The following is a 56,197-nucleotide window of genomic DNA, read 5'->3' on the forward strand; positions in this document are numbered from 1 at the left end:
TGAGGGCGCGGTAATGCCATTGCCAAATCGCCTGTGACTTTATCGACTTCGCCTTGCCGTGGCGGGGATTTGCGGGAGCGGATGTAATCTGCGAAGGGCTGCGAAGGTGAAAGTGCGGCACCTTCCGGCGATTCTCCTTTCCCCGCGGCCGCCTCTGTTCCTCAGGTGTCCGATTCAGGCATACTGCAACCGATCCTGCTTCCCATTCTCGCCCGGAGAACACCATGACGCCGCCCGCAGAAAAACAGCATGTCCTCGTGCAATGGAACGACGCCGCCAAAGTGGGGCTGGAGGAAATCGACACCCAGCACCACAGGCTTTTTGACCTGACCAACAGCCTGTGGCACGGCATCATCACCCGCGCAAGCCGCGAAGAAATCATGGCACTGTTCGATGCGCTGGAGGAGTACACGCAGACCCATTTTGCCGACGAAGAAAGCCTGATGGATCTCTGCGGCTACCCCGAACTGGAAAAACATCGCAAGGAGCACCGCGCCTTCATCGGCTTCGTGGCTGCGGAAAAGGCCAAGCTGGAGGATGGAGAAGGCAACCCGATGGAGCAGGTGCGCTTCCTGGCCGACTGGCTGCAGAAGCACATCATGCAGAGGGACAAGGCTTTCGCGTTTTATTTCAGCGACAAGGGCAAGCGCGCTTCGTTGTGGGACAAGATTCGCCGAATTTTTGGCTGAAACCGCCGCACAGGAGCCTTGCCATGCCGGGAATTGCAAAGCACCTGAGTCTGAAATGTTAATCTGGCAACGTTAAAATCGGTTAACGCTACTGCAAGCTTCGGGGCGCTTGATGACAAACTTGCTTTCATGTTGCGATGGCACGGTGGAAACTGACCGCGCGCAATTGGTTGAAGAAATCGGTGAATTTTTCGAGGTGTACGGCCAGGCTTTTTCCCGGCTTGATGTGGATGGCATCACGGCCATGTTTACCCTGCCTTTCACCTCTTTCCACGAAATGACGCCATCCCAGTGGGGCATCAATGAAGGGCCGGTGCTCTACGAAGTTACGCGCTCCATCCTGAATCATTACAAGGAGCGCGGCATAACCGGGATGACGTACCGACTGGCTTCCCTGCTTGCAATGGGGCGGGACATGGCCTCAGTTGTTGTCACGTGGACCGCGCATTGCCAGGATCGAACCTCGTGGAACTACGACAGCGGCTACCATTTGATCCGCCAAGACGGGCAATGGAAAATCTACGGCGTGATCCAGTTCGATGAGCGTTTTTGATATGCGCGGATAAAACAAAAGGGCCGGCGGCTAATGCCGTTCACTTAAGCCAAGTGAGCGGCATTTTTCTTGATCCGAGCTGCATGCAGCACGCCCCGCCCTGGAAGGCGCCGAGAAGCACAGCAAGGCGCGGGAATTCGGCGAGCACTGTTTGAGGCCGCAGGCCGAGTTGCGCAGCCGCCGCGTCTTGCGAGCATCGCAGGGAACCCCGCAGGGGCGCCGGAGTGGGCTCGCCTAGGGGTGAAGGGGATTTGGCGAGACAAATCCCTTTCCCGTTTGCCGGGCGGAACCGGCTGTGAATCCTGCGCCGCAGGCGCGTAAAAATCCTTAAGTGAACGGCATTAGGGGCCGGCGGCCCCTTTGTTTCAGCTGCAGACGATACTGTGAATGCTGTTTGCTATCGCCGCAGGACAGGTTTCAACCCGTCATCTCCTCCACCCGGAAAAACCACCGACGGAATGAATCCGTCCTGCGGTAGGCGCCAGCGCTTCCTGTTCCAGGTCTCGTTACATCAACACGATGTCGAACTGTTCCTGGGTATACGCCGTTTCCACTTGCAGGTAGACCGGCTTGCCGATGAAATCAGCCAACTGCGCCAAGCTCGCCGATTCTTCGTCGAGCAGCGTGTCGATGACGGTCTGCGCGGCCAGGATGCGGTATTCGCGGGCGTTGAACTGTCGCGCTTCACGCACGATCTCGCGCAGGATTTCGTAGCACACGGTCTGGGCGGTCTTGATTTCGCCGCGCCCCTGGCAGGTTGGGCAGGGTTCGCACAGGATGTGGGCGAGGCTTTCGCGGGTGCGCTTGCGGGTGATTTCCACCAACCCCAGGCTGGTAAACCCGGAAATCGTGAGCTTGGTGCGGTCGGAAGCCAGCGCCTTGCGCAGCTCTTCGAGCACGGCGTTGCGGTGCTCTTCGTTGTCCATGTCGATGAAGTCAACGATGATGATGCCGCCGAGGTTGCGCAGGCGCAGTTGGCGGGCGATGACGTGCGTGGCTTCGAGATTGGTCTTGAAGATCGTGTCGTCGAAGTTGCGCGTGCCGACGAAGCCTCCGGTGTTGACGTCGATCGTGGTCATCGCCTCGGTCTGGTCGATGATGAGGTAGCCGCCGAACTTGAGATCGACCCGGCGCGAAAGCGCTTTCTCGATTTCGGTTTCGATGTCGTACAGGTCGAACAGCGGGCGCTCGCCGGTGTAGTGCTTGATGCGCGGCAGCGCGTCGGCCACGAAGCGCTCGGCGAATTCGGCCATGCGCAGGTAGTTTTCGCGCGAGTCCACGAGAATCTGGTCGGTTTCCTGGGTAACGATGTCGCGCAATACGCGCAGTTGCAGCGACAGATCCTGAAACAGCAGCGTTTGCGGTGCCTGTGTTTGCGTTTTTTCGCGGATGTCCGCCCAGATCAGGTTCAGGTAGTCGATGTCCGCCTGGAGCTCGTCGTCGGTGACGTGTTCGGCCGAAGTGCGCACGATATAGCCCTGATGCGCGCCGGTCGTCAGTTTTTCCATGCGCGCGCGCAGCAGCTCGCGTTCGGCGTTGTCTTCGATGCGCTGCGAGATGCCGATGTGGTTGTCCTGCGGCAGGAGAACCAGAAAGCGGCCGGCGATGCTGATCTGAGTGGAAAGCCGCGCCCCCTTGCTGCCGATCGGATCCTTGATGACCTGGACCAGCACAGTCTGGCCCTCATGCACGATACGTTCGATGCGCAGCGTCTCGTTCGGGCTCTGGCGCTGCTCGATCACGTCCGCGATATGCAGGAACGCCGCCCTATCCAGCCCGATTTCGATGAAAGCCGACTGCATGCCGGGAAGTACGCGCCGTACGACGCCGAGATAGATGTTGCCGACGATGCCGCGCTGCGCCGCGCGTTCGATGTGCAGTTCATGGACCACGGCATCGGCGATGGTGGCGACGCGGGTTTCCTGGGGTGTGATGTTGACGAGGATTTGTTCTTTCATTTTCGTGCTTCCATCAGCGGCAGGGCCAGTTGCAGCAGTTCGTCCCACACTTCGCCTTCGCCTATCCCTTTGTTGAGTTCGTCGATGTGCGCGGCATGCAGCAGCGCTGCGCGCAGCTTGAGCGCGGTCATGCGCGGCAGGGCGCGTTCGATCAGTTTCTGGCGTTCGCCCCAGACCCGGTTGTCTTTGAAAAGCTGTGCAAGAGGCTTGTCTTCGCGGCGGCCCTTGCCGATGCGATAAAGCGTGCGGATTTCTTCGGCCAGCGCCCACAGAACCAGGTGTGGCGCTTCGCCTTCGGCACGCAGGCCGTCGAGCATGCGCACGAAGCGGCCCCGGTCGCCTTGGAGCAAAGCCGCGCCAAGCTGGAAGACATCGTAGCGTGCCACGTTGGCGATTGCGGACTGGACTTCTTCCAGAGAGAGTTCGCCTTCGGGGAAAAGCAGCGCCAGCTTCTGGATTTCCTGATGTGCCGCGAGCAGGTTGCCTTCGACCCGGTCGGCGAGGAAAGTGAGCGCTTCGGGCGTCAGGCGCTGCTTCTGCCGTGCCAGTCGCCCGGCGATCCAGTCGGGCAGCTGGGGGCGTTCGATGACCTTGGCTTCGACCACGTCCCCGGCCGATGCCAGCGCAGTAAACCATTTGCTGTTGAGCCCGGTACGGTCGAGCCGGGGCAGGGTGACGAGCGTGACGGTATCGGGCGGCAGGTTGGCGGCGTAGGCTTCGAGCGCCTTGCCGCCTTCGACGCCGGGTTTGCCCGAAGGGATGCGCAGGTCGATCAGTTTCTTGTCGGAAAAAAGCGAAAAGGAATTGCCGATCAGCGTGAGTTGCGACCAGGAAAAACCGCTTTCCACAGTCAGTGTTTCGCGTTCCAGATAGCCGGCATTACGCGCGGCATCGCGCACCTGTTGGGCTGATTCGAGTGCCAGCAGCGCTTCGTCGCCGTGGATCACGTAAAGGGCAGACAGACCGCGCGCCAGGGCGCGCGGCAGATCGTCAGGGCGCATTGCTCTGGGCTTTCTTGACGACGGCGCCTGCCCGGCGCAAAACGAGCTGAACCACGTCGCGCTGCATGTCGCGCACCAGCGTCGCTTCCTCGGCTTCCTTGCTCAGGATGGCGTTGTCGTTCCACGAAAGGTTGCGATAGAGCTCAACCTCGCCGCGCTCCAGAACGTTCTTGCTCTTGTGGTCGGTGGCGAATTGCAGCCGGTAGGTCAGGCGGTATTCCGATACCCGGCCGCTGGTATTCACGCTGAAGACATCCTTGCTGTATTGCTCGCCAAGCACGCGGATGACCGTTTCCGCATTGCCGCTTTTGACCAGCTTGACGCTCTTGTAGGTGCCAAGATAGTCACGCAGGTTCCTGGCAGCCAGCCCTTCGCCATCGATGCGTACGGTGGTGAAGGGCAATGCGCTGGCCGGGTCGGTTCCGCGCAGGTGGAAGCCGCATGCGGAAAGCAGCAGGGTCAGGCAGAGGGTGGCGAGAATACGCATGGCAACTCCCGATCAGGCGACGATGTTCACAAGGCGGCCCGGCACGACGATGATTTTCTTCGGCGCCCCGGTCACGAACTTCTGCACGTTCTCGTCGGCCAGCGCGGCGGCCTCGATGGCTTCCTTGCCGGCATCCTTCGATACCTTGATGGAACCGCGCAGCTTGCCGTTGACCTGCACCACGAGTTCGATCTCGTCCTGTACCAGCGCAGCCGGATCGACCTTCGGCCACGGCTGGTCGAGCAGGTCGCTGCCGGGCTTGAGGTGGGTCCACAGCGCATCGGCGACGTGCGGCACGATGGGTGAGAGCACCAGCGCGACGGTTTCGAGCGCTTCCTGTGCGACGGCCTTGCCGGCATCGCTCGTGAGATCGGCCTTGGCAAACGCGTTGAGGAATTCCATCACGGCGGCAATCGCGGTGTTGAACTGCTGGCGGCGGCCGTAGTCGTCGGCCACCTTCTGGATCAGGTGGTGCAACTGGAAGCGCAGTGCCTTGAGCTCGGCGCTCAGCTCGCCTTCCTTGTAGGCCGGGACGATGCCGGTGCTGATGTGGTCGTGCGCCAGCTTCCACAGGCGGCGCAGGAAGCGGAACGAACCTTCCACGGCCGAATCGGACCATTCCAGCGTCATTTCCGGCGGTGCTGCGAACATCATGAACAGACGCGCTGTATCGGCACCGTATTGCTCAATCAGCGCCTGCGGGTCGACCCCGTTATTTTTGGACTTCGACATTGTTGTAAGTTCATGAATCAGTGGTGATCCATCGCTTTTTAACGTCGCTCCGAGTATTCGATTTTGTTCATTCCGAACAACATCTACTTCATGTTCCCAGTAGTATTTTTTTCCGCCTTCTGGGGGTTTTTGATGGAAAGCATCATTGAGCACCATCCCCTGTGTGAGCAGGCGCGAGAACGGCTCGTCGACCTTGGTCAGGCCCAGGTCGCGCATGACCTTGTTCCAGAAACGCGAGTACAAGAGGTGCAGGATTGCGTGTTCGATGCCGCCGATGTACTGGTCGACCGACATCCAGTAGTTGGCGCGCTCGTCGAGCATCGCGTCGTGGTTGTCCGGTGAACAGTAGCGCGCGTAGTACCAGCTCGAATCGACGAAGGTATCCATCGTGTCGGTTTCGCGCTTGGCCGGCTTGCCGCACTGCGGGCAGGTGCAGTTGAGGAAGTCGTCGCGCTTCAGGAGCGGGTTGCCCGAGCCGTCCGGCACGCAGTCTTCCGGCAGCTTCACCGGCAACTGGTCGTCGGGAACCGGCACGGTGCCGCAGCAATCGCAGTGGATCAGCGGAATCGGGCAGCCCCAGTAGCGCTGGCGCGAAACGCCCCAGTCGCGCAGGCGCCATTGCACCTTCTTGTCGCCCAGCCCCTTGGCAGCGAGGTCGGCGGCAATCGCGTCGATGGCGGCGGCGTAGTTCATGCCATCGTATTTGCCGGAGTTGATGCAGACGCCGTTTTCCTTGTCGGCGTACCACTCTTCCCAAGCTTCGGTCGAGTAGGTCTTGCCGGGCACGTCGATGACCTGGACGATCGGCAGGTCGTATTTCTTGGCGAAGGCAAAATCGCGCTCGTCGTGCGACGGAACGGCCATCACTGCGCCATCGCCATAGCTCATCAGTACGTAGTTGCCGACCCAGACTGGAACCTGTGCGCCGGTGAGCGGATGGGTGACGAAGAGGCCGGTCGGCATGCCCTTCTTTTCCATGGTCGCCATGTCGGCTTCCATGACCGAGCCGTGCTTGCATTCTTCGATGAACGCGGCGAGTTCCGGGTTGCCTTGTGCGGCATGCGTGGCAAGCGGGTGCTCGGCGGCCACGGCGCAGAAGGTCACGCCCATGATCGTGTCGGCACGCGTGGTGAAGACCCACAGCTTGCCATCATCAATCAGGCTGCCGGTTTCATCCTTGATCTCGTGCGGGAAGGCAAAGCGCACGCCGGTGCTCTTGCCGATCCAGTTGGCCTGCATCAGGCGCACGCGCTCCGGCCAGTTTTCCAGTTGCTCCAGGTCGCCGAGCAGCTCGTCCGCGTAATGGGTGATGGCGAGGTAGTAGCCGGGAATCTCGCGCTTTTCGACCAGCGCGCCGGTGCGCCAGCCGCGCCCGTCGATCACCTGTTCGTTGGCGAGCACGGTCTGGTCGACCGGGTCCCAGTTCACGACCTGGGTTTTCTTGTAGGCGATGCCCTTTTCGAGCATGCGCAGGAACATCCACTGGTTCCACTTGTAGTAATCGGGGCTGCAGGTCGCGAGTTCGCGGCTCCAGTCGATGGCAAAACCGAGCGACTTCAACTGCAGGCGCATGTAGTCGATGTTGTCCCAGGTCCACTTCGCCGGCGGCACCTTGTTCTGGATCGCAGCGTTTTCCGCCGGCAGGCCGAACGCGTCCCAGCCCATCGGCTGCATCACGTTGTAGCCCTGCATGCGGTGGTAGCGGGTCAGCACGTCGCCGATCGTGTAGTTGCGCACATGGCCCATGTGCAGCTTGCCCGACGGGTACGGGAACATCGACAGGCAGTAGTACTTGGGCTTGGAGGTGTCCTCAATGGCCTTGAAAACCTGGTTCTTTTCCCACTTTTGCTGGGCTGCGGCCTCGATGGCCGCTGGCGTGTAATGTTCCTGCATGACTGGATCGCTGAAGGCTGGTTTGCAAACCGCTGATTATAGCGCTGTTGTGTGCGGCGGGACGCGCTTTCCTCGCGGGCGGTTCAACAAAACCGCCAATGCTGCCGATCGTTGTAATTAAAATGTTGATTTGTTGATATTTTCAGGTAAGCTTTGTGCGTGAATTTCACGGGAGACATCAATGAATCAAAAAGTCCAAAGCGGTTTCACTCTGGTCGAACTTGCAATCGTGCTGGTCGTCATCGGCCTCATCATGGGCATGGCATTCAAGGGGCGCGAGCTGATCGAAGGCGCGCGGGTGCGCAACATGGCCGCTACGCTCAACAAGTTCCAGACGGCGACGAACGTCTTTTTCGAGCGCTACCAAGCTTTCCCCGGTGACGGTTGCAGTGCCGGCGCGACGACCCTGGCGCAGTGCACGGGCGCACGGGACGGGCTGGCGACGACGAGCGCCGAGCGCGCTGCGGTAACCACGCTGCTCAACGGCTTGAATCTTACGCAGGATGCCGACTGGAAATCGCCGTTCGGCTCGCGCTGGGGCGTAGTCAATCCCGCGTTCGCAGTGCCGGGCGCGACCCATATCGGCATCCTTTCCACGCCCAACACCGCCGCCGCGCCCGACGATCCGGCCATCGGTACGATCGGTTTGCGCTTCGCCTGTGCGCTGGACCAGCAGATCGACGACGGCCTGCCCAATACCGGGAATGTTCGCGTGAATACGGCGGCGGGAACCTTCACGGCTGCAACCGATTGCTGGTCGTTGTCCGCCGCGGAAAACGTCCAGATCGCCGTGCGCCTTTATCCGTGATGTCGCCCCGGCGCAGGCCGGGGTCCAGTGGTTTGAAGTGGCTTCGTTGCTGGATGCCGGCCTGCGCCGGTATGACGAGAAAATCCAAATTTCATTTGGCCGCATCAATATCGACATACTCTGAAGTATGCTTAATTGCGCTCGAGGTATGTGCAATGACAACGGCGATCTTCCGCTTCTACGAGGAGTTGAACGATTTTCTGCCGCTGGAACGGCGCGGGAGGGAGTTCGGCGCGCCGTGCGCCCGAGCGGCCACGGCGAAGCACATGATCGAGGCGCTCGGTGTGCCGCATACCGAAGTCGAGCTGGTGTTGGTCAACGGAGAATCGGTCGGCTTCGGACATCTGCTGCAGGACGGCGACCGCGTTGCCGTCTATCCGCGCTTCGAATCCTTCGACATCACGCCCTTGCTGCGCGTCCGCGCCGAACCGCTGCGGGAAGTGCGCTTCGTCGCCGATTCCCATCTCGGCGGGTTGGCGCGCCTCTTGCGCATGGCCGGCTTCGACACTCTCTACCGCAACAATTACGGCGATCGCGAGATTGCCGCCATTGCCATCGACGAAGCGCGCATCCTGCTGACGCGCGACCGCGATCTGCTCAAATACCGCGAGATCGATCATGGCTGCTACATCCATGCGCAAAAGCCGGCGTTGCAACTGCGGGAGGTCATCGAGCGGCTGGATCTCAAGCGCAGCGTTCACCCCTTCACGCGCTGCATGGAATGCAACGCGCCGCTGCACGGGATCGACAAGCAGCAGGTGTTCGAGCGCCTGCCGCCTTCGGTGCGGGTGCTGCAAAACCGTTTTTCGACCTGCGAGGTCTGCGGCCGGGTGTTCTGGGAAGGTTCGCACTGGCGAAGGATGCGGGCGCTGATGGACGAGGCGATTCGCGACTGACTTGCCGTATCCGAAGTTGTGGGAGCGGTTGCAAACCGCGATATCCGTCTATGCAATCAAATCGCATCGCGGACTTTGTCCGCTCCCACAGGCTTGGTTTTCTATGTTTGAGGTGTGTCCAAACCCCGAGCGGGATTCGATAGCTGCAGCAATTCAATCCTGAACGCTGGCTCGTAAGGTGGCACGTTGCACTTTATGATGTTGCTCTGGGCGACGTCGCCGGCTGCGTCACGGTGCTGGCCGGGCAGCGTTTCGGCATCGGCTCCCGCCTGCCCGAGCTGCTACGTAATCTGGATCTGGCTGCACCGGAAAATGCCTGTTGCGTGGATGACAGAAAAAGACAAAGGGTTGCGCGATTTGTGCAACCCTTTTGCATGTGGCGCTGCGGTGGCCTGCAAAAACCGAGGCTGAACAGGCATCAATGATGCGTCGGAGGCACTATCACTGCGCCTTCCGGATGTTTCTTGGCGTGCTTGAGCGCCTTCTTTTCCTTTGCCGTCATCACCGGTTTTTTCTTGTCTTCTTTGGTGCTGTGCCATGCTTTGGTCATGATCGTTCTCCTTGTGAAACGCGTGCCTGTATGCAACGAGGGAATGGCGCCCATGGTGTTGGCAGATGGTGCCGTTTCTTTGCACTAACGATTCTCACGGGTAAGTCAGGCTCCCCGCTATTCAATTCTGACTTCGTCGTCGTGGAGGGGCAGGAATTTTGGATTGGAAAGGTGATGATCGGCATTCGGGAGGCTGCCAGGAAGATTTATTCTGCCCTTGTGCAGTTAATTGCACATTTGACGGCTATCGTGATGCGCCGACATGGGGGCAATTCACCGCTGGGGCAGGAAAAACAAAAGGGTTACGTTGTTCACGTAACCCTTTGCTTTACTAACTGGTGCCGGGGTCTCTCACGAAATGTGTTATTAAGTATTTGATTTATAAAAAATAAAAAAATTTCGAATTTTCAAATATACTAAACCGTATACCAAAGAGCTGCGACCTAGACCTTGGAGACGCTTGGGCTAAGGGGGTTGTCTCAATGAATCGGTACGAGTCCCTCGATAGGACTCGTACCGATTCTTAAGTTGATTCTACCTAAGACAAGGATAGGGCGCACGAGGGCTTGGATGTTATGTTGTGCCTGTGGTGATTATCATTATCACTGATATTGAAGGGTGATTTGCGGCTCAACTGCCGCCCATTAATCCACCTTGCTTGCTGCTCGATACGATTGATGGTTTAGACGCGGCATCGATCAAATATCCATCTCAAAGCAGCGATTGATAAGACTGCTCAATCAACCCCATCACATAATCCAGGTCTTCGCCGTTGCCCAAGTACACGCGACGATTCATCGTCCAGTTGTACCCGTCCGGAATTTTTTCGACCATGCCGCGTGGGTCGTTGTATTCCATCGGGCGCAGGTGAATTCGCAGTTGGTTCTTCTGAACATGCACTTCTGCAAAGTTTTTTGAAACACGATAAGCCACGTAAAGCATGGTCGCCTTTTCTTCAATTGACTCATCCCACGCAAGAATCTGCTCTTGCATGGCATCGAAGAGTTGGCGGGTGGCTTCGTTGGCTTTGCTCCGGAGTGCTTCCACCGTGGCAAGGGATTCTTCAGCACCAACCGATTTCGAATCTTTCGGGATTGCAACAGCCGGCAGCAAAACCGCTTGAGCGTCTGGCACGTTTAGCGGTTCCAGGCTGAAGATGTCTTGCTCGTAGAAGCGATGTTTGAAGAGCTCAATCCGCAACGGCACCACCTCAACCGTATCCATATCGAACTTGCTGTAGGACTCGGCAATGCAGATCACGCGCGGATTGTTCCAGTCCAACTGGATGGAGTCTGCAACCGCCTTGCCCAGCTTGTCGATCATCAGCATGCGGAAAAATTCCGACTTCTGGGCGCGCAGCCATTTCAGGTAGGAAAGCGCCTGGTTGATCACATTGTCGTTCTTGTTGCGCTTGTACTCGATGATCACGGGCGCGCCGTTCAAATCCACTGCCAGCGTATCGATCCGGCCACCAAAAGTGGTGGGGTATTCACTAGCCAGAAAATGCAGATCCAGCGCAGTCATCAGGTTGCTCTCGACCAGCGCTTGCAGGGCTTTTTCCTTGTCGAGCGGCAGAATGTTCAGCTTGTTGAGCTTACCGGTAGTGTTTTTAAAGATGGCCATTATCTAATCCGTCGATTGTAGAAGTTGCCGCATGAACCTCGTCCTCGTTGCAAATGCACGTTAAATTACCAGGCACTTTTAGCTCAAAACCACCCTGAATGATAAAGGTGCGCAGCAACTCAGCGGCCTTGATATTCACTTTGAAGGCCTGGATGCTTTTCCCTTCCTGCGCCTCGAAATAGGCTTTGGCCTTTTGCTTGTCGACCGTTGCCAATAGCACATCAAAGCGACCGAATTCATTCAGATTGGCTTCAGTCGTTTTCGCGCTCATCAATGCAATGAGTTTGGTCGCATCGACTCCAAGGCATTCAACGATGGCTTCGATCTCCTTGTTTTTTGCTTGCGCCTGATAGTCCGCAAGGTAATCGCGGAAAGTGCGGCTAGGGTCGATCTGCACATCACCGCGCTGGATGTCATGCAGAAAGATCTCAGCGATTCTTTGTTCTTCCTGCGAGAGCGATGTAAATGAACGGTGCAACTCGGCCAAAGTGGCTTCCTTAGCCTGCTCGTCGCCGCCGTGCAGAACTTTGAGAAATTTCTCAAAGCGCGAGTTCATGTAATCGGCGTCGATCTTGCCGGTGTCGATTTCGGTGATATGGCTATCAATCTCGAAGGGAATGCTCCCGCCACCGCCGCCACCACTGCTGCCAAGTTCTTTGTAGCGCTGCAGAAGCGTCAGGTATTGATGATGGCTAATGGCTAGCGTGACTTGCGTCTTGGGATCTTCACCGAATTCATAAACTGATTTCTCCCACGTAAATCCTTGGATCTTCGCGGCTTCCAGGATGGCGCTGAACTGGTTGAACTGCTTGGCAAAGGCCGCGCGCGCCGTCAGGTCGTCTGGCAGCTTCGAGAAATCAGTAATGCCCACGGCACTGAAGATTGCGCAGATTTCGACAAAGCATGCGTTCATCCGCTCCAGATTCTGCGGCAAACGATCTGCATAGAGGCCAATCGGCTTGTCGCCGGAATAGAGCTTCACGGCGGCATCGACGTTCCGCTTCATCGTGTGGGGCTTGCGGTAATAACGGATCGTGCCAAAAGGCTTGTCCGACCCGGAAAGGCGATTGGTGCGCGAGAACGCCTGAATAATGTTTTCGTATTCCAATAGCTTGTCGAGGTAGAGCGTGTTCAACCATTGCGAGTCGAAACCGGTCAGCATTTGGTTCACCACGATCAGCAAATCGAGTCGTTTCTCTGGCTCGGCCGCGATGCGTTGGTAGGGCTTTTTGTGGGCAAGGCGTGCAGCCAAATCTTCTTTGAATCTCGCGTGCGTACCGAGGTCGAACGTCTGCCCATAAGTAGTGTTGTAGTCTCCAATGATTTCGACCAATCCCGCTGTCTTGAGCTCAGAATCACATCCCCCGTCGTCGTCATTGATATTCGGATCAAAGAGCGCAGTGATTTTCAGCTGCGGGCACTGCGCCTTCATCAACCGGTAGTAGGTGATCGCTTCCGGGATACTGCTGGTGGCCAAGATGGCGTGGAACTTATTGCTCTGGCTCAGGGTGACCCAGTTGTCGGCAATGTCTTGAATCACCGCATTCTGATGCTCGTCACGGTCATACTGCGAATTGGGCAAGTAGTCTTCGATGCCCTTATGATAAACACCCGCACCATCCCAGTCCCCAGCCATCGGCACTTCATTCATGTAGTGGTTGAAGACCTTCTTTTTCTTGGGGTCGGCAAAAGCTTTTGCCGGCGAAGCGGCTTTGGCCTTTTCCAGCGCGACGGCTTGCCGTAAATCCTTGTCGCGATAAGTCATCACTTGGTAGGGGTCGAAGCCCAGGACGTTTTTGTCGCGGATACCATCGGCAATGCTGTAACGGTGCAGCTCATCGCCGAAGACATCGGTCGTGGTGTTGTCCTTGCGGATGTTTTCCTTATGGATCGGCGTGCCACTGAAGCCGAAGAAAACCGCGCCGGAAAAGCTCTTCTTGATATCAATGAGCATGTCACCAAAGGTGGAGCGGTGGCATTCATCCACGATGAACACGATGCGCTTGGCGCGCATCTTTTCCAGATCATCGCCTTTCAGTCCATCCTCCTCATCCTTGAGTCGGCTCATCTTCTGGATGGATGTGACGATCAGGGTATCGGCAGGGTCGGTGCTCTTGAGTTTTTTGACGAGTACGCCCGTGTATTCCGTGGCCTGCACCTCTTCGCTGTCTCCGGCGAAGTTACGGTAGTTCTTCAGCGTCTGCGTGCCCAGTTCGATACGGTCGAGCAGAAACACCACCTTGTCCGCATCCTTAGAGTTGGCAATAAGCTGGGCCGACTTGAAGCTCGTCATTGTCTTGCCCGAGCCGGTGGTGTGCCAGATGTAGCCGCCCAAGCGGTTCGGGTTCTTCCAATCGGTCTTGGCGACTTTGTCCGATATGGCATGCGCAGCGTAGTACTGATAGCTACGCATCACTTTCAGCACGCCGTCTGATTCATCGGCCACGGTGTAAAAACCGATCAGCTGATGCGCCATCGGGATCGAAAGCAGGCTGGAGGTAAAGGTCTTCCAGTCGTTGATCGGCTCATTGTTGAAATCTGCCCAGTGGAAAGCGTAATCCTTGTTGAACTTCCCGTCTGGACCGGGATTGGCGAAGTAAAGCGCCTCGGCGGGCTCCATCGCTACGAAAATCTGCACCAGCGAAAACAGGCCGCTGAAGATCCCCTCGCGCGAATATTTTTCGATCTGATTGTAGGCCTGGCTCACCGGCACACCGCTTTTCTTTAGCTCGATGTGGATTACCGGCATGCCGTTGATCAGCAGCAGCAGATCGCCGCGCCGGTCGTTGAGTAGCGGCGAACCACGCACATAGCGCGGCTGTTGTGCGATCTGGTAGCGACTTTGCCCGGCGGCAATCTCCAGCCGGTCGTAAATCTTCAGGCTTACTTCCTTGCCGACGTGCAGCGAATCCGCCGGGTTGTCACGGGTGATAGCCACCGTTTTGCCATTGATGAAGCCATTGAGTTTGAGCGGGGTGCGCAGCGCGGTGATCTGCTCCATGATCTGCTGCATCTCGCTGTCGGTCAGCGGCACTTCATTGAGCCGATCCTTGCCGCGATTGTTCTCAAACAGGATTTTCTTCCAGTTCTCCAGCAAGTCCGCTTCAGTCGGATTCTTGATCACATCCGCGTCGCCCCAGCCACGCTGGCGCAGCGCGTCGATCACGGCGGCTTCAAATTCGGATTCTTTGGCAAATGTGTTCATGGCTAATCGTTGTGCCTTTTAGACAAACATCTTTTCCAGGCAGGCGGATTTGATCTGCTGGAGTTTCTGGATCTGGATGGCGTGCTTGGAAATTAGCTCGTCCAGTGTGCGGAAGTAGCTGCCGATTTTTTGTTGTTCTGTTGGGTTTGTTGCAAGGACAGCAACCCCGTTAATCGCAACTTTTGAGAGACTAGGAACCCCTGTGGATTCATCCTTCTGCTTCCAGTCGATCCGCTGAAAAATACAGTAAACAAAATCCAGATGGTTCTCAGCTTTGGGAATTGCGTAGAACAATGTATCAACCGTCCAGAAGGGCGCTTTCAAAATGTACGGCTTATCGATTGTCCCTTTTCGTCCAATCCCAACCGCATCCCTGCTGGTTGATAGCGCCTCATTCACGCTGAGCATGTACCCCCCAGTTCCATAAACTGGAATATCCCCAGGTGAGAGGTGTTTGTAATCCCGTCCGCTGCCCAGATCAATGACATCTCCCAGCCTCTTCTCCACCCAATCTCCCGAGAAGCCTTTGAAGCGGATTTCAGGGATGGTAGCGCCGGGTCGCGGGAACATCTTTTGCAGCATCGCTATTTTCAGCGCCACCAGCTTGTCAAGCTTGCGCTGATGCAGCGCGATCAAACTATCTAGCTCGCGGAAATAGTCGCCGATTTTAGTTTGTTCATCTGGATCGCGGGGGAGCGTGACTGGTGTGCCTTTAGCTTGCTCAACTGTGTAGTGAGCAATTGTGCCAATGTGGCTGATGCTTTTAAGGTACTGGCGAAATGGGGTCGAGGAAAGAAACGTGTAGAGATAGTGGCTATCCACTGCCTCGCGAATTTTGAACCAAAGAAGATCTGCGTCCTTGAAGTACAGCGGATCATCGTTTTTGACCAGAAAAGGGATACCGATTGAGCCACCACCAGTGACTAGCATGTCACCTTTTTTAATACGCCCAACCTTCGCGGAAAGCTCTTCGTACAGTTCAACGGAAATGAAAGCCTTGGCATTGGCTTCGCCTTTGAAGTGAGAGACGACATCGCTAGATCGGAAGAACGGGACTCCCGATTTGGTCCATTCATTTTTATGGACACGTGCAGCAGATGTAATTGGGAACAGCGCTCCCAGCTCTTTTTCATCCCAATCGCCACTGAACGCTCCAAACCGAATTCCGGGCAACTTGCTATCAGTTTGCGCTGTCATCTCAATTCCCTGCCAGCAAGGTTTTCAGTTCCGCGAGACCTTTAAGGTCAAACTCACTCCCGTCCAGCTCCCCAATCATGCCCGCCAGTGCGGTTTCGGCTTGTTGGATCTCGTGGGCGTTGTCGGCGTAGGTGATGCGATACTTTTCCACGAGGGTTTCGAGCTTGCGGACTAAGGTATCAATCTGCTGATCGGGCAGGCCGTGGAGTTCGTCATTGAAGGGGGTTATCCACTTGCGTTCGAGCAGTATATGCACCTGCGCGTCAGTCAGGCCTTCAATGGTTTTCTTGGTCTTGAGGTGCAGGGCTTCGGCCTCTTTCTTGATGGCCGCTTTCAGAGTTTTCTCCTCGGCGAGCCATTCGGCGATCTGGACGATTTTTGCCTCGTAAGATTCAGGCTCGAAATCGCCTGATTTTTTCGCCTCGGCGAGCAAGAGCTTGGCCTCTTTGGCGACGGCGGCTGCGACGAACTTGTCACCGGCATCGTTGACGGTGTCATTGGCCTTGTCTTCTTCGCTGAAGCTCTCCAGTGTTTCTTCAAGAGAGGCAGTGATTTCGCTGAGGCGGTTTTCCTTTTCGCGCAGCGCATCCAGCTCTGGCTTGTGGTGGATCGTCTGCACCAGCTCGAAGGGCATGATGCGGCCCCGCCAGCCCTCTTGCACCTCGGCTTCTTTGCCATCTTTTTTTTTGATGACGTAATGGGGGTCAACGACGCGGGTAGCCCCGAAGCCCTCGGTCTGGATGATTTCCAGATCGACCGCAATCGGTTGCCAGTGATCGTCGAGGATCTGGTAGGCCTGGTATTTATCGATGAGTGGCAGCGGAGCAAGACGGGCAAATAGCTCTTTACTAATGAGCGCCTCCTGCTGGGGAATTTGCAGGGTGCGCATTTTTTCAAGCAGCACGCTGCGCAGCCAGGGCGTGAAATCGGCAAAGGCGGTTTTGAATGCTGTGCCGTAGTTCTTTACCTCTTCATGTTCGCAGATGGTTTTGGCAAGGTCTTCCACCCGTGGCGCAACGTAGGGTGTGCCGTTGTCGGTAAATAGGGCTGCACGCAGGCTGGGAAAGGCCCTCCAGAAGTCGGCCAGCGCATCCAGTTCGCTCTGCGGGATGCCGCCAAACATGGAGGCATAAAGATCCCAGCTTTCCGCTGGCTCGGAGGAATCCACGTAGCGTGGGATGTTGAGGTTGTAGTCATTGGCCTGCAGCTCGGTCTTGGGAACGAGGCGGCTGTAGCCCGGCACAGTGAGGCGGCCGGTCACGGTGTCGGCGATTTTCTTGATATCAGAGGCGCGGAGCTTGTTGTTCTTGCCTTCCTTGGCAAAGCCCTTGGAGGCATCCACGACTAGCACATCGCTGCTTTCGCGCTTTTGCCGCAGCACCAAGATGATGGTGGGGATGCTGGTGCCAAAGAAAATGTTGGACGGCAGGCCGATGATGGTTTCGAGGTGGTTGTTCTCGATCAGACTCTTGCGGATTGCGCCTTCTTCTCCGCCCCGGAACAGCACGCCGTGCGGTAAAACGATGGCCATGATGCCATCCGGCTTGAGGTGATAGAGATCGTGCAGCAGAAAGGCGTAGTCGGCCTTGGACTTTGGCGCAAGGCCGAAGCGGGCGTAGCGCGGGTCGGCCTCTTTGTGCTGTGGGTCCCACTTTTGCGAATACGGCGGATTGGAGACGACTGCATCGAGATAGAGCGGGTTGTAGGAATTAACCGGGTCTTGATCGTCGAAGTACGGCCAATCGTCTTCCAGCGTGTCGGCGTTGCGGGTAACAATATTGCTGGGCAGGATGCCGCGCATGACGAGGTTCATACGCGTGAGGTTGTAGGTGTTTTCTTTCAGCTCTTGGGCGAAGTATTTGATGTTGTCCTTGTCCACCATGTGCTTGGCGATGGACTGGCCGATATTGAGCAACAGCGAGCCGGATCCGCTGGTGGAGTCGTAAATCTGGATGGTTTCGCGGTCCTTGAGGTGGTACGCGATGATCTCGGACATGAGCACGGAAACTTCATGCGGCGTATAGAACTCACCCGCTTTTTTGCCCGCATTGGCGGCAAACATGCTGATGAGGTATTCGTAGATGAAGCCGAGCACGTCGTAGCCCTGGCGGCCATCCATGGGGATGTCTTTGATGAGTTGAAGCAGCGCGCTGATCGCCTTGGTCTGACTGGCTGCGGACTCGCCCAGCTTGCTCAAGCCGGTTTCAAGCGTTTTGAAAATACCGTCGAAGAGCCGCTTGTGGTTCGGGTGAATGAGACGGCTAAAGGCAGACAGTGCCACACGCACATGTGCGACTTCAAAATCGCCACCCAATGCCAGCCAAGTCGAAAACAAATTGGGGTAAGAGATGAAATAACCCAGGTTGCTCTTGAAGAAGTTGACGACCTCTTCATCATCTTCGGAAAGACTCTGAATATCCTCTTGACTGAATTCTTGGCTGACGGCAAATCGTTCCAATTTGTCCGAGAGATACTTGTAAAAAATGAAGCCCAGGATGTAGTCCTTGTATTCATTGGCTTCGATTTTCGACCGCATCTGGTTGGCGGATGCCCAGATTTTTGCTGCAAGTTGTTGCTTGTTCACAGTAAGCCCTGTTTAGACGAATTTAATTTTGGATTGTAAGTGTGATGCGCAGTAATCAATTTCTTGCCCCCGGTTCAACATAACCCGGTGCCAGCACCGCATTCTTCACGCCATACAGCGCCAGATGATCTTTCAGCCACAAGCGATATTCCGGCCCGCGCAGGCTGTGATCCGGCGAGCAATCCACACTCCAGCGGCGCAGCATGTAGCCTGCCATCGCGGCGCGCACTTTGACGTGCAATACGCCACCCTCCATGCCGTAATCAAGTTCGGCAATTTTCGGTCTGGGCTGATCCGGATGAGGAACCAGATCCAGCTCAACAATCCGGCTCCACTGAATATCTTGGTCGGGGCGCTCGTGCGCCTCAAATATGCCGTCCATTTGCACGACGGGATTGATCATGCGGGTAATCACAAAATCGCGGAATTCCTGGCGCTTGCGATCATAGGCGCGCACATGCCAGCGCAGACCGTTATCCACCAGTGCGAAGGGCACGATCTCGCGTTCGGTCAACCCGGAGGTGGTGGAGTGATACTGGAGTGTGAGCGGTTTTTGCAGATGGATAGCGCGGGAAACTGTTGCCAGGACCGACAAGGCCGGGCGGTTGAGCGAGGAAGGGTATTCACAGGGAAGCATGGCGCCGCCATACCCGCCCAAGCCATCCCCGAAACCAAGGGATAGCAAGGACAGGACTCGCGGTAGCGGATGCTCGAATAGTGGGGTGAAGTTTTTGCCTTGGCGGTAAAGCTTGCCGCTGCCTTCGAATTCAATGTTGTCCGGTGCCAATCCCCGGTATTGCGCCAAATCACGGGTAGCAACAGCCGGACCTACCCAGAAGCGCTCGATGATATCAGCGCGGCGCAATTCACCCATGAACCACAGCCGAAACTCGATAAACGCCAGCCGTTCCTGAACGGCAAAGCTGAGCTTGTCGAGCTGCAATGTGGCCATGAGATTTCTCGATCAACTTACATGGCTTGCAGTTTACTTGAGATTGGATGTGTAAGCCATGCGGCCGCCGTTGATACATGATCAATTTGATTAGATTTTGGTGTGGGGCATGACGTGAATCAAGAAGTGTATTGGCGGCATTATGTGGTGACGGGCAAATCCTCCCACCGCGTCGTCCAGCACGGCGACAAGTTGTCCTGCCGCATCTTCCAACCTTGATTGAATCCCGCACTGGCCAGTTTCAACGTCCCCCGGCCCCAGCGCCGGTTGATCTGATCCATGGTTTCATTCAGGTGGGCACGTTTCAGGGGATCGGCGGTTTGCTGGAACAGGTTGCCTTGAATGGCGGTGTTTTCCTGCAGGTCGAGCAGCATGACCCCGGCTTTGGCATAGCTGTATCCGGGTTGGTAGATGCGCTTCAATATCCACAGTGCCGCTTTGGTCAGCAGCAGGGTGTCATCAATGGCCTGGGATAAAGGAACGGTGACGTGCGGACTGTATTGGGGATCTTGTAACCGGTGCGGATTGGTCCGGATAAACACAGCCAGACTGCCGGCCACCGATTTCTGCCGACGCAGTTTCTCTGCGGCGCGCGCCACATAGGTACTGACCGCTTCACGCAAATCCTGTTCGGAATAGATCGGTTGCCCAAAACTGCGTGAGCAGAGAATCTGCTGTTTGTTGGGCACATGATCTTCCAGATCAATACAGGGAATACCACGCAGTTCCATCACTGTCTTTTGCAGAACCACGTTGTACCGACGGCGGATGATGTCCGGATGGGCTTGAGTCAGATCCGCGACCGTAAAGATACCTTCCTGATTCAGCCTGACCGATAACCTGCGACCCACACCCCAGACCTCATCAATGGCCACTTCCTGCATCAAGCGGTGTTGAGTCGCCTGATCCAGCTTGACCCATTCACACACACCTGCGAATCCCGGCCGTTTTTTTGCCAGATGGTTGCAGAACTTGGCCAAGGTTTTGGTGGGCGCAATGCCTACGCAGACCGGCAAACCTATCCATTGCTTCACGGTCTGGCGAATCTCCTGGCCGAGTTCCGTGTGATCACGCCGAATCCCCTCCAGCCCCAGAAAGCACTCATCAATACTGTAGATTTCCTGCTGGGGAGAAAACCGTCGGAGAAGACTCATCACCCGATGGCTCATATCGGCATACAGCGCATAGTTGCTACTGTAGGCAATGATCCCGTGCCGTTGGGCCAACTCCCGCATCTGATACCAAGGCTGAGCCATATTGATGCCGAGGGCTTTGACTTCATTGCTGCGCGCCACCGCACAGCCATCGTTATTGGAAAGCACCACCACCGGCTTGCCTTCCAGCCTGGGTTCAAAGACCCGCTGGCAGGACACATAGAAGTTGTTCACATCGATCAGCGCGATCATCGGGGTTCCATGATCCAGGCTGTGACCACACCCCAGATACTCAACTCCTGTTCTTCATTGAGCACGATGGGCGGATAGGCCGGATTCTCGGCAATCAGCGCCAACCGGTTGCCACGTCGATACAGCCGTTTGACGGTGAACTCGTCATTCAGAATCGCCACCACGATGTCATCGTGCTTGGCCTCGCGGGAGCGATCCACGATCAGCGTGGCTTTATCGGGGATGGAGCGTTCCGCTATCGGGCTGACCATGCTGTCCCCGCAGACCCGGAAAAAGAATGTCGCCTCGGGATGAGGAACAAAACGCCGGTTGAGATCCACCCGATCTTCCACCCAATCCTCGGCTGGAGATGGAAACCCCGCTGATACTGAACCGCCCATGACGGGAATGGGCATAAGAGGCGGCAACAAATTCGCCGGAAACGGGCCAATCAACAAAGCACACATGGGAGTACCCAAAACAGAAGATGTTGGATATTATAGAACGTGCGTTCTATTCAATGCCAAGTCACTTTGTCAGGAGAACCCCATGTCGACCTTGATCCGCCAGAATCTGTCTTCCCCGGACTACCAGGTACTGTTGTCGTGCGTGATGATGGTTCCGCTGCTTTGGGTGTTGAGCTGAGGCGTTGACGTTTGCTTTTCGGCCTTATGTTGAGCTCCACATAAGACAGAAGATCAGTCTGTCTAGAGATTACCCTGCTGCCCAAGTGCGGTTTTTTCTTCCATATCAGCCTTCGCCACGGCACTGCTCGACTCGCTTTTATGGCGGGTTATCTTTGCCAGCCATGATGGCGGTGATTTAGTCTTGGATGAATCGTCTTTTGTTTGCCCTGATTTGCGCGCGCAGTTTGGATTCGCCTTGGGCGGTTAATCCTGCATAGTCCGTTAACCATTGGCAAAGCATTTCTTCCGCCGGTACGAAGTAATCCTTGCGCCCTTTGGTTGAGCGGAGAATATCGTTGGCAGATTCGTCGAACATGCCACATTCTTCATGGCCTTCTGGTAACTCTCCGGCCATTTCCGCCTGATCTTGCAGGTGCCAGACAACATCCTTCAAATGCGCTTGTACGCTCCGGTCTGCTCTCAGAAAGAAACGGAAATCACGATGGCGAGCCAAGAATTTTTCCATGGCGGCATCGAAATCAACCATCATCCCAAGATCGCCAGCAGCAAAGGCCATTTCGTTGGCTAACCGCTCGATAAGCTGATTGATAAACCCCTTCAAGTCTCCCTTTTTCAGGCCCGTGAAAACCATGGCATAGCGGGTGTCGGCTTCCATTGCAAAGATGCAAGCACGGCGGCGGATGCGAACCAGATGCACAACCCATTGCTGCAAGTGCGCAGGTTTCTGACCTGAGTTGTCTCGCAATAGTTCGGCATCATCCGCCAGATTCGGCGAAGGGGCCGCCAGAACTAATCGAGGTGTGCCTTCTTTGGATTTAGGTTCGATGAACTCAGCGAATGCTTTGCTACAGTTGAAAATCAGCATGTCGTCCTGGCCTTGGTTCTCGGGGGATTGAGTTCTACGGATTCACAAAGAACAAGCCAGAGTAGGCGTCCTTTTCGCATTCCGCGAAAAATTCCTTCTTCTGTTTGCGCAGCTTGGCCGCTCCGCCACAGGTCGGGCATGCCGCTTTAATGGCCGTATTTCTCTCGCAATCGTTACAGTAGAAGAAGTAGCTATACGAGTAGCGAATCTCCAGATTTTTGCCGCCGCAATGCTTGCAGGTGTGCACAGTCGCGGTGTCAGCCACAGGCTCCGGGAATGGATTGATCGCTTGGGCAATCTGCGGTTCCACTACCTCGGGTTCTGGTGCTGTCTTGGTCAGCGGCTTGTTGATGGCCTTGAGGAAGGCTGCAATTTTTTTGCGATTATCCAGAGTAAGCTCAAGCCCCTTCTTTGCCGACTTCTCCTGATTTGATTCAATGATTTTGTCGGCTACTTGATCAGCTTTGCACACCCCAGAGACCGGGCCTGATTGCGGCCAGATAATGATGCCATCGTCGGAAATCGCGACGTAGAGATCAATCGGGAACTTGGAAAAGAAGGCTTCATTTTTGGATGCCTTACCCAGCACATCCCGGAAAAATCGTTCCTGAAGGCGTGCCTGAGTGATCGGGGAGGCCATGCCTTTTGATTGGTTTGCCCCGAACCATCTGATCCATTGGCCATCGTCCTTGATCTGAATCTTGCCGTGAACGCTCTTGCTCTCGACGATGGACAGACCATGGGAATGGATAACCAGATGGTCAATCTGCGCAGCATCTCCATCCGCTTCAATGCGGATGCCGTTGAGAACCAGGATATCTGGATCGTTGCCAAAAAAACGCTTGAGGTAGAAGGCCATTTTTTCTTCTGCTGCACGGCCTGATCTGGCGAACTTGTCGTCAGATTGGAAAGGGTCTAGTTCTTTGAAAATCACGACAGAATCCGGAAAGCTTTTGTTGTTTTGTCGATTTTACGCGAAACACTTGATCCTTGGCTTATGACTAGGCTCTGTAGGAGTTAAGTGTTGCAAACAACCCCAAACCTGCATTGATGCTAGTTTGTCAGCGATAGTGTTATGGCGCAGGAAAACCTAGTAGGTACATGGTTTTTTGGCTAATTCGTTTTTAATGCAACAGCTAATTCAGACAGAGCCTATGACTATCCCCTCCTGACAACAAAAAACCGCCTAAGCGGAGCTATGGAGTGATGCATGGGTTAGCCTTGTAACTGACTTACCTACTTGCCTAGTTCCTGTCTGTAAACCATTCCCAGCCCCGGCGTTGATCTTGTTGCGCGTTCTGATAATTAATGCCTGAATTCACCGGACTGCGCAGCTTTTCGCCCAGTTCCTGTGGGGTGGGCCGTCGGCAATGGACAAGGGCGGGACTTCGGCCAAAGCGGACGATGAAATTGCACTACATGAACGACTGCTGAGCAACTAAAGCAGCCCTTCAGGCGACGACTGCAGTTGCCGACTCAGCTAGTCAAACAATAGGCTGATAACAGAGGGCAACCACCGATGAGCTACCCCTTTATACAGCGTCGTAGTCGAACACGTATTCAGCGAGGATTTCCGTTGACGGATATGCCCCCCGTCCTCCGCCTCTGCGGCGTTGCTGCTCTGAAATAAGATAGAGATGCTTTCGCGCCCGTGAGCCAACAACGTAGAGCAACTTCTTCGCGCTGGTGACTCCACCGTCCGCCTCATCCTCTTCGCTGAAATGAGGAACCATCCCTTGTAGCAAACCGAAGGCGATCACGACATCAAACTCTGCGCCCTTGACGCCGTGGATAGTGTTCACCGTAATGCCGCTTCGGTGCTGGAACACCTTGCGAAAGAAGTCGATTTCTCCAATGTAGGATGAGCCTTCCCTCCGCAGTCGTTCAACCTTCGCCGCAGAGCTATCGAAGAACGCCCTATGGTGTTCGTTTAACAATCGGTGGGACTGCCAGTCGATCCCGAGGCGGACCATCAATGCATCGAAGTACAACCTGAGATACTGCAGGCCATCCGTCTCAGCGAGCAGTACGGAGTTACTCTCGCGAAGTAGTTGTTTTGCGGTCATCCCGCGCGCGTTGAGGCCTTCGTTGCCAAGATCCCTGATCACCTCGTTCGCCCAGCGCATCCTCCTTACATGCTGATCAGGCGACGCCTGAGTCAACGCGATGCGTGACAGCCGATACCAGAAATTCTCCTGATCTCGGCTGAACGGAACCATCCCCGGACCATCGAAGTGAAACTCGGGCAACGCACCCGCTAGCCGTCGCGTAACGCCCGCCAAGAGAATCCACCAAGGCGCTAGCACGCATATCTGCTCTGGCCGGACTCCTTGAGCGGCGCTCAGCCTGATGATCCGTACAAGCTCGGCCTCCACTTCGTCGCGGCCTACGACGGTGTTGTAGCTGATGGTGCTGCTGAATGCACGGTCAGGCCCCGCCCCGTGAATAACGGTCGCTTGGACGGTGAAGTTCGAGAAATATCTGATCAATCGGTCAGTGGACCGGTAGTTCTCAGTCAGCGCACGATCTTTGATGGGCACTCCACAGAGCCGCTGTAACTCTGTCACTGACATCGCGAATCCGCCGAGCGATCCAAAGATCGCCTGATTGGGATCGCCAACAACAAACAGCTGGGTACGCTCAGCGCCTGCTCGCACGATGGCCGCAACGATCTCGTACTGGATTCGCTTCGTGTCCTGGTACTCATCGATGAGCACCCACTGGAAGATGTTGGCAAGCACCTTCGCGATCTGCGGCTGGCTTCGGATGAGGCGAGAGGCGTAGTACAGGATCAACTCAAAATCAATCTGCCTGTTATCAGCGAGTTGCTGGAAGTACAGCGCAAAAATGGCTTGAAGACGCGCGTGTTTGCTCTGGTCCCTGCAGCCCAAGACATAGCCTTGGTCGGTGAAGTAGTAGTCGCAGTCCCAATACGTGATTCCGCGCTGCGTCCGGCACAGCTCTTCCAGCAGTTTTTCTTGCTCGTGGCTGTCAATGATTCGAAAGCCATGCGCTATTGCGGGCTCGTAGATGGCGTAGGGCTTCAGGATCCATTCGAGGCAGAAAGAGTGGATGGTTCCGATCCAAAGCTGGGAGGTGTCAACCCCTAGTCCTTCGATACGCTCATGAATCTCGTCCGCTGCTCTGTGCGTGTACGTAAGCGCCACAACGAACTTTCTGTTGCTGTCTAAGCGCGAGAGCTCATAAGCGATCTTGTAGGTGAGCGTCCTGGTCTTCCCGCTGCCCGGGCATGCCACCAGGAAAATACTTCTCTCTTCGCGAACAGCATCTGACTGCTCTGCGCTCAGTTCTTTCTCCGTCCAGACGAATGTCACGGCAGGTCGCTCAAGAACGGAAGGATCTGGTCGTTCGGCAGTCCTATGGCAGCCTCGGCACGGATGGTGTGGAAGTCAATCGCGCCCGCGTGGTACTGCATTAGACGCTCCCAGAAGGTTTGCAGCGCCGGAGGCACAACGGATCCGGCAGGGTTGTTCACAGCCACCCGATGCTTGAGGATGTTGAAGATCAACTGTGTGGAAAAGGAACCGTGGGCGAAGACGATCGCCTGACGTATGTAGGAAGGGATGACGGTCCTGTGATCGACGAGCTTGCCGAGACGAATAGCAAACCAGCCCTTGCCTTCGTGATTGGCCATTGTGAGAACTCGTCTTCCATACTGAGCTGGATCGCCCGATCTCAATTGCGCTGTAGAGAGTGCCTGCGTTGCAGCTTGGCTATAGACCGCGTTGACAGACGAAACCACCTTCTCAACATTGCCCGCAGCCACAAAATCCACCTCGAACGTATGCGCGGCAAAGAACGGGCGAACCCATGCATTGACAGCGGCTTCGGCATCTAGGGTGACTCTCCGCGCTGCACCTGAAACTTGGGCGCGCAGCAGCTTGCCCTTGAAAGCTACCGTCTCAGCATCGTCCTCAGGCAAGGGATTTGGGTCCATAAATGCCGCGTCGAGATCCGTGATGATTGAGCAACGTCGGCGTATTCGTTCATCATGGAACAGTACGGAGACGTTGGAGAAGCCCGTGCTGCCAATGTTGATGAGACTAATCCCTAGCTCGTCGAGGCTGACGCCCAACACCTGCTTCACCATCAACGGGATGAGAATCTCTTCGGCATCTCCCTCGACCAGAAGCACGCTCTTCGCAAACAGCAGGTTGCTGCGGACTGCATCAAGGTAGCGTTGAACATTGCCTATCTGTTCGGGCTCAAGGCTGGCAGAGGGCTGGAACGCCTCGCACTTATTGCCTGTACGTCCAAGAATGTTGACGCTCTTGATGTTGCAGACTTCCGAGATGTGCGATGAATGCGTTGAGTAGATGATTTGCGCCTGTGCGTAGCCGATTCTATCGAAGAGCGTCTTCTGCACATGGGTATGCAGATGCGCCTCAGGTTCTTCGATGAGTAGAAAATTGGCAAGGGGCTGGCGTTCGTGCTGATACTTAAACTCCAGAAGCTTCAGTGTCAGGAAGATCAGGTTCGCGCCACCGAGGCTGAGTTCATGGATGCTGCCCTCATATTCCGTATCAAACTCGCCAACGAAGAGCTTGAGCGACTGAAATAGCAAGTCCGCTTCGTCCGGCAGATCAGATTTGATGGAGAGCAAGGCAGGCGAGTAGGTTTGACCCGCAGCACCATGAATTGTCTGCACAATGTCGGAGCGAACAGTCTGAACGTCTTGCAATCTTTCAATTTCGGTATTCAACTGCCGGGCCCGCTCCACGATTGGCTGAAACTGCAGAGGGTCGATCTGACCACTCTTACTCTTCAGCAAGGTGAGAAGTGGGTTAGTCCGGTTGCTATGAAACTCTGAAACAACATCACGAAGGGCTTGAATGAAAGTGAAAGACACCTCCTTCGCGACCGACAGCGTTCCCGGGATGCGCGCGCCTAGTTCGAGAAATTCGACTTCGCTGCTAAAAAGCGCATTGTCAAAGTCACCGACGATACGCTGGTAGACTGCCTGATCGGAGAAATCTGCGGTGCTCTTGCCGGTAAACAAAGTTTCATAGTCGTCAATAGTGATGCGATCAAGAATCGCATTCATCCCGGCCATGTCTCCATTTTGGAGCGCAGCCAGATTCATTCTGATCTGCTTGTTTGGTCGGAATATCAGGTTGTAGGTGGCACACGCCACCACGCCACCAGCTTGGCCAACTCCTGTACCGTGAACGAATAGGGCCTGCATCGCTTCATCAGCGCTGACTTCGTCAAATTCAACACTGATGATGATCCAGTGACCACGCCAGGAACCGAGCCCTCGATAGAAATCAGACTCATCAAGCCTGTATGAAGCTCGGACCATGCTGTCGTCCAGCATGAGCCGTATTGCTCTCAGGACGTTGCTCTTGCCTGCGCCATTTTCGCCAATGATCGTGTTCACGCCCTGCTTGAATCGCAAGGTAGCGTTCGCAAAGTTACGATAGTTGACTAGTGTCAGCTTGGATATATGCACGCCGTCATCCTCATTTTTCTAGGGCAAAGCACTCGCGCATAACCTGCGCAACAAATTCTTCGTACCACTCCGGAACGTTCATCACAATGATGCCCAACGTTTGAGGTAACCGGCGACCGGAGCGCGGAGGGTACCGGCAAGCGGCGCTTGCCGGCGTCCGGTTGACTGATGGAATGGACTCCCCCCGGTTTTGTGGCCCAGAGTAGGCGTTGCTGGTCTGCATCGGCAAATGGGGATCAGCTTCACTCAACAAGATGAGTCCTCCATGAATGCTACTACTGTTGCAGTTGATCTGGCCAAATCTGTTTTCCGAATCGCGGTTGCCGATTCTGCATGGCGCGTCGTTGAACAACACCGGCTCACGCGCTGCCAGTTCGAACGCTGGTTTGCCAATCGTAACGTTTCGCTAGTCGTCATGGAAGCCTGTGGTTCGGCCCATCATTGGGCGCGCTGGCTTAACGGGCAAGGCATAGAAGTCCGGTTGTTGCCTGCTGCTTATATCCGCGCTTATGTCCGCCGCAACAAGACCGATGCCGCCGATGCCTGTGCCTTGCTGGAAGCAGCACGCTGCGCTGATATTCAGCCGGTCAAAATCAAATCCGTCGAGCAACAGGCTTTGCAAGGTCTGCATCGTACCCGCTCATTATGGATGGCTAGACGAACCTCCCGCATCAATGCTTTGCGCGGCTTTTGCCGGGAATTCGGTATTGTCCTGTCTACAGGAAGTCGAGTAGGGATTGAGCAAATCAGCCGTGTACTGGCAGATCCGGCCAGTGCCGTACCCGGATTGATTCGCGGGACAATGAAGTTACTGGTGGAGGAAATCCGGCTACTGGAGGCACGTATTAGCCAGCTGGAGCGAGAATTGACTGAAATTGCCAGGCAAAGTGCAGCATGCACATTGCTGATGTCGATCCCTGGTGTTGGTTTGTTGACTGCAACGGCGATGGTGGCTGCAACCAGCGGGCATGTTGAGCACTTCAAGGATGCACGGCATTTTGCCAGTTGGTTTGGCTTAACCCCCAAAGAGCATTCGTCCGGAAGTACGCGCAAATTGGGGCGGATATCCAAGCAGGGAGATCGCTATCTGCGCATGTTGCTGACCCACGGTGCCCGCGCAGTTTTGCGTTCGGCGTCGATGGCAAAAACCGCGGGCAGGCCTTTGAATGTCTTGCGCCAGTGGGCGCTGGATGTACAGGCCCGCACCAATCACAACAAAGCAGCCTGTGCGCTAGCCAACAAACTGGCGCGAATCTGCTATGCCACTCTGCGGGATTGTTGTGGTTTTGAAGAGACGGTTCGCTTGCAAAGAAAACTGCAACGGACTGCATTTGAAATGCCGGCTTGAATCCGGCAGGCAGTAAAACTTGATCCCAGCGTTGCGAAGAGATTGATCACCCATCATGGCTTAAGGAAGCAATCCGCACGATCAGACGCCGATAACTCTTCCGGCAGCTTGCCTGCCGTTTGTACCGATTGGCGCATCGTGTTGCAGATTCCATGTCGGCACGGGTCACACAGAACCCACTTCAGATGCCGGATATACGACTGCACGCTTTTCCTGTCAGCCTCAAAAACGATCAATCCCTTGCTTTGCGGGGGGAGTCCATATACGAGAGGTTAGGCACGGGATAGCTCAACATATTTTCCAGCAACATACTTCTCAAAGTACTCGCTGCTTCGGTGGGCGAGGAGGGGAACGCACTTCGCTTTCAACTCGACCCAAGTGCGGCACCCTTGATCTAGTTTGTCCGAGCTGATGCGGTCGAGAACCCAGGCAGTGAACGGAATGCGCTTATCGAGAAGAAAGCGAATCAATGATTCAGCTTGGTGTAACCCTCCTCCACTTCCCTCAAAGGCGATGTTGCCCTTCGAAAAGACATACCATTCGCCAGTAACTGAATCTTCAATTACCACCGACGGAAGATGCCAAGCGGTTGTTGGTTTGTCCTCAACGACAAAGTGAACCACCGGCTGCCGAGTAAGGGCCAATACAGCATTGAGATCTGTGAGAAGGCTGAACGTCCTGTAGCGATGAATATATTCGATATTCTCGCCATACCTTTCCATTATGTCCGGATCATCTTCAACCACCGTGGGTTCCTGAGCGGGAGCAGCAGTGGAGCGAGCAAAGAAGACCTTCAGTTGGTCATATGCAGCGTTTCCAACAACTCCGGACACTGCCATTTCGACAAGCTTGTCAAACATCCCATACCTCCCAGGTAAGTGTGCGAAGGGCCTAACGTTTGAATTCACCGGCCTGCGCGGCCTTATCGCGCAGCGTCCAGCGTCCATCGACCGAAGGGCGCGAGGTTGAGCGTCATGTTAGGTTTCGCTAACCGCGGTATAGAAGGTGGCAAAAGCTTTGTCAGACTTGCGAAGTTGTTCGATGTTAACTCGCTCCGCTGCTTGTAGTGAAAGAGTGGTTCTCATGCCGGGACCAGAACGTTGGAGTGTCCTCCGATCCAATCCAAGCCAACTTTCAATTTCTGGTTCAGGAATTGCTGCAACCCACCCCTCGAAATCGATGTTCCGCTTGAGCATCTCGAAAGATTTTTCCGTATCGCCATCACTGTCAACGACGATAAGAACCTTAGGTGCGAGTGTTCCAAGGGCATGAACAGCATTGGCTACTCTTGGGACAGAAAACTTACCCATGGCTACAACAATCTTGATCGCTTTGCGTGAGTTGGTGGTCGAAAGAATCCGCCCGGCCAAATACGCAATTAGTTCGCGATCTGACTCGCCCTCACATACGACAATAAGGTCGGCGGTCGATGTTGACGGTACTTGCTGTGAAAACACGTTTCCAGTAGCACTGTCGTAGCCAAGGCGTTCAATATCGATTTTCTGGGAATTGCTGCCAGTAACAAGCTCTGCCTCGGTTGGAAAGTAGACTATGCCTTCTTCGGCAGCTTGCCGGAGCTTGCGCTTGAGTACAGTGCGGAAGCCAAGATCTCTGTTTATCGCAACGTCTATATCTCGCTTATCAAAGAGCACAAGATTTAGGCTTTTCCCAAGAGTCAGAGCATCGACGGCATCCTTTGAATAACCCGACATCGACAAAAATATACCAATCGTCCCGACAAGTTTTCCATCAACTTTGCCTTTGAACTGATAAAGAGTAGACGCGGGTATCTCGTCTTTATGCCATTTAGCTTCTAGGAGAAAGACAGATCCATCGAGGAAAAAGGAACCATCAATTTGTTCCCCCGGGGCCTTGTAACTGGTGCGAGGATCAAGACTGTCAGCACGAAGAAGATCGGCAAGCAAAACCTCAAATTGATAGCCTCGCTGTCTGAACCACACCGCGTCTGCGTCATCCGGAGGCGCACACAACTCGGCGTATTTGTCTTTGATTGCTTGAGGTGTCGGCATGGTAAAACCTAACGTTTGAATTCACCGGCCTGCGCGGTTTTTCGCGCAGGTCCGGTGGAATGTTGGGTTAGACCTATGAACGCAATAGGTCATCGAGATGGGAATCGAATACATCAAAGTCTTCAAAATATAGCCGCTCTGGACATCTTGTTTCATTTTCATACTCGTCAAAAAAATACCTGCTGTACCAGTCTTCGGCCAAAAACGTGTGAGGCCTAGCTTTGAGATGGAGATAAAGGGATGGGAGTTGCCGTGAGAAATAATAGGCTTGACTTTCCATTACCAACTCGTATGCAGCAATGATGCTATCTCTGTAGTCACTCAAGGTTTTTTGGAATAGGTCTTTTAGTACTTTGTAGTAAATTGTAATCGACGGATCGAGATTGGCTGATTTAATGTAAGAAATATTCTGCTCATACCAATACGGTAGATTTTCTGGTTTTTTGCCGAGTAAATATTTCGACAACAATCTGTGAAACTCATAATGCTGATTAACCAAATATTGAATGGTCGTGCTGCATGGAACATCATTAGGGCTACGTTTGCACATTAAGACTAGCGGCCCAAGAGTATTGAAAAGCATCAACGACTTCTCAATGGCGTTTTCTATTTCAGGCCAACTTTTTTCTCGGTTATATGACAACTCGAATGCAAGTAGTCCAAGCTCCGAAAAATCAAATTCCTCAAACAGGCTTACAGAAATCGTTTTCGATTTGCCTTCAAATTTCCCCTCGCGATTCTGTCCATTGATGTTTGCCCAATAACACTTTCCGGTGCCTATGCAAGCAACACACAAAAATACCGGAACAGGTAGTGACAACCAATAGTTCAGTGTTTCTCGTTTTATTCCGCTGAATGTGGCTCTACCTTCAACAAACTTTACGACCTTCTTGCCCTTTAGCTGAAGGGCGGTCATGTCGCCGGACAAAACCTGCTTTCCCCCAACTATTTCGACGTAGGCATCAATTCCATAGTCGCGCTCACTGAGTTCCCTTATGACCCATTCTCTGGGTAGCACTTGTCGCAGTACCGTGAATGATTCACTTTCGATGATGTGTTGATCAGATCGCTGTGGTAGACGCATATCTATTTAGGTCTAACTGTGAAATAGACCCCACTCGGGGCCATAAAAATTTAGGTAATATGTCGGATAAAGAAATGTCGTCATCTGGCGCGTAAATCGTTGTGCTGCAACGCACATAAATTTCTGCAATCTTACCAATCCCCGAACCTACGGACAAACAGTTGAGGCTCCAAGGAATCGCGCTTAACTGTTTTTGCAACAGTTCCCCTGCATGCAGTTCTTGCTTGGTCTCATTGAATGCTCTGCTTCATTTAGATGATTGATGCGCGATGGCGGCATCGAACGACCGCTTCTTAATCAAAACCGGAAGCACCATGCAAACGACCCGAACTTCCGCTTAGGCCGATAACCCGCCAAGACACGATGCCCATCCCCTGCAAGCGATGTCGCAAGGAGCTCAAACTCTGACTTGTCCACAAAATCCGTGGATAACTTCGGGCATAGTTGAGGTATCTGCCTGATCAGTAAGAAAGAGTTGCGATTGCCCGCTCCAGAGGCAGATCGCAGTCCATCCGAGCTCAGTCCCCGCAGGATGATCTTCTGCGTTAACCGTTGTAGCTTCCTGCAGAAATACTCCCGCCTGCCTTCGTAACAATTCCCACAGGCTCAGCTTTTGAGAACAGGCTGGCCTAAGATGGAAATGTAACGCCCTCTGCTGTTCTTCTGCCGGCTCCCGGCAATTTTTCCTGATTGTTCGATAACGATGTTCCGCTGGCCAGATGGCTCGCACAGAACAGGTCGCGACTTGTTCCGGCGCGCTGAATGGCTGACTGCGGGCAATGAAGATGCTGTAGCCCTGTCACTCGAAAGGAGCCTGAAAATGCCTTACAAACTCATGGTCAATGACAACTACCATTACATGGACAAAGATGAATGCTATTGCGACGGAACCTATGCCTCCGCCGAAGAGGCGCTGGCCAAGGCGCGCAAGATCGTCGATGATTTCTTGGCGGATAGTTATGCGCCGGGCATGACGGCTGGCGCGCTGTTCTTCCAATACAAAAGCTTTGGGGAAGCCCCTTGGCTGGCGCAAACGGGCGACGATCCGCATGTGAAATTCAGCGCTTGGGAGTATGCCAAGCAGCGTTGTACGGAACTGTGTGGCTCGAATGCACCGGAACCCAATCAGGAGGAAGCCTGACCATGAATGCCATTGCCGAAATTTTGCGTGCCGCCGCCTTCGCTGCTGAAAAGCATCGGGACCAGCGTCGCAAGGATGCCGATGCCTCGCCCTATATCAATCACCCCCTGCAACTGGCCAATGTTCTGGCCAATGACGGGGGCATCTCTGATCCGGTTGTCCTGTGCGCAGCGCTGCTGCATGACACGGTAGAAGATACCAAAACCACGGAAGAAGAGTTACGAGCAGCCTTCGGCGCAAAAATCGCCAGCGTGGTCATGGAAGTCACCGACGACAAATCGCTTCCCAAGCCCATGCGCAAGCAACTGCAGATTGAACATGCCCCACATATTTCTCATGAAGCCAAACTGGTCAAACTCGCGGACAAAATCTGCAACCTGCGCGACATCATTAACTCGCCGCCGGCCAACTGGCCGCAATCGCGCAAACAGGACTATTTCGACTGGGCGGCCAAGGTGGTAGACGGTGTGCGCGGGCATAATGCCGCACTGGAAGCGATCTTCGATCAGCTTCACGCTCGCAAGGATTCGGTCTAAGCCGTAGTTGATGGTCAGCCGTTAGGTCCAGTCATTTCAAGGATGAATCATGCCCTACACCCTCGATGGCAAATTGGTGGTTGCCGTATCTTCCCGCGCCTTGTTCGATTTCGAAGAAGCCAACCAGGTTTTCGAGGCGCAGGACGAAGCCGCCTATATGGCCTACCAGATGGCCCGGCTGGATGAGCCTGCGCATCCCGGTGTGGCCTTTCCGCTGATTCAGAAGTTGTTGCGCTTCAATTCAGAAGAGGAACAGCGGGTTGAAGTAGTGATCCTGTCCAGCAATGATCCAGCAAGTGGATTGCGAGTTTTTCGGTCTGCTGAAAAGCATGGCCTGCATCTGGAACGAGGGGTGTTTACCCGAGGCCGGTCGCCCTTCGGATTTCTGGAGGCGCTGCATGCCAACCTGTTCCTTTCTGCGCATAAGGAAGATGTGCGCTCGGCGCTGTCCATGGGATTCCCGGCTGCACAGGTCTATCCCGGCAGCCAGGGAAACAGCCTGAATCATCCCGATGAAATCCGCATTGCCTTTGACGGCGATGCGGTGCTGTTTTCAGATGAAGCTGAACGGGTATTTCAGAAAGAAGGTTTGCCGGCCTTCCAGCAACATGAGCACGACAAAGCCTTGCATCCGCTCCCGCCTGGACCGTTCAAGACTTTTCTGGAAGCGTTGCACCGACTGCAAAAGGAAACCCGGCAAACCAGTATGCGCATCCGCACAGCACTGGTCACCGCCCGCAGCGCGCCAGCCCACGAACGCGCCATTCGTACACTGATGAACTGGAACATTCAGGTCGATGAAGCCATGTTCTTGGGCGGTTTGGAGAAAGGCCCGTTCTTGGCGCAATTTGAGCCGGATTTTTTCTTTGACGATCAGGTAGGGCATTGCCAGTCCGCATCCCAGATCGCCCCGACCGGGTTGGTGGTGAATGGGGTGGTGCATGATGCCCGCTAGTAGTGTCAATGAGCGCAGGGGAGCTGCAACGGCCCCCTGTTTGAGTGTGCCCCCCTATCCATTCCCAACCAACACGCGCTAGACTTACGCTGGTCAAAAGTAGAATAAAGGTTGCGCACGCCAAAACCTGAAATAGGTCTTGGCTTGTCTGTCTGGCTTATGGCAGTACTCTTCCCTTGCTCTCCAGTCGCCCGCGCAAGTGCTGGCTATTACCGTGAACTCGATGTGCTGGAACGCCTGCAGCACGGCCTGCCCCCCGGTTACGACATTTTCCACAGCGTGGATTGGCATAGCCTGCATCAAGGTCAGGATTGCCACGGCGAGATTGATCTGGTGGTCATGAACCAAGCTGGCGAATTGTTGCTGGTGGAAATCAAGGCCGGTGACGTGATGTTCCAGGATGAAGGCATCTTCAAACGGTACAGCGATAAAACCAAGCGGGTGGATCAGCAGATCAAGGTGCAGTACTCCGCGATGGTCGGTCGCCTGAAACATGCAGGGATCAAGACTTCAGTCAAAAACTGTCTGGTGCTGCCGGATTGTCGAGTACAAAGCGGCGAGATCATTGCCATTCCGCGTGAACGAATTTTCGATGCCGCCGATTTCGATCAGCTTGGCAACAAGGTTCTGCAGTTGCTGCCCCAGGGCGAACCTTCTCCTGTTGCCGACCAGCTACGGCGCTTCCTCGGCAACTTGCTCAATATCGCCCCCGATGTTTCTGCCATGCAGAGCCAGATTGTTTCCACCAGTCGCAAACTGGCCGATGGGCTAGCAACTTGGGTGCCGCGCATTGACGCGCCTTCAGGCGTCATCCGCATTCAGGCCACGGCTGGCTCGGGCAAAACCCAACTGGCGTTGCGCCTGCTGGAAAATGCCGGTGCCCAAAAACAGCGTGCTCTGTATGTCTGCTACAACCGACCGCTCTCCGATCACATTGCCCGGCTGGCTCCTTCACAAGCGCAAGTCAGCACTTTCCACGAACTCTGTGTGGATCATTATCGCCGTAAGGTTGGCGAACCAGATTTCAGTGTGCAGGGAATATTCCAGACCATCGTTCAGCACTATCTGGAAGCCATGACCGATTGCGAAGCCAGGCTCGATTTGCTGATTATCGATGAGGCGCAGGATTTTGCCCCGGAATGGGTGGGGTGCCTGATCGGGCAACTCAAAGAACATGGCGCACTCTATCTCATGGAAGACGAAGACCAGCGCCTGTACGAGCGCGATGGATTCGAATTGAGCGATGCCGTACAGCTGCGTTGCCACGATAATTTCCGCAGTCCGCAGATTCTCTGCCAAACCATCAATGCCTTCGGGCTCTCCAGTCATCCCATCGAAGCCCGCAGTCCGTATCAGGGCAATGCGCCGGAATTCTTGATCTGCGATGGTAGTCCGCAAGCCATCCAGCAACAAACCACCCAAGCTGTGCAAGACCTGCTGGAACAAGGTTTTTCGGTAAGCGACATTGCCATCCTCTCCGGGCATGGCGCCGATCACTCCAACCTGCTCAAGCAAGACAAGCTGGGGGCGCACACGATACGGCGCTTCACCGGACGTTATACGCCGGACAGCACGCCGATCTGGACTGATGGCGAACTGCTGGTGGAATCGGTTTACCGCTTCAAAGGCCAATCAGCCCCGGCAGTGATCCTGAGCGAATTCGACTTTACCGAACTCACCGAACACGAACGCCGCAAACTGTTTGTGGGGCTGACGCGGGCGCAGGTTACCGCCAAGCTGGTTTTGACCGAAACGGCCGCCAAGGCGCTGGAAAAAATGCTGGGGTAATACCGGAACAGAAAAGAAGGAGGCAACGCTCAAGCCGGGCGATACCAATGAACAGAAGAGGGCATATTTACTGACGTACGAGACGGGTTGCCAGCCGTTCCACCATGTTTACGATCATGGTCCGGTCGGACTCTCCGAGAGGGGCAAGCAAGCCATCCAAGTATTGGGCTTGATCACTTGGGCGGGGGCTGACTGCGGTCAGCAGATCGGAGACGTTGCACTGGAACAAATCGGCCAGTTCGACAAGCCGGGGAATCGTAGGCATGACTGCCCCGCGCTCGATACGGGACACCGCTTCGCTGCCGATTCCCAGAATTTCGGCGATCTGTTCCTGCGTCAGATTTTTGGCTTGGCGTTGCTTGGCAATGATTCTGCCAATGGCAACAGCCAATTGTGCTGTATCTGTTTTTGACATTGTGGTCTCCACTCAACCTGAATGGTTGGGCATCAACCGCTTGACATGAAGTGCTTTGGAGGTCGATATTCAACCTGTAAAGTTGACTATCGACGTGTTTGCAATACATAAAAACGATCAACAAGACTAAAAACAGGCAACACTCATGGCAAACCACGACGCTCTTTTCCGCCAATGGGAGTTACTGCGCAATATCCCGCGCCTTCCTCTGAAAATATCGGTCCAGGAGTTACGGGAGCGATTGGTTGCAGCTCAGTTTAATGTCGCCGAGCGCACCATTCAGCGCGATCTCCAGGAACTCTTCATTCACTTCGCTCTGGTGGTGGATGAACGGAGCAAACCCTTCGGCTGGAGTTGGCAAAAAAACGTCAAAAGCCTGGATTTTCCTGCGCTGGGCATCGATGAAGCACTGACTTGGGTCTTGGCCGAACAGCACATCAGCCAAATATTGCCCTCCAGTGCGATTGAACATCTGAGCCCCTACTTCAAGGCGGCAAGAAATCGGCTGGATCGCGAGCCGCAACCCCAGAAGGGGCGCTCCTGGCTGAACAAAGTGCGAACCGTGCCGCCTACCCAGCCCTTGATTCCTCCTGCCATCGATGAAGACGTGCAGCGCATTATCTCTGAAGCGCTCATGCGCGAGCAGCAGATTGCCCTTCAGTACCGCCGCAAAGGCGAGCGCGAGGCCAAAGCCTACCAAGCCCACCCACTGGCCCTGATCCAGCGCGGTGGCATTCTCTACCTGTTCGCCCGCCTTTTCGATTACCCCAATGCCCGCCTGCTGGCGCTGCACCGGATTGAAGAAGCCACGCTACTTGACGGCCAAACCGCGCAAGCACCCGAAGGATTCGACCTCGACAGCGAATTGGCCAAAGGCCGGCTCGACTTTGGCGCCGGCGAACGTATTCAAGTCCAGCTCCGCTTTTATGACGGCAAGGGCGAGCACCTGCACGAAACCCCGTTGAGCCAGGATCAGCACATCCGGGAAGACGCCGATCCCAATACCCTGACCATTACCGCCTCCGTAGCCAATACCCCGCAGCTCCAATGGTGGCTGCTGGGGTTTGGTGGCTGCGTTGAAGTACTGGCTCCAGAATCCTTGCGACACAGTTTGACAGATACTGCTGCCAAAATGCTTGCACGTTATACGCAACCAATATCCGGCAACGCATAAACACCAGTACAGGAGCGAAAACCATGATCCGCCCTCAACCCATGCTGTACCGCTGTCCGAAATGCGGCTGGAAAGATGTGTTCGCGCCGAAAAGCGACATGCTGATTGAGAAACCTTGGGAGGCGTGCCCGAATTGTGGGGGCCATGAACTGGAGTGCAAACCTGCGGGAGCCATGGACGTGGCGGTGGAAAAGCTGAGCAAGATTTTTAGCTAGTAGGTCTGATCTGAAAGAAGAACTACGGCGCAATATTTTATCGATTAACCGGAGACAATCATATGATCCCAATGAGTCAAGCTGAGCTGGATAAGGTGCGCGATGAGTGCTATTCGATGGTTACAAAAAGGGCTTCAATATCAGCGGGTACATCTGCGATTCCCACACCGGGTATCGATATTGCAGCCGACATCGCAATTCTGATGGAGCTCATTCCGGCTATTAACCGGCAGTTCGGGCTGTCCAATGAACAGATTGAAGGATATGACCCTGCTGTAAAGCAAGTAATTTATCAGGTTATAAAAAGGGCGGGCTTGGCTCTCATTGGTGTTGAAGTTACAAAAACAGTTGTTACGCAGACCCTGAAAAAGGTCGCTGGCCGAGCCGTGACCAAGCAGGTATTGAAATTCGTCCCGTTTGTTGGCTGGGCCGCCAATGCGGCAATTGGTTTTGCGGCGATGAAATATGTCGGCAATTCACATGTCGACGATTGCTATGCAGTATGTAGGCGAATTCTTGAGGCGCAAGAGCGAGTTTGAAGTGCATTGATGTTGGAATGAATAAATTTTCATCGGCTTTTGTCAATATTTAAATTTGCGTGTGCAAGCAAATTACATAGGTGGAATGCAATGAGCGACTATATCGAGGTAAGGACAAAAAAAGATTTGGAGTTGGCTGTTAAAAATAAAGCGAAAAAAATCATAGTAAAGGGTGAGTTGGCTGAAAAAATACATAACGCGGAAAAGATAACTAAACTATCTAAACCCGCTCTAGGAGTGCTAGCTGCCGCCATAGCAGCAACGCCATTTACAGGTGGCATTAGTGGGGTGATGGCTGTTGGTGCCATAACCGCAACAACAGGAATGGCTGTTGCTACAATATTGGCGATAATGTTTCTTGGTATCGCGCTAATAATATCCATCACAGATGGATATGATAGAAGAATGACTGCAAAGGTGGGGGGCGTAGGAGAGGCAAGCATGGAGCTTACTAAGAAACAAACAATTGAATAGTTAAGAAAGAGGCGAGCGAATAGTTGAAATTTAACGCTGCTGGATGATGTGTGTAATACCTAACGCCTAATCTACATATACTTCGCGTCTAGGGTGGCAACTAAAAATAAAATGGCTGCCACCCTGGGTTGTGTTTTTTGTTCTATCTAAATAATTTTTCTTGCTTCAATTGGTTGGCCATTTTCAATCTGGATAACAAATTTACTAGGCTGGTCGTGCTTTAATAGTAGAGCCTCGCTCTGAGAGATTTGCTCCATGCCCTCCTTTGCGTAACCTTCAAGCAAACTCGTAGCTGCTTGGCACCTCCCTTTGAGAGAGTCTCTGCGTTCTTGCAATGTGCTCTCCATGTTCCAGACGGACTTGATTTCGCTGATTTCGCCAAACATGGCATCTTTGAGTTTTATACCCAGTGCTGAAAATGAATTAATGGATTTTTCTATGCTCTGCCTTCGTGCAATTTTGAGGTGAGGATTGCCAGGAAACAATGACAATACGTGCCAAGCAGCAATCCGCGTTTTCATGCATAGAGTGATGTCAGTGGTGAGTTTTTCTAGCTCTAAAATTTTTCTTCTAATATCGTTTGTAAGATCTTCTGTGCCAAATGTTTCCGTGTGCTTTACTCGTTTAACTAGCTTTTGTTTAAATTCATTTTCTAAATGACACTGAATTTCCAGAAGGTCACGTTCGCAGTTTTCTAGCTCTGTGCGTGCGGTCTCAGGGAGGTCTCCTTCTTTTATCGAAAAGTACACCTGACCTAAGTACTCATACGTGCCTTGAATTCGAGCTTTTCTCTGATTGTCGAGAAATTCAGAGATATTATTTACCTTGTTCTTAATCTCATCGAGCTTTTGGCTAATGTCTGCTAAGTGCTTTTGAGCAACCACGACCGATGCAATTTGCCATACTGCCGCTGCATTGATCATGTTCTGTAGTTTGTCAGCCTCATATAGTTTTGCTTGCTCGGTAATTTTGCCGCCACTCATGGCAAACGGACGTAGACCATTTCCATCTGTTGCTCTAACAAGATCGCCGTTTATTACCACCTCCATAAGCTTTTTCCCGTGTGCCTCTTTGGCAATCAGTATGGATGGGGCTGCCTGCAAAAGTGCATTCAGTTTTCCGATAGGTTTGCTGCATTCAAGCTCTAATGGCTTTGCATTTTCAAATGCGTCCATGTCTAGCAATGAATTGATTGTAACGAGAGGAGTTAAATGCGTTTGCCCTATTATTAGCTGGTCTGGAATGGTCTCATGAATAATAATTTGTTGAGCATCAGTCGAAACGGCTGGTTGCACATCGGTTTTTGTTTTTTCTTTATATTTACGTAATGTTACGACGAAAGTCTTAATGAACAAGACGCCAAGCAATGCTGAGGCGATCCAGATAATTGAATTCATTGATGGTATATATGGGTAGTAAAATCAGAAGTATAAACATTAACCCGAGTGTGGCCAAATTTTGGGCTGTGGGTTTTCCTGCGCGATGTGGCTGTCGGCCGTTCAGTTTTTTGAGTGCGGTGCGCAGCCATTTAACCAGCATGGCGTTGCCACTTCGCGCTGATGGCGCTCACTTCGGTTTCGCTGGCAAAATCGCCCGCGTCGGCCTTCTGCAGTGCTTGGGTGATTTGGCCGATCTGCCAAGCTTCCCGCTCGATGTAGTCACGATTAGCCTGTCCGGCCAGAAAGGATTTGCTGCGCCCGGTGGCCTTGGCTAGCGCGTTCAGTTGTGCGGACAGATCATCCGGCAAGCGCATCGCTACATCATTTCCATAACCACTCCTTCATGTATTTTGCAGGGTTGAGCACCCGTCCCTCTGGGGAGTGCACTCTGTTCCATCGAAAAATCCCGCGCAGCCCTGCGACATGGTTTGACACAGCTTCCCCATAAAATCGGTTGTAGTGCCTCTAAAAATCGGAGCATGTCATGCACCTCATTCTCGGCGTTGTTGTTGCCGTTTTCCTCTTGGCTGCCTTCAAGTCAACGGACGATTACACCATCAAAAAAATCCTCAAACGGATAGGCATGGCCCTTGCGCTGGGGATCGTGCTGATCCCGATCCTGGTCTGGGGGGCTATCAGGCTGGGGCCATTTGTACTTTTGGTGCTGGCGATTTTCCTGGCCCTTCGATGGCTGATGTCGCCGTCCAAAGAATTGTCACCCCAGGCGGAATCCAGTGTTCGGGATGAGCCACCTGCACCCGATGTTATCTCTCAGGAAGCCTGTGCAACCAAGTCATTTACTCCGACCGCCTGTGTGACTGCCCCCCGTCGGTCACGCCGCCGGCGTATGCGCTCTTCCTGCAGAGTCTGAGTGCTTGGAAGTGCTCATTGATGTTTCTGTGAAGCAAACAAGTTGATCGGTGCGGGTGGGCATGTATCGAAGAGCAAAAATCCACGAATTTGACGCGCACTGCGTCAGCGTAACGGGTTGTTGTGCAATGACGGCGTAGACCGACGTTCCAAGCGCTTGCTGCGACATGGCTTGACCTAGCCCGGTCCTAGAATGGTTTCACGGTAGCGCACCGACAGGAACACAGGTTCCTTTTGTCGATCTGCGCTGTTTGCAAACCATCTTGGATACCGGAGAAAACCATGACTACGCCATCCCAAGCCGCCGATCAATTTACCTCCAATACCGAAGTTGAGCATCAGCCTGCCTGGCTGGCAATTCAGGATGCATTGGAAAGCCTGCAGAAACGGCTGCGGATCGAGCCGATGGAAATGCTCAAGTTGTCTACGCACTTCAATTGCACCGTTCGTACAAAACTTGCGGACTGCCAGTCTTTCGGGGATGAAGGTTTTCTGCAGAAAAGCTACCTGTTCATCCTCCGCTCGGCCTTCGTTTCTGATTTCAACCAGTTCAAGAAATCCATCGCGGATCATCCGCTGCTTGAGACCATCGAAGCCACCAACCGTTTCCTTGAAATCGTCGGGGCGGACGGAATGCCTCATTCCGGTGATCTGCATGGCATTCGGGTTGATGAAGACGTTGCAGCATCGAATCTGGATTTTGTGGACAACATGGAGCGGGCCATTGAGCAATTGCTGGCGTACATCGAAAAAATCAGCAGCGAAGCGGATCAGCTCCACGACAGGCTGACGCAGTTCAAATCAGGGATGAAAGCGCAAGCCGCCTGCGTGGGGTGAGGTGACGACCAGGCTACGAACAACGGCCATTTTGTTGATTTAAGTGCATCGCCACCGGGAACCCATGCCTTATCGCCCACAGCAGATTGTGTTTACGTGCCAGAGGTGTAATTGGTACGGTGTGATTTATGCGCCGCTAGGCGGGGTTCCTGATGGATTGATGTGGGAGAAGTGCCCGAAATGTGACAGCTGGCTGCTTGTGCGTAAAGAGATTATCCATAATAGTGTTTTTTGTTGAGCTAATTATTTTAGTTGCATCCAACCCTCTATTTCTGATTCAAGCCAAGCTACGGTGTTGGGGCCGAGGCGCTTTGGGAGTGGAAATGTACTGTCGTGGTGCTTGGAATTGCAATTCATCTTGTTGTATATCGATGATCGACTTATGCCTATTTTGTTGATCAATTCTGGTAGGCGAATGAATCTGTCTGTGGCGTGAGATGGTTTCATCTTGTTTCTCCTTGTCCAACGCAGTTCAAATATCGACCGCTTGGTTGTCTATGCATGAAAATTTCTGAGCGCGTTTCTCTCTCATGCGATAGGTGTGGTCGGTAATTTTTTACACTGCGTTGGAAAGGTTTTGTTGTGGCTGTGCCTATTAAGCCGGTTGGTTACTTAATTTCACCATGACCAAATGTACGGAAGCGCTTCAGGCTTTCAGGTAATACTGCGCGGATATTGGTCTCGTTCTTGATCAGATAAGTGGCTATCCATGCCAGATTTTCGCGCATTCCAACATCATTCCGATGGATCATGCCTATTCCTACCGGGAATCCTTTTCTTTCAAGTTCAGATTTGTTGTCATTGCTGCAGCTGAAATACCCCGTTCCTTGTGTAATCTCGTTTATCCAATAGGATCCAATCCTGCTGCCTATCGTGATGTCCTGCTGTGACGCATGTCCATCGTAGAAAAATATGCAATGGTAATGAAATCCTCTTTCAGGTCCCCACTCCATAGCCCAGATATATCCCATTTCGTTCGCAAAGATACTGTTGTTTCTACGGTTGTTCATAAACCTGGAGAAATATTCACGTGCAAGCTCAGCGTTATATTGACCTTCAGTTCCTGCTCGAAAACTCAGGTCGATACGTATAGCCAGCAATCGTGATCTCTTTTGAAAAAGATGATCGATATATTTCATTGTGCTTCGAAGATTGTTGCTGTCACTGAAACTCCATGTTTGCATGGCATATTGACATTGTTCAGATAAGATAAATTTTGTTGAGTTGAACATGGTGAGCTCCTTTGTGTATGGTGAAAAAGGAGAGAGTTGACTTTGGCAAAGTATGGAGTGTTGATTGCTTGTTGGCCTTGTTATTGGCTCAGTAGCTAATGTTGTTATGCATGAATGCAATGAGATACATCATCCGTATTGGATGTAATGGTATTGATGTGGTAATGCATAATGCAATAACACTAATGTACTAATACAGAATAATACCAATACCGGAATGCAAAGCACTGCCACGTATGGCGAATTACTCCGTGCGCATCAATTGTGGCCAAGCATTTGCTAAGAAATTACTTGATTAATGCGGGTTTTGCTGCTGCTTGTCTCTCCATATAATGTACAAGTTATGCGTAAAACTTTATTCAAATAAATTATGGTCACATATCATCAAAATGAGCAGGCATAAGCATTTTTTGCCCAAGGATCATGAATTGGCAACTTGCTTGCGCACGAGTTATTAGTCAAACAGCCCCGGCGATTGTCGGGGTTTTTTTATTTTTATCAGGAGGAATTGAAATGGCACATCTCGTTGAAACCATGGCTTTCGTTCGTGAAACGCCTTGGCATGGTCTGGGCAATCAGCTGACGCCCAACCAGCCTATCGAGCGCTGGATCACCGAGGCTGGCATGGATTGGTCGATCAATCACAGTCCGGTGCTGTTTAACGTCGCAGGCGAAGAAGATCTGCATATCCGGAATCATTCCGATTCGAAAGTGCTGTACCGATCTGACACGCTGGCTCCGTTGTCGGTGGTGTCAAACCGCTATCAGGTCGTTCAGCCGGAAGAGGTGCTCCACTTCTACAAGGATCTGGTGGAGGCTGGCGGGTTTGAGCTGGAAACTGCTGGTGTACTCAAGGGCGGGAAGAAGCTCTGGGCATTGGCCCGTACCGGGCAGGAAGCACTGGTCAAGGGAGGGGATCGCGTCAAAGCCTACCTACTTCTGGCTACCAGTTGCGACGGAACGCTTTGCACGACGGCGCAGTTCACCTCAGTTCGGGTGGTCTGCAACAACACCCTACAGATGGCCGTGGCGAATTCTTCCGGCGCGGTAAAGGTGCCACACTCGACCAAGTTCGATCCGCAAGCCGTCAAGGAGTCGCTGGGAATTGGCTTGTCAGCCTGGGACAGCTTCATCGGCAATATTCGCGATCTGGCCAGCCGTCCGGTATCCGGACTGGAGGCGACGCAGTTCTTCAGTGATGTGCTAGATGAACAGGTTCTGGATATTGAGGGAGGCCCGACATCCAAGGCGATGCAGCAGGTCACGGCTTTATATAGTGGCACCGGAATGGGCGCATTACTGCCTGGGGCTCGCGGTACGGCTTGGGGCTTGCTCAATGCGGTGACTGAATATGTGGATCACCAACGCCGCGCGCGCAGTCAGGATTACCGGCTCGATTCCGCCTGGTTTGGGCAAGGGGCGCAGATCAAGCAGAAGGCGCTGGATTCGGCTATCCAGCTGATCGCGTAGTTGGCTGTACGCTTTGATGGAGAGGCGAGCAGCCAGCCCGTTCGTTATGACAAAGCCGATGAAGTGAGGCATAGTTATGGCGAATAAAATCGTTACTGGAGCGCGACATGCTGACCGTATCGCTACCGATTGAAATTGAAAACGCCGTGCTTTCAGCTGCGCATCGTCACGGGCAAAGCGTGGATGAATTTGTGGCATCTGTATTCCAGGATGCGCTGATGCTCGAAGAGGACCGGGCCAGACTGGATGCGGTTTTGTCCGGTCTGCCTGTTGTGCCGCATGAAGCTGCGGATGCCTGGCTGGCCAAACTAGCTGCCGGAGAGGCCGGACCGTGCCCGCACTGAACTGGCATCCCGATGCTCTGCGCGATGTCGAGCGCTTGTATCACTTCCTCGCTGAAAACAGTCCGCACTCAGCCCAACGGGCAGTTGAAGCGATCAGACAGGCGGCCAAGGAGTTAGCAGAATCGCCAGGAATCGGCGTGCCCTTGGCAGAGTTCCGTCAATTCCCCGCCCGCTTTGGCCGATCAGCTTATGTTCTTCGCTACGCCGTTCTGGATGATGGTTCCGTACTGATAGTCCGAGTCTGGCATTCACGGGAAGATCGCCCCGCATAATCCCGCTTACGCGGCATTTGTTTGATCAATCTTTAAAGAAGCCCCGCCCAGTTCTCACTGGCGGGGCTTTTTCACGTCTGGAGGTTTTATGAACAATCGAAGCAACGTAGTCCGTCTGGTTTCCACCCAAGGCATGAGCCGTGAACAATGGCTGGCTGTCCGACGCGGCGGGATCGGTTCATCTGATGCCGCTGCCGCTATCGGTTTGTCTCCCTACAAGTCAGCCTTGGAGTTGTGGCTGGAGAAGACCGGTCGCAAATCCGCCGATGATTTTTCTCAATCGGAAGCAGTGTTTTGGGGTACGACACTGGAAGCCATCATTGCTAATGTCTACGCCAATCGCACCGGTAACAAGGTGCGGCGGGTGAATGCCGTTCTGCAGCATCCCGATCATCCGTTCATGCTGGCCAATCTGGATCGCGCAGTCGGTGCTGATGGGGTGTTGGAAGTTAAAACCGCGGGCGGGCATTCCGCCAAGTTCTGGGAAGACGGGGTGCCGGAGCATTATCAATGCCAAGTGATTCATCAACTAGCGGTAACAGGTAAGGCTTGGGCAGATGTGGCGGTGCTGATCGGTGGGCAGGATTTCCGGATCTATCGGATTGAGCGCGATGAGTCGCAGATTGCCGATCTGATTGAGCGGGAAACTTTGTTCTGGGGGATGCTCGAGTCGGATGTTCAGCCTGCTGTCGATGGCTCGGAATCTTCCGGTTCGGCGTTGGCGTTTCTGTATCCGCGTGATTCCGGTATCGAGCTGGATTGCTCGGAATCGGCGGAGCTGAATGCGCTGTTTACCCGGTTGTTGCAGGTACGGGCCGATCTGGGTGAACTGGAACGGTCGGAATCCTTGCTGCGCCAGCAATTGCAATCGGCAATGGGTGAAGCCACGGCAGCCCGTTTTGTCGGTGGCCGGATTTCATGGAAATGCGCCAAGGACAGTACCCGCTTCGATATGACGCGTTTCCAGACCGATCATCCCGACTTGGTCAATCAATATCAGCAGATCAGTCCAGGCTCTCGACGTTTTCTGGTTCAGGTCGATAAACCCAAACCTCAACTCTCTCCCCAGCAGCAGGCCGCGTAAATCGCGGCCTGTTTGCTTTTATGCCGTCGGTTTCTGGGTGGCATGTCTCGTGTGCTGATTTCAAACGTAGGAGGATTTCAAATGATCAAAGGTCTTGCGATAACCCCGCCTGTCATCGGGCGGATTTCCATCGGGCGCGTCGTTGAACGTAACGGCAAACGCCTGCCAGAGAAGGATGACTGCTTTACCATCACCAGCCAGGTTCAAGGCCGGGATGGCTGGATGCTGCACCCTTTGCATAATCACTATGCCGAAGCAACCGACAACAAACTGCGTGCCATTCCGGTTCGGTTGTTGTTCAACGATACCGATCTCAATCTGCGCGCCGAATATTCGGTATTCGATCGTCAGACTGGCAGGCCGGTGTGTGTCGGTAATGGTCAAACGGCAAAACGCAGTGAGGACACTGGGGTATCGGAACTGGAATGTCCCGGCCCACAAGGCTGCGCATTCGGGCAGAAGGCCGGCTGCAAGCTGTATGGCCGTCTCAATGTCCAGATCGACGGACAGGAGGATGAGCTGGGTTCGTTCATTTTCAGAACCACGGGTTACAACTCAGTGCGTACCTTGGCGGCCCGCTTGCGGTATTTCGAGGCCGCCTCGGGCGGAAACACCAAGCACCTGCCGCTGATGTTGAAACTGCGCGCCAAAAGCACGACGCAATCGCATCGGGCGCCGGTGTTCTATGTCGATCTGACCCTGCGCAATTCCGATACCTTGGCCAGTGCCGTGAAGTTTGCGCGGGATGAGGCGCAACAACAGGCTGAAGCTGGAGTGGAAACGGATCGCTTGGAAGATGCCGCTCGTCTTGCGCTGGCTAACGGCGTCTTCGAAGACAGCGAAGAAGAAGCGCCGGCCATTGTGGAAGAGTTTTTCCCGGAAACGCAGGAGGCGACTTCGTCTCCTTCGGGCATCCAGGAGACACAAAACCACGGGGCCGATCTGCCGGTTTCCAGTCCAGCAACCGGCTCTCCCCATGTTCGCCAGAATCGGGTGACGCCGCGATTGGGCCGTCATGCGACAGGAGGTGCGCCATGAATCAGAATGGTCCGATTGATTACCTGGTGAGCTTTGCCATCTGCTTTGCACTCGGCGCGCTGTCCGTTCAGCTCCTGCAAAGAAGGTCTTCTGCGCCTGCGCCGAATCAACCGAAAGGACTTGAATCTGGAGGTATCCATGATGCCGGCACTGCAACACCGTGAAGCCCGGAGTCCGAGCGCAGTTTTTCCGGAATCGGCCTGGCAACTTCAACAGGCTGCCATTCATGCCTCTTCCTTGTGGGACGGGTTTACCCATCGACGGAATTCCGATGATCTGTTCCATTGCTGGGGCATGGGAGGGATTGAGCTGCATGACCGGATGGCAGAACTGGCCGTTCTGGACATGCAGTTGTGCGAAGCGCTGTATCAGGTGTGTGCTTGCGGATTCCCTGGCGTTTACACCTATGAGGTGACCGAAGCACTGGGCGATGCCATTGCTCTACATTTGCTCTCGACCGGTCAATTTCCGACCGATACCGAGTGGCAATGCGCTTTGGGTGAACTGGCGCTGGAGTTTTTTCAGCGCGGCGATCCGGAGGATCTTCCTGAGATTCGTGCCGTGTTGAGGCGTTTTCTGCCGGACTGGGCCAAACGGCTTTGCCCGAACTGAGTTATTCCTTCCTTCTGTCTTCTGCTTCTTTCTATTTCCACCCGCCCCGTTCTGTCGATGACAGGCGGGGCTTTTGCATTCAGGAGTCCTTATGAAAATTCATGCCCAAGCCCATCTGTTTCTAACCGATGGCCGCAGCAACAAGGAATACCACATCGAGCTGGGCGAAGTGGCCGACGGCTTTGTGGTCAATTTCCGCTTTGGTCGTCGCGGGGGTACGTTGACCAGTGGCACCAAGACCGTCTTGCCGGTCGATCTGGAACAAGCCCGCAAAATCTACAACAAGCTGCTCCAGGAAAAAACTTCCAAAGGCTACACCCCGGAAGCGTCCGGTACGCCGTATCAGGCAACAACACTAGCGGAGCGCCAGACGGGCTTTGTTCCGCAGTTGCTCAATCCGGTTTCCGAACAAGAAGCCATGAACTATCTCGTGCATCCGCTTTGGGCGGCGCAGGAAAAGATGGACGGTGAACGTCGCGCGGCGCACACCAGAAACGGGAAAGTGATCGGTGCGAACCGCAAGGGCTTGCAGGTGCCGTTGCCGCAATCGCTGGCTCATGAGTTGCAGGCCATTGCCGTACAGCATGGAGAAATCCACGTCGATGGCGAACTGATCGGCGAGCAGCTGCATGTCTTCGATCTGCATGTTCATCGCGGTCGGTCGGTTCATGCCCTGCCTTGGCTGGAACGCATGCGTCTGGCTGAAGTGACGCTGGCGGGGTGTCGGCATCTCAAGACGGTTGCCGTAGCCACCGGTGCCGCTGACAAACAGCGCCTGTGGCAACAGGTCAAAACCGCGCGCGGCGAAGGCATCGTGTTCAAGCGCGTGGATTGCCCGGTAACCGAGGGGCGTCCGAATAGCGGGGGAGATTGGCTGAAATTCAAATTCACCGAATCGGCGAGTTGCTGTGTGGTGGCAATCAATCCCGGCAAACGCAGTGTGCGATTGGGGGTATTTGAACTCAATGCCAAAGGCCGGCATCTGATTTCGGTCGGCAATGTGACCATTCCGCCCAATCACGCCATTCCGGCTTCCGGTGACATTGTGGAAGTGGAATATCTGTACGCTTATCCGGGCGGCAGTTTGTTTCAGCCGGTTTATCGCGGAAAGCGCAGTGATTTGGATAGTGCAGCTTGTACGGTTCAGCAGTTGAAATTCAAACCTGAATCCAGTGAAAACGAGGATGTCTGAATCACCGCCACCAACCAAAACGCCATAGAGCCGGGAATCCCCGGCTCTTCATATTTAGGAAAGGACGTTATATGGAACAGCAAAAATATCGGCTGGTTCAGCCGGGAAGTCTAAATCGAGACCCTATTTACACCCGCCTGCTGGCGCATCACTTTGGAATGGGGATCGGATTGGGAATGAGTAACGAAACCGCCACACCATTCACGAGCAGGGAAAGCATTCCACTGGAATCGGCAGAATCCTGCCGCTCTGATCCTGCGCGTAGTACGGACATCGAGCCAATCGCGGCTGAACCGGTTCATTCCGCCGGGCAGCAAAGGGAATGCATTTCGCCCCGGCCTTATCCAGTATTGCCGGCTGTGACGGCTATCGTTACGGGCGTACTGGTGGGGCATGGTATTAAATGCTTGCTGGAATGGCTGCGGGAAAGATAATTCATAAAACGGGAGTAGGATTATTGCTGGGTGGGGATGGTTGTGATGAAGAATTATGCTGAATTATAAATTTCACTTAACTTCCTGCTTCCGTTTTTATTGGTGTGTCGATGGGGCTCGGTTTGGTTTTTGCTGTGGTGGTGCCCGCCTCCTCTTTGGGAGATCATGATTTTTGTTGGTGCGGGTGTTGTGACGATATTCTTTATGCTTAATCTAAGCTTGGAAAGTGTTAAGTACGGATGTTTGTTGTGTTTGCTCCGAGTAATATATACTTGAAACATCCAATAAAAATACTTGATCCTAAACATAAATATGCACTATAACTACTAAAACAACTCTAGAGATGGTGGCGCGCTGTGAGAACCGGTGATGATTTTTTTAAGGTGATTGGTCGTGATAAATGTGGTTGGCGTTTAGAGAATTGGTTGTGGGCTCGATTGAGTAGTCTAGGTATGAGCTCCTTGAGATTTAATGCGCCTGGGTCGAATGATGATATGGCTAGCTACATCAAATTCAATAATGTGAATATTGATGGGCTTTTGCAGGAATATGATAATAATGTTGCACTATTGCCGGAGTCGACTCTTGCGTGGATTGTTGATGATGAATGGCAATTTAAATGGATTTCCAATAAGTCCGGAGTAATGTTGTTTCCGGACTCTTATAAATTAAAGTCAAATGAAAAATCAATTTTAGTTTTGGATTTGATGAGCCGTGCTGATAAGACGATTGAGGTGAATAAATATAAATTAGAGTGGGCGCGGCAGGTGGAGCAAGATAAAAAATATATGTGGTTATTTGATGGTGATGAAAAAGCTAAGATAGCTATGTTGGTTGATTGGGTGAGAAAAAACTCTCACTTATTGCTAAATTGGCGATTGATTGAATGTCTGAGTTTAAATGCCAAGTCTGAAATATTGATATTTTTTAATTTGACTCTGCAGCCTAGTGAGGTGCAGTTGTGCTTTAGCTCGGTCAAAAAACGATGGAGTCAAGAAAAATATCGAAACAGCCTTAAGGGTAAAAAGCAGTGTAACGTTGTTTTGACAGAAAAAAGCCTTAAGCGGTTGGACGCTATGGCGGATAATTATTTATTGAGTCGCGCGCAAGTTTTGGAAATTTTGATTAGGTTCGAGTCGGAGCAAAAGCGCTACATCTCAGAGTGGGTCAAGATTGCAAAAGGTCCAGATACGGAATAACTAGCAAACCTTCGAAGTGGCAATTAATTTACAAGCGCGGGCAGGGGTTCTTTTTTAATGTGTCAAGGTAATCCGCCCACCACTGCATCATGGTGCGGCGTTCGTCCAGGTACTGTGCGCGATGATAGGCGGCACGAATTTTGTCACGAGGTGCGTGCGCAAGTTGGCGCTCAATTACATCGGGATCAAAATTCTCTTCGTTCAAAATGGTGGAGGCAAGCGCTCGGAATCCGTGGGGGCAGTGGATGCCTTTGTAGCCCATGCGCCCTAATGCATAACCCAGCGTGTTCTCGCTTATCGGTTTGTTAGCATCGGTCTGTGCAGGAAACAGCAAGGAAAATCGTCCGGTTAGAGGACGTAGCTGCTCCAGCAGAGCTAGTGATTGACGAGACAGAGGGACAATATGTTCGTTACGCATCTTCATGCGTTCCGCCGGAATTCTCCATTCTGCACGTTCAAGATCAAATTCTTCCCATCTTGCCCCCCGTAGTTCCCCTGGCCGTACAAAGGTGTATGCCAGTAGGTGCATGGCCAGCTTGTTCTGGATATGCAGCGGTTCAGCTTCAAGACGACGGAAAAACTCAGGCAGCTCTGATCGAGGCATGGCAGGGCGATGTTCCACTTTAACTGCAGAAACCACCCCGACTAGATCCGCAGCTGGATTGTTGAATGCGCGTCCCGTTTGGATTGCGTAACGAATTACTGCAGATATCCGCTGCAAGACGCGGGCTGCGGTTTCTACAGCGCCACGCTTCTCAATTTTTTTTATGACGCGAAGAATGATTGGCGCAGAGATTTCGGTTACTGGTAATTTTCCCATTTCCGCAAACACGTCTTTTTCGAGCGAGTCGAGTATTCGGTCGGCATGATCGTCACTCCATCTGGCGCGCTTGGTTTTGTGCCACTCGCGGGCAATGATCTCGAAGGTGTTTGCAAACTTCTCTTGGTTCCCGATTTTGTCTTGCTTGCGCTGGTCGCTGGGGTCTGTGCCTGTGGCCAGTAGTTCGCGCGCAGCATCACGTTTTTTGCGGGCGTCTGCGAGTCCCGTGACTGGGTATTCCCCAAAAGACAGCATGCCTGCTTTGCCGTTTGGTCGAGTGTATTTAAAGCGCCAAAGCTTTGATCCGTTTGCCTTTATTAGCAAAAACAGCCCGTTCCCATCGAACAAACTCAGGTCTTTGTTGGCTGGCTTAACCGTGCGGCATTGAACATCGGTCAAAGGCGCGATTTTCTTGGGCATGGCGTCACCCCATGTTTTGGGTATACGAAAAAGACTGCATAAGTATATCTTGCGCTTTTTGTATACCAAAAACTAGTGGATGGCATGGGCTTTGGTTGGACTGCTTTGGCAAACAAAAAACCCGCAAAGCCTTAAGCTATGCGGGTTTGATGGACTTGCTTGGACTGCTTTGTACTCTATTCTGGTGCCCGGGGTCGGACTCGAACCGACACGCCTTTCAGCGGGGGATTTTGAATCCCCTGCGTCTACCGATTTCGCCACCCGGGCAGAGGGTGGCAATTATCCACGAGTGGCCTGTGGCTGGCAACAGGCTGTGCGCTAATTATTTTCGGCTGCTTTTTTCAGTTCCAGCGCCCGTTCGTAAAGCGCGTTGCGCGGGGCCCCGGAAATTTTCTGGGCCAGCGCCACGGCTTGTTTGAGCGGGAGCTCGGCGACGAGCGGCGCAAGCAGGCTGTCGTGCTCGGCGATGTCCTGTGCTTCGGCGGGCGGGGCGGCATCGACGACCAGCACGATCTCGCCGCGTTGCTGGTTGGAATCGCTTTTGACCCAGTCGGTCATCTCGCCCAGCGGCAGGCGGCGGATGGTTTCGAAGGTCTTGGTCAGTTCGCGCGCCAGAACGGCTTCGCGCTCCGCGCCGAACACGGCGGCGAGGTCGTCCAGGCAATCGGCGATGCGGTGCGGCGCTTCGTAGAAGACGGTAACCCAATGCGCATCCTTGAGCCCGTCCAGCACTTCTCGGCGCTGGTTGCTCTTGGGTGGCAGGAATCCGTAGAACAGCGTGTGTGGCGCGGTGAAGCCGGCGGCGCTGAGTGCGGCAGCCAGCGCCGATGCGCCCGCGACGGGAACGACCGGGATGCCTGCGGCATGCGCTGCGGCGGCGAGCAGTGCGCCGGGGTCGGAAATGGCGGGCGTGCCGGCATCGGAGACCTGCGCGATGGCCTCTCCGGCCTGCATGCGCGCGACGAGTTTCTCGGCCATGCCTCGCTCGTTGTGTTCGCGCAGGCTGATCATCGGTGTGGAGATGCCGAAGTGTTTCAACAGGTGCCCGGTGACGCGCGTATCTTCGGCGGCGACCAGGTCGGCTTGCTTGAGAATTTCAACGGCGCGTGGCGTCATGTCATCAAGATTACCGATTGGTGTGGCGACCACATATAATGTGGACTTCCTGATCGGTTGGGGCTCGTTATGCACGCTGGCGCTCTCCTGAATGGCCTGTCGCGGTTGCGCGGTCTGGCTTGGTTGAAATGCGGTCTTGCGGCGCTACTATACGGCGCGCTGGTGTGTGGCGCCAGTGCGCAACCCGCTGTGCCTGCACCGGATAGCGGACGCTTTGTTGCGCTTATCCTGCCGGGCAAGAGCAAGGCACTCAGGCCGGCCACCGAGGCGATCAAGTCCGGCGTACTGGCTGCCGCGCGGGCTCATGGCGGGGCGGATGCCCTGCCCGTGCGCATATTCGAAACCGGCGATGCCGAAGAAGAAACGCTGTCGATGTTCAACCTCGCCAAGAGTCAGGGCGCAGCGGTGGTGATTGGTCCGCTGACCCGCAGCGCGGTGAATTACCTGGCGGATTCCGCCGATTTCTCCATCCCCGTGCTGGCGCTCAACAGTTTCGATGAAGCCACGTTGCGCCGCCCCAAACTCTACAGTTTCGGTCTGTCGATCGAGCTTGAAGTGCAGCAGATCGTGCGGCTGATGCGCAACCGCCAGGTGGCAGCGCCGGCAGTGCTGGTTTCGCCGGGGCCGCTGTCCGCGCGCATGGCGCAAGCTTTTGCCGAGGCGTGGAGCGAGGGGGGGGGCGCTGTACCCGTGCAAATCGAGGTCAAGCAGCCGCGTGCCGAGGCTGCTGCGCTGCAGGCCAAACTGAAAGGTGCGGACGCGGTGTTCTTCGCTTCCGACGGTCGCCGTGCCAGCCTGCTGCGCCCCTACCTGCCTGCAGCGCTGCCCTGCTATGCCACTTCTCAGATAACAGTTGGCCGCGCGGTGCCGGTTGATCTTTCCGGCGTGAACTATGTGGAAATGCCCTGGCTTGCCGAGCCGGACACCCCGGAATATGCCGTTTATGGCCGTCATCGCTCGCCGTCGGGCGATATAGAGCGCCTGTTCGCGCTTGGCGTCGATGCCTGGCGCTTGGCCGATGCGCTGGCTGGTGGGCGTAGCGTGACCGATCTGGAGGGCTTGACCGGGCGCCTGACGCTGTCGTCCGACGGAACGGTCGTGCGCGAACTGGCGCCGCGGGTCGCGACTGTGCGCCATGCCGTACCGCCATCCTCCCAAGCCGCATCCGGAACCGCTGAGCGATGAATTTGCGCGGGGTCGCAGCGGAAACGGCCGCAGCCGATCATCTGGCCCGGACCGGGCTCAAAATCGTGGCCCGCAACTGGCGCTGCCGCCACGGCGAGCTCGATATCGTGGCGCGCGAAGGCGCTACGCTGGTGTTCGTCGAGGTGCGCCAGCGGGCGACATCGGGCTTCGGCGGCGCTGCGGCCAGCATCAATGCTGCAAAACGCGCTAAACTCGTGGCTGCAGCGCAGGCTTACCTGCAAACTCTGCCGAATGTGCCGCCCTGCCGTTTCGATGCGGTATGCTTCGATGGCCGGGAAATGGTTTGGCTGAAGAACTGCATTGATATGGATTGAAGCAGGAAACAAAATGGATTTGATTCAACGCATGCAGGGGCATTTCGCCGAAAGCATGACGGCCCAGCAGGTGGCCATGGAAACCCTGTCGCCACTGGTCGCGACAGCCGCCGAACGCATGGTCCAGACACTGGTGGCCGATGGCAAGCTGCTGCTTTGCGGCAACGGCGGTTCGGCCGCGGATGCGCAGCATTTCGCAGCCGAGATGGTGGGACGCTTCGAGCGCGAGCGTCCCGGTCTGGCCGCAATTTCCCTGACGACCGATACCTCGGCGCTGACGGCGATTTCCAACGATTACGATTACGACCTGATTTTTTCCAAGCAGGTACATGCTTTGGGACGCGCCGGCGACATCCTGGTGGCGATTTCCACGTCCGGCAATTCCGCCAATGTCGTTGCCGCCATCCACGCCGCACATGACCGGGGCATGAGCGTGATTGCCCTGACCGGCAAGGAGGGCGGGCTGATCGGCGATATCCTGTCCGGGGACGATGTCCACCTTTGCGTTCCGGTCAAACGTACCTGCCGCATCCAGGAAGTCCATATCACCATCATCCACGCCCTGTGCGATGCGGTGGATTACATGCTGCTCGGAGGAGAGTGAAATGAAAAAACTGATCGTTGCCCTTGTAACCGCCTCGTTTCTGTCGGCTTGCGTTCCGCTTGTGTTTGTCGGCGGCGCGGCGCTCGGCCTGTGGGTCGGTTCCGATCCACGCAAGCCGGAAGTGATTAAGCGGGATTTCGATCTGGGTGCGCAACTTTCCGAGCGCATCATCGATACCTACAAGGAACGCGCACACGTCAATGTGAGCGTGTTCAACGATCTGGTGCTGCTGACCGGTGAAGTGCCAGACGCTGCGGCCAAGCAGCAGGTCGAGCAGTTCGCCTGGCAGATGAAGCACCGCCCCCGCAATGTCTACAATGAGTTGGTGGTGGCTGCGCCGTCTTCAGTGACTGCCCGCGCCAACGACAGCCAGATCAGCGCCCGCGTCAAGACCGCAGTGCTGGCCGATGCGGGTGACGCTTCTGCCGTGCATGTCATGATCGTTACCGAGCGGCAGGTGGTCTACCTGATGGGGATCGCCAAGCCTGCGCTTATCG

The 56,197-nt window shown here is 54.2% G+C and carries 55 protein-coding genes, 1 tRNA gene and 1 pseudogene (2 of these 57 running past the window's edge); 30 read left to right on the top strand and 27 right to left on the bottom strand.

Going from position 1 to position 56,197, the window contains the following annotated elements; translation table 11 throughout:
* The 3 genes from BMZ36_RS07380 to BMZ36_RS07390 all read left to right on the top strand — a co-directional run.
* Positions 1 to 14 carry the final stretch of an NAD(+)--dinitrogen-reductase ADP-D-ribosyltransferase gene (locus tag BMZ36_RS07380; protein WP_091193718.1) on the top strand. It extends 868 nt beyond the left edge of the window, so only the last 14 of its 882 coding nucleotides appear in the window; its start codon lies beyond the left edge, outside the window; its stop codon occupies positions 12 to 14.
* A 210-nt stretch (positions 15 to 224) separates the two neighbouring features.
* On the top strand, positions 225 to 689 hold the full coding sequence (locus BMZ36_RS07385; RefSeq protein WP_091193722.1) for a bacteriohemerythrin: 465 nt from the start codon (positions 225 to 227) through the stop codon (positions 687 to 689).
* A gap of 112 nt (positions 690 to 801) precedes the next feature.
* Positions 802 to 1,242, top strand: a complete 441-nt coding sequence (locus BMZ36_RS07390) for a DUF6841 family protein (protein WP_143085998.1) — start codon at positions 802 to 804, stop codon at positions 1,240 to 1,242.
* A gap of 506 nt (positions 1,243 to 1,748) precedes the next feature.
* Here the strand turns inward: BMZ36_RS07390 and rng are convergent.
* Genes rng through leuS form a run of 4 tightly spaced genes read right to left on the bottom strand, consistent with a single transcriptional unit; the run spans position 1,749 to position 7,313 of the window.
* Complete coding sequence (gene rng / locus BMZ36_RS07395) at positions 1,749 to 3,200, bottom strand: ribonuclease G (RefSeq protein ID WP_091193728.1); 1,452 nt, start codon at positions 3,198 to 3,200, stop codon at positions 1,749 to 1,751.
* Entirely contained in the window at positions 3,197 to 4,201 is a 1,005-nt protein-coding gene (holA, locus tag BMZ36_RS07400; protein ID WP_091193733.1) for a DNA polymerase III subunit delta, read from the bottom strand. Before holA ends, rng begins: the two co-directional genes overlap by 4 nt.
* The gene (locus tag BMZ36_RS07405; RefSeq protein ID WP_091193739.1) at positions 4,191 to 4,688 is read right to left on the bottom strand and encodes an LPS-assembly lipoprotein LptE; all 498 of its coding nucleotides are present in this window, start codon (positions 4,686 to 4,688) and stop codon (positions 4,191 to 4,193) included. The genes holA and BMZ36_RS07405 overlap by 11 nt, the downstream gene beginning before the upstream one ends.
* Positions 4,689 to 4,700: 12 nt before the next feature.
* Positions 4,701 to 7,313, bottom strand: a complete 2,613-nt coding sequence (gene leuS / locus BMZ36_RS07410) for a leucine--tRNA ligase (RefSeq protein WP_091193743.1) — start codon at positions 7,311 to 7,313, stop codon at positions 4,701 to 4,703.
* 181 nt (positions 7,314 to 7,494) lie between these two features.
* Here leuS and BMZ36_RS07415 point away from each other — a divergent pair, with 181 nt between their 5' ends.
* Together BMZ36_RS07415 and BMZ36_RS07420 are read left to right on the top strand one after the other, a co-directional pair.
* Complete coding sequence (locus tag BMZ36_RS07415) at positions 7,495 to 8,121, top strand: type II secretion system protein (RefSeq protein ID WP_091193748.1); 627 nt, start codon at positions 7,495 to 7,497, stop codon at positions 8,119 to 8,121.
* A 155-nt stretch (positions 8,122 to 8,276) separates the two neighbouring features.
* Positions 8,277 to 9,017 (top strand): Mut7-C RNAse domain-containing protein, encoded by a 741-nt coding sequence (locus BMZ36_RS07420; RefSeq protein ID WP_091193751.1) that lies wholly within the window; start codon positions 8,277 to 8,279, stop codon positions 9,015 to 9,017.
* A 418-nt stretch (positions 9,018 to 9,435) separates the two neighbouring features.
* Here the strand turns inward: BMZ36_RS07420 and BMZ36_RS14810 are convergent, their stop codons facing one another.
* The 12 genes from BMZ36_RS14810 to BMZ36_RS07475 form a co-directional block, all read right to left on the bottom strand.
* Positions 9,436 to 9,567 carry a hypothetical protein gene (locus tag BMZ36_RS14810; protein ID WP_281242213.1) on the bottom strand — a complete coding sequence of 44 codons (132 nt, stop codon included), beginning with the start codon at positions 9,565 to 9,567 and terminating at the stop codon, positions 9,436 to 9,438.
* Positions 9,568 to 10,278: 711 nt separating this feature from the next.
* Positions 10,279 to 11,190, bottom strand: a complete 912-nt coding sequence (locus BMZ36_RS07425) for a DUF5655 domain-containing protein (protein WP_091193754.1) — start codon at positions 11,188 to 11,190, stop codon at positions 10,279 to 10,281.
* On the bottom strand, positions 11,177 to 14,395 hold the full coding sequence (locus tag BMZ36_RS07430; RefSeq protein ID WP_091193757.1) for a type I restriction endonuclease subunit R: 3,219 nt from the start codon (positions 14,393 to 14,395) through the stop codon (positions 11,177 to 11,179). Before BMZ36_RS07430 ends, BMZ36_RS07425 begins: the two co-directional genes overlap by 14 nt.
* An 18-nt stretch (positions 14,396 to 14,413) precedes the next feature.
* Positions 14,414 to 15,592, bottom strand: coding sequence for a restriction endonuclease subunit S (locus tag BMZ36_RS07435; RefSeq protein WP_091193761.1), 1,179 nt, complete (start codon positions 15,590 to 15,592; stop codon positions 14,414 to 14,416).
* A 1-nt stretch (position 15,593) separates the two neighbouring features.
* Positions 15,594 to 18,176, bottom strand: coding sequence for a type I restriction-modification system subunit M (locus BMZ36_RS07440; protein ID WP_091193765.1), 2,583 nt, complete (start codon positions 18,174 to 18,176; stop codon positions 15,594 to 15,596).
* Between the two features lie 55 nt (positions 18,177 to 18,231).
* Entirely contained in the window at positions 18,232 to 19,128 is an 897-nt protein-coding gene (locus BMZ36_RS07445; protein WP_091193768.1) for a helix-turn-helix transcriptional regulator, read from the bottom strand.
* A gap of 140 nt (positions 19,129 to 19,268) precedes the next feature.
* Entirely contained in the window at positions 19,269 to 20,534 is a 1,266-nt protein-coding gene (locus BMZ36_RS07450; RefSeq protein WP_091193771.1) for a Y-family DNA polymerase, read from the bottom strand.
* Positions 20,531 to 20,980, bottom strand: coding sequence for a LexA family protein (locus BMZ36_RS07455; RefSeq protein ID WP_218142662.1), 450 nt, complete (start codon positions 20,978 to 20,980; stop codon positions 20,531 to 20,533). The genes BMZ36_RS07450 and BMZ36_RS07455 overlap by 4 nt, the downstream gene beginning before the upstream one ends.
* A 355-nt stretch (positions 20,981 to 21,335) precedes the next feature.
* The gene (locus BMZ36_RS07460; RefSeq protein ID WP_091193780.1) at positions 21,336 to 22,025 is read right to left on the bottom strand and encodes a DUF6933 domain-containing protein; all 690 of its coding nucleotides are present in this window, start codon (positions 22,023 to 22,025) and stop codon (positions 21,336 to 21,338) included.
* Between the two features lie 34 nt (positions 22,026 to 22,059).
* Positions 22,060 to 22,959, bottom strand: coding sequence for a nuclease-related domain-containing protein (locus BMZ36_RS07465; protein ID WP_091193783.1), 900 nt, complete (start codon positions 22,957 to 22,959; stop codon positions 22,060 to 22,062).
* A 598-nt stretch (positions 22,960 to 23,557) separates the two neighbouring features.
* The gene (locus BMZ36_RS07470) at positions 23,558 to 25,360 is read right to left on the bottom strand and encodes a UvrD-helicase domain-containing protein (protein ID WP_091193785.1); all 1,803 of its coding nucleotides are present in this window, start codon (positions 25,358 to 25,360) and stop codon (positions 23,558 to 23,560) included.
* Positions 25,357 to 27,498, bottom strand: coding sequence for an ATP-dependent nuclease (locus BMZ36_RS07475; RefSeq protein WP_091193787.1), 2,142 nt, complete (start codon positions 27,496 to 27,498; stop codon positions 25,357 to 25,359). Before BMZ36_RS07475 ends, BMZ36_RS07470 begins: the two co-directional genes overlap by 4 nt.
* 265 nt (positions 27,499 to 27,763) lie before the next feature.
* Here BMZ36_RS07475 and BMZ36_RS07480 point away from each other — a divergent pair, with 265 nt between their 5' ends.
* A complete protein-coding gene (locus BMZ36_RS07480) occupies positions 27,764 to 28,846 on the top strand; it encodes an IS110 family RNA-guided transposase (RefSeq protein ID WP_091193946.1) in 1,083 nt (360 codons plus the stop codon).
* A 272-nt stretch (positions 28,847 to 29,118) separates the two neighbouring features.
* On the opposite strand, the gene BMZ36_RS07485 is transcribed toward BMZ36_RS07480, so the two are convergent.
* The 3 genes from BMZ36_RS07485 to BMZ36_RS07495 all read right to left on the bottom strand — a co-directional run bounded on the left by BMZ36_RS07485 (position 29,119) and on the right by BMZ36_RS07495 (position 31,960).
* Entirely contained in the window at positions 29,119 to 29,706 is a 588-nt protein-coding gene (locus BMZ36_RS07485) for a hypothetical protein (protein ID WP_091193790.1), read from the bottom strand.
* Between the two features lie 117 nt (positions 29,707 to 29,823).
* A complete protein-coding gene (locus tag BMZ36_RS07490; protein ID WP_091193793.1) occupies positions 29,824 to 30,876 on the bottom strand; it encodes a restriction endonuclease in 1,053 nt (350 codons plus the stop codon).
* Between the two features lie 73 nt (positions 30,877 to 30,949).
* Positions 30,950 to 31,960, bottom strand: coding sequence for a DUF4365 domain-containing protein (locus tag BMZ36_RS07495; protein WP_091193796.1), 1,011 nt, complete (start codon positions 31,958 to 31,960; stop codon positions 30,950 to 30,952).
* An 820-nt stretch (positions 31,961 to 32,780) separates the two neighbouring features.
* Here BMZ36_RS07495 and BMZ36_RS07500 point away from each other — a divergent pair.
* The 4 genes and pseudogenes from BMZ36_RS07500 (at position 32,781) to BMZ36_RS07515 (ending at position 36,380) form a co-directional block, all read left to right on the top strand.
* Positions 32,781 to 33,101 carry a hypothetical protein gene (locus tag BMZ36_RS07500; protein ID WP_143085999.1) on the top strand — a complete coding sequence of 107 codons (321 nt, stop codon included), beginning with the start codon at positions 32,781 to 32,783 and terminating at the stop codon, positions 33,099 to 33,101.
* A 2-nt stretch (positions 33,102 to 33,103) separates the two neighbouring features.
* Complete coding sequence (locus tag BMZ36_RS07505; protein ID WP_218142663.1) at positions 33,104 to 33,637, top strand: HD domain-containing protein; 534 nt, start codon at positions 33,104 to 33,106, stop codon at positions 33,635 to 33,637.
* A gap of 49 nt (positions 33,638 to 33,686) precedes the next feature.
* Positions 33,687 to 34,514: pseudogene (locus tag BMZ36_RS07510) on the top strand (5'-nucleotidase); the annotation flags it as partial.
* Positions 34,515 to 34,751: 237 nt separating this feature from the next.
* On the top strand, positions 34,752 to 36,380 hold the full coding sequence (locus tag BMZ36_RS07515) for an ATP-binding domain-containing protein (RefSeq protein ID WP_091193810.1): 1,629 nt from the start codon (positions 34,752 to 34,754) through the stop codon (positions 36,378 to 36,380).
* Positions 36,381 to 36,447: 67 nt separating this feature from the next.
* On the opposite strand, the gene BMZ36_RS07520 is transcribed toward BMZ36_RS07515, so the two are convergent.
* The gene (locus BMZ36_RS07520) at positions 36,448 to 36,795 is read right to left on the bottom strand and encodes a helix-turn-helix domain-containing protein (protein ID WP_091193813.1); all 348 of its coding nucleotides are present in this window, start codon (positions 36,793 to 36,795) and stop codon (positions 36,448 to 36,450) included.
* A gap of 145 nt (positions 36,796 to 36,940) precedes the next feature.
* Here BMZ36_RS07520 and BMZ36_RS07525 point away from each other — a divergent pair, with 145 nt between their 5' ends.
* The 4 genes from BMZ36_RS07525 to BMZ36_RS07540 all read left to right on the top strand — a co-directional run bounded on the left by BMZ36_RS07525 (position 36,941) and on the right by BMZ36_RS07540 (position 39,197).
* Complete coding sequence (locus tag BMZ36_RS07525) at positions 36,941 to 37,969, top strand: helix-turn-helix transcriptional regulator (RefSeq protein WP_091193816.1); 1,029 nt, start codon at positions 36,941 to 36,943, stop codon at positions 37,967 to 37,969.
* A gap of 23 nt (positions 37,970 to 37,992) precedes the next feature.
* Entirely contained in the window at positions 37,993 to 38,184 is a 192-nt protein-coding gene (locus BMZ36_RS07530) for an FmdB family zinc ribbon protein (RefSeq protein ID WP_091193820.1), read from the top strand.
* Positions 38,185 to 38,246: 62 nt separating this feature from the next.
* Complete coding sequence (locus tag BMZ36_RS07535; protein ID WP_091193823.1) at positions 38,247 to 38,723, top strand: hypothetical protein; 477 nt, start codon at positions 38,247 to 38,249, stop codon at positions 38,721 to 38,723.
* Positions 38,724 to 38,813: 90 nt separating this feature from the next.
* A complete protein-coding gene (locus tag BMZ36_RS07540) occupies positions 38,814 to 39,197 on the top strand; it encodes a PM1101 family membrane protein (RefSeq protein ID WP_091193827.1) in 384 nt (127 codons plus the stop codon).
* A gap of 146 nt (positions 39,198 to 39,343) precedes the next feature.
* On the opposite strand, the gene BMZ36_RS07545 is transcribed toward BMZ36_RS07540, so the two are convergent.
* Positions 39,344 to 40,594: a hypothetical protein gene (locus BMZ36_RS07545; protein ID WP_091193830.1), complete on the bottom strand. Its 1,251-nt coding sequence runs from the start codon at positions 40,592 to 40,594 to the stop codon at positions 39,344 to 39,346.
* Positions 40,595 to 40,725: 131 nt separating this feature from the next.
* Positions 40,726 to 40,950, bottom strand: coding sequence for a CopG family ribbon-helix-helix protein (locus tag BMZ36_RS07550; protein WP_091193832.1), 225 nt, complete (start codon positions 40,948 to 40,950; stop codon positions 40,726 to 40,728).
* 170 nt (positions 40,951 to 41,120) lie between these two features.
* Between BMZ36_RS07550 and BMZ36_RS07555 the strand changes: the two genes are divergently transcribed.
* Positions 41,121 to 41,507 carry a hypothetical protein gene (locus tag BMZ36_RS07555; RefSeq protein ID WP_091193835.1) on the top strand — a complete coding sequence of 129 codons (387 nt, stop codon included), beginning with the start codon at positions 41,121 to 41,123 and terminating at the stop codon, positions 41,505 to 41,507.
* A gap of 281 nt (positions 41,508 to 41,788) precedes the next feature.
* The gene (locus BMZ36_RS07560) at positions 41,789 to 42,343 is read left to right on the top strand and encodes a hypothetical protein (protein ID WP_091193839.1); all 555 of its coding nucleotides are present in this window, start codon (positions 41,789 to 41,791) and stop codon (positions 42,341 to 42,343) included.
* A 243-nt stretch (positions 42,344 to 42,586) separates the two neighbouring features.
* Here BMZ36_RS07560 and BMZ36_RS07565 read toward each other — a convergent pair whose 3' ends face one another.
* Together BMZ36_RS07565 and BMZ36_RS07570 are read right to left on the bottom strand one after the other, a co-directional pair.
* A complete protein-coding gene (locus BMZ36_RS07565; protein ID WP_091193844.1) occupies positions 42,587 to 42,790 on the bottom strand; it encodes an AlpA family transcriptional regulator in 204 nt (67 codons plus the stop codon).
* Between the two features lie 161 nt (positions 42,791 to 42,951).
* On the bottom strand, positions 42,952 to 43,575 hold the full coding sequence (locus BMZ36_RS07570; RefSeq protein WP_091193847.1) for a YagK/YfjJ domain-containing protein: 624 nt from the start codon (positions 43,573 to 43,575) through the stop codon (positions 42,952 to 42,954).
* A gap of 513 nt (positions 43,576 to 44,088) precedes the next feature.
* Between BMZ36_RS07570 and BMZ36_RS07575 the strand changes: the two genes are divergently transcribed.
* The 10 genes from BMZ36_RS07575 (at position 44,089) to BMZ36_RS07610 (ending at position 51,220) form a co-directional block, all read left to right on the top strand.
* Entirely contained in the window at positions 44,089 to 45,045 is a 957-nt protein-coding gene (locus tag BMZ36_RS07575) for a DUF932 domain-containing protein (protein WP_091193853.1), read from the top strand.
* Between the two features lie 107 nt (positions 45,046 to 45,152).
* Positions 45,153 to 45,389 (top strand): hypothetical protein, encoded by a 237-nt coding sequence (locus tag BMZ36_RS07580; protein ID WP_091193855.1) that lies wholly within the window; start codon positions 45,153 to 45,155, stop codon positions 45,387 to 45,389.
* Entirely contained in the window at positions 45,377 to 45,661 is a 285-nt protein-coding gene (locus tag BMZ36_RS07585; RefSeq protein WP_218142664.1) for a type II toxin-antitoxin system RelE/ParE family toxin, read from the top strand. Before BMZ36_RS07580 ends, BMZ36_RS07585 begins: the two co-directional genes overlap by 13 nt.
* Positions 45,662 to 45,749: 88 nt before the next feature.
* The gene (locus BMZ36_RS07590) at positions 45,750 to 46,745 is read left to right on the top strand and encodes a YqaJ viral recombinase family nuclease (RefSeq protein WP_091193857.1); all 996 of its coding nucleotides are present in this window, start codon (positions 45,750 to 45,752) and stop codon (positions 46,743 to 46,745) included.
* 81 nt (positions 46,746 to 46,826) lie between these two features.
* Positions 46,827 to 47,783 (top strand): recombination directionality factor, encoded by a 957-nt coding sequence (locus BMZ36_RS07595; RefSeq protein WP_091193863.1) that lies wholly within the window; start codon positions 46,827 to 46,829, stop codon positions 47,781 to 47,783.
* Complete coding sequence (locus BMZ36_RS14525; RefSeq protein ID WP_177187821.1) at positions 47,780 to 47,947, top strand: hypothetical protein; 168 nt, start codon at positions 47,780 to 47,782, stop codon at positions 47,945 to 47,947. Before BMZ36_RS07595 ends, BMZ36_RS14525 begins: the two co-directional genes overlap by 4 nt.
* Complete coding sequence (locus tag BMZ36_RS07600; protein ID WP_143086000.1) at positions 47,922 to 48,395, top strand: hypothetical protein; 474 nt, start codon at positions 47,922 to 47,924, stop codon at positions 48,393 to 48,395. The genes BMZ36_RS14525 and BMZ36_RS07600 overlap by 26 nt, the downstream gene beginning before the upstream one ends.
* A gap of 91 nt (positions 48,396 to 48,486) precedes the next feature.
* Entirely contained in the window at positions 48,487 to 49,587 is a 1,101-nt protein-coding gene (locus BMZ36_RS07605; RefSeq protein WP_091193873.1) for an RNA ligase family protein, read from the top strand.
* A 71-nt stretch (positions 49,588 to 49,658) separates the two neighbouring features.
* Positions 49,659 to 50,021: a hypothetical protein gene (locus tag BMZ36_RS14305; protein ID WP_143086001.1), complete on the top strand. Its 363-nt coding sequence runs from the start codon at positions 49,659 to 49,661 to the stop codon at positions 50,019 to 50,021.
* A gap of 356 nt (positions 50,022 to 50,377) precedes the next feature.
* Positions 50,378 to 51,220 carry a hypothetical protein gene (locus BMZ36_RS07610; protein ID WP_143086002.1) on the top strand — a complete coding sequence of 281 codons (843 nt, stop codon included), beginning with the start codon at positions 50,378 to 50,380 and terminating at the stop codon, positions 51,218 to 51,220.
* A gap of 28 nt (positions 51,221 to 51,248) precedes the next feature.
* On the opposite strand, the gene BMZ36_RS07615 is transcribed toward BMZ36_RS07610, so the two are convergent.
* From BMZ36_RS07615 to rsmI, 3 genes are all read right to left on the bottom strand, one after another.
* Positions 51,249 to 52,460 (bottom strand): tyrosine-type recombinase/integrase, encoded by a 1,212-nt coding sequence (locus tag BMZ36_RS07615; RefSeq protein ID WP_091193878.1) that lies wholly within the window; start codon positions 52,458 to 52,460, stop codon positions 51,249 to 51,251.
* A gap of 182 nt (positions 52,461 to 52,642) precedes the next feature.
* Positions 52,643 to 52,727 (bottom strand) — tRNA-Leu (locus BMZ36_RS07620).
* Between the two features lie 51 nt (positions 52,728 to 52,778).
* Complete coding sequence (rsmI, locus tag BMZ36_RS07625; RefSeq protein ID WP_281242214.1) at positions 52,779 to 53,651, bottom strand: 16S rRNA (cytidine(1402)-2'-O)-methyltransferase; 873 nt, start codon at positions 53,649 to 53,651, stop codon at positions 52,779 to 52,781.
* On the opposite strand from rsmI, the gene BMZ36_RS07630 reads away from it, so the two are divergent.
* The 4 genes in view from BMZ36_RS07630 to BMZ36_RS07645 are tightly spaced (at most 13 nt apart) and all read left to right on the top strand, a layout consistent with a single transcriptional unit that may run on beyond the window.
* Positions 53,646 to 54,761 carry a penicillin-binding protein activator gene (locus BMZ36_RS07630; protein ID WP_091193887.1) on the top strand — a complete coding sequence of 372 codons (1,116 nt, stop codon included), beginning with the start codon at positions 53,646 to 53,648 and terminating at the stop codon, positions 54,759 to 54,761. The two genes, rsmI and BMZ36_RS07630, sit on opposite strands and share 6 nt — an antisense overlap.
* The gene (locus tag BMZ36_RS07635; RefSeq protein WP_091193891.1) at positions 54,758 to 55,096 is read left to right on the top strand and encodes a YraN family protein; all 339 of its coding nucleotides are present in this window, start codon (positions 54,758 to 54,760) and stop codon (positions 55,094 to 55,096) included. The genes BMZ36_RS07630 and BMZ36_RS07635 overlap by 4 nt, the downstream gene beginning before the upstream one ends.
* 13 nt (positions 55,097 to 55,109) lie before the next feature.
* A complete protein-coding gene (locus BMZ36_RS07640) occupies positions 55,110 to 55,700 on the top strand; it encodes a phosphoheptose isomerase (protein WP_091193896.1) in 591 nt (196 codons plus the stop codon).
* A 1-nt stretch (position 55,701) separates the two neighbouring features.
* A protein-coding gene (locus BMZ36_RS07645; protein ID WP_177187822.1) for a BON domain-containing protein crosses the window boundary here: on the top strand, positions 55,702 to 56,197 show its 5' portion. Its footprint extends 95 nt past the window's final position; 496 of the gene's 591 nt are visible here — the first part of the coding sequence; the start codon lies at positions 55,702 to 55,704; the stop codon falls past the right edge of the window.

Origin of the sequence: Formivibrio citricus (genome assembly GCF_900115065.1) — a bacterium.
In the GTDB taxonomy this organism is placed as follows: Bacteria; Pseudomonadota; Gammaproteobacteria; order Burkholderiales; family Chitinibacteraceae; genus Formivibrio; species Formivibrio citricus.

Excerpts from the sequence above, each read along its gene's own strand:
- BMZ36_RS07385 (WP_091193722.1), top strand. The coding sequence starts at position 225 with ATGACGCCGCCCGCAGAAAAACAGCATGTCCTCGTGCAATGGAACGAC.
- BMZ36_RS07390 (WP_143085998.1), top strand. The coding sequence starts at position 802 with ATGACAAACTTGCTTTCATGTTGCGATGGCACGGTGGAAACTGACCGC.
- rng (WP_091193728.1), bottom strand. The coding sequence starts at position 3,200 with ATGAAAGAACAAATCCTCGTCAACATCACACCCCAGGAAACCCGCGTC.
- holA (WP_091193733.1), bottom strand. The coding sequence starts at position 4,201 with ATGCGCCCTGACGATCTGCCGCGCGCCCTGGCGCGCGGTCTGTCTGCC.
- BMZ36_RS07405 (WP_091193739.1), bottom strand. The coding sequence starts at position 4,688 with ATGCGTATTCTCGCCACCCTCTGCCTGACCCTGCTGCTTTCCGCATGC.
- leuS (WP_091193743.1), bottom strand. The coding sequence starts at position 7,313 with ATGCAGGAACATTACACGCCAGCGGCCATCGAGGCCGCAGCCCAGCAA.
- BMZ36_RS07415 (WP_091193748.1), top strand. The coding sequence starts at position 7,495 with ATGAATCAAAAAGTCCAAAGCGGTTTCACTCTGGTCGAACTTGCAATC.
- BMZ36_RS07420 (WP_091193751.1), top strand. The coding sequence starts at position 8,277 with ATGACAACGGCGATCTTCCGCTTCTACGAGGAGTTGAACGATTTTCTG.
- BMZ36_RS14810 (WP_281242213.1), bottom strand. The coding sequence starts at position 9,567 with ATGACCAAAGCATGGCACAGCACCAAAGAAGACAAGAAAAAACCGGTG.
- BMZ36_RS07425 (WP_091193754.1), bottom strand. The coding sequence starts at position 11,190 with ATGGCCATCTTTAAAAACACTACCGGTAAGCTCAACAAGCTGAACATT.
- BMZ36_RS07430 (WP_091193757.1), bottom strand. The coding sequence starts at position 14,395 with ATGAACACATTTGCCAAAGAATCCGAATTTGAAGCCGCCGTGATCGAC.
- BMZ36_RS07435 (WP_091193761.1), bottom strand. The coding sequence starts at position 15,592 with ATGACAGCGCAAACTGATAGCAAGTTGCCCGGAATTCGGTTTGGAGCG.
- BMZ36_RS07445 (WP_091193768.1), bottom strand. The coding sequence starts at position 19,128 with ATGGCCACATTGCAGCTCGACAAGCTCAGCTTTGCCGTTCAGGAACGG.
- BMZ36_RS07450 (WP_091193771.1), bottom strand. The coding sequence starts at position 20,534 with ATGATCGCGCTGATCGATGTGAACAACTTCTATGTGTCCTGCCAGCGG.
- BMZ36_RS07455 (WP_218142662.1), bottom strand. The coding sequence starts at position 20,980 with ATGTGTGCTTTGTTGATTGGCCCGTTTCCGGCGAATTTGTTGCCGCCT.
- BMZ36_RS07460 (WP_091193780.1), bottom strand. The coding sequence starts at position 22,025 with ATGCTGATTTTCAACTGTAGCAAAGCATTCGCTGAGTTCATCGAACCT.
- BMZ36_RS07480 (WP_091193946.1), top strand. The coding sequence starts at position 27,764 with ATGAATGCTACTACTGTTGCAGTTGATCTGGCCAAATCTGTTTTCCGA.
- BMZ36_RS07485 (WP_091193790.1), bottom strand. The coding sequence starts at position 29,706 with ATGTTTGACAAGCTTGTCGAAATGGCAGTGTCCGGAGTTGTTGGAAAC.
- BMZ36_RS07490 (WP_091193793.1), bottom strand. The coding sequence starts at position 30,876 with ATGCCGACACCTCAAGCAATCAAAGACAAATACGCCGAGTTGTGTGCG.
- BMZ36_RS07495 (WP_091193796.1), bottom strand. The coding sequence starts at position 31,960 with ATGCGTCTACCACAGCGATCTGATCAACACATCATCGAAAGTGAATCA.
- BMZ36_RS07500 (WP_143085999.1), top strand. The coding sequence starts at position 32,781 with ATGCCTTACAAACTCATGGTCAATGACAACTACCATTACATGGACAAA.
- BMZ36_RS07505 (WP_218142663.1), top strand. The coding sequence starts at position 33,104 with ATGAATGCCATTGCCGAAATTTTGCGTGCCGCCGCCTTCGCTGCTGAA.
- BMZ36_RS07515 (WP_091193810.1), top strand. The coding sequence starts at position 34,752 with ATGGCAGTACTCTTCCCTTGCTCTCCAGTCGCCCGCGCAAGTGCTGGC.
- BMZ36_RS07520 (WP_091193813.1), bottom strand. The coding sequence starts at position 36,795 with ATGTCAAAAACAGATACAGCACAATTGGCTGTTGCCATTGGCAGAATC.
- BMZ36_RS07525 (WP_091193816.1), top strand. The coding sequence starts at position 36,941 with ATGGCAAACCACGACGCTCTTTTCCGCCAATGGGAGTTACTGCGCAAT.
- BMZ36_RS07530 (WP_091193820.1), top strand. The coding sequence starts at position 37,993 with ATGATCCGCCCTCAACCCATGCTGTACCGCTGTCCGAAATGCGGCTGG.
- BMZ36_RS07535 (WP_091193823.1), top strand. The coding sequence starts at position 38,247 with ATGATCCCAATGAGTCAAGCTGAGCTGGATAAGGTGCGCGATGAGTGC.
- BMZ36_RS07540 (WP_091193827.1), top strand. The coding sequence starts at position 38,814 with ATGAGCGACTATATCGAGGTAAGGACAAAAAAAGATTTGGAGTTGGCT.
- BMZ36_RS07545 (WP_091193830.1), bottom strand. The coding sequence starts at position 40,594 with ATGAATTCAATTATCTGGATCGCCTCAGCATTGCTTGGCGTCTTGTTC.
- BMZ36_RS07550 (WP_091193832.1), bottom strand. The coding sequence starts at position 40,950 with ATGCGCTTGCCGGATGATCTGTCCGCACAACTGAACGCGCTAGCCAAG.
- BMZ36_RS07555 (WP_091193835.1), top strand. The coding sequence starts at position 41,121 with ATGCACCTCATTCTCGGCGTTGTTGTTGCCGTTTTCCTCTTGGCTGCC.
- BMZ36_RS07560 (WP_091193839.1), top strand. The coding sequence starts at position 41,789 with ATGACTACGCCATCCCAAGCCGCCGATCAATTTACCTCCAATACCGAA.
- BMZ36_RS07565 (WP_091193844.1), bottom strand. The coding sequence starts at position 42,790 with ATGAAACCATCTCACGCCACAGACAGATTCATTCGCCTACCAGAATTG.
- BMZ36_RS07570 (WP_091193847.1), bottom strand. The coding sequence starts at position 43,575 with ATGTTCAACTCAACAAAATTTATCTTATCTGAACAATGTCAATATGCC.
- BMZ36_RS07575 (WP_091193853.1), top strand. The coding sequence starts at position 44,089 with ATGGCACATCTCGTTGAAACCATGGCTTTCGTTCGTGAAACGCCTTGG.
- BMZ36_RS07580 (WP_091193855.1), top strand. The coding sequence starts at position 45,153 with ATGCTGACCGTATCGCTACCGATTGAAATTGAAAACGCCGTGCTTTCA.
- BMZ36_RS07590 (WP_091193857.1), top strand. The coding sequence starts at position 45,750 with ATGAACAATCGAAGCAACGTAGTCCGTCTGGTTTCCACCCAAGGCATG.
- BMZ36_RS07595 (WP_091193863.1), top strand. The coding sequence starts at position 46,827 with ATGATCAAAGGTCTTGCGATAACCCCGCCTGTCATCGGGCGGATTTCC.
- BMZ36_RS14525 (WP_177187821.1), top strand. The coding sequence starts at position 47,780 with ATGAATCAGAATGGTCCGATTGATTACCTGGTGAGCTTTGCCATCTGC.
- BMZ36_RS07600 (WP_143086000.1), top strand. The coding sequence starts at position 47,922 with ATGATGCCGGCACTGCAACACCGTGAAGCCCGGAGTCCGAGCGCAGTT.
- BMZ36_RS07605 (WP_091193873.1), top strand. The coding sequence starts at position 48,487 with ATGAAAATTCATGCCCAAGCCCATCTGTTTCTAACCGATGGCCGCAGC.
- BMZ36_RS14305 (WP_143086001.1), top strand. The coding sequence starts at position 49,659 with ATGGAACAGCAAAAATATCGGCTGGTTCAGCCGGGAAGTCTAAATCGA.
- BMZ36_RS07615 (WP_091193878.1), bottom strand. The coding sequence starts at position 52,460 with ATGCCCAAGAAAATCGCGCCTTTGACCGATGTTCAATGCCGCACGGTT.
- BMZ36_RS07630 (WP_091193887.1), top strand. The coding sequence starts at position 53,646 with ATGCACGCTGGCGCTCTCCTGAATGGCCTGTCGCGGTTGCGCGGTCTG.
- BMZ36_RS07635 (WP_091193891.1), top strand. The coding sequence starts at position 54,758 with ATGAATTTGCGCGGGGTCGCAGCGGAAACGGCCGCAGCCGATCATCTG.
- BMZ36_RS07640 (WP_091193896.1), top strand. The coding sequence starts at position 55,110 with ATGGATTTGATTCAACGCATGCAGGGGCATTTCGCCGAAAGCATGACG.